This window comes from Streptomyces sp. DSM 42067, assembly GCF_055792885.1.
On record NZ_CM147706.1, the window covers coordinates 3,295,505 to 3,353,175 of the forward strand.

Below are 57,671 nucleotides of genomic sequence, written 5' to 3' on the forward strand. Positions count from 1 at the left end.
CCTCCACCGCGCTCGTCCTGCTCATGACGCCCGGGCTTGCCCTCTTCTACGGCGGCATGGTCCGCACGAAGAGCGTCCTCAACATGCTGATGATGAGTTTCGTGTCGATCGCGCTGGTCACGGTCGTATGGCTGGTCGCGGGCTACTCCCTCGCCTTCGGCGACGACACGTTCGCCGGGATCATCGGCGGTCTCGACCACCTCGGCATGGCGGGCATCGGCCCGGACAGTGTCACCGGCACCGTCCCGACGCTCCTCTTCACCACCTTCCAGCTCACCTTCGCGATCATCACCGCGGCACTGATCAGCGGCGCGATCGCGGACCGCACGAGGTTCGCGGCCTGGCTGGTCTTCGTGCCGGTGTGGACGCTGCTCGTATACGTTCCCGTCGCGCACTGGGTGTGGGGCCCGGACGGCTGGATCGCCAACTCCCTCGGTGCCCTCGACTTCGCCGGCGGACTGGTCGTCGAGATCGCCTCCGGAGCGTCGGGCCTGGCCCTGGCCCTCGTGCTCGGCCCCCGCATCGGCTTCAAGAAGGACGCGATGCGCCCCCACAACCTGCCGATGGTGGTGCTCGGCGCGGGCCTGCTCTGGTTCGGCTGGCTCGGCTTCAACGGCGGCTCGGCTCTCGGCGCCAACGGGCTGGCCGCGGCGTCGCTCCTCAACACCGTCGTCGCGGGCTGCACGGGTCTCCTCGGGTGGCTCCTCGTCGAGCAGATCCGCGACGGCCATCCGACCACCTTCGGCGCGGCCTCGGGCGCGGTCGCCGGCCTGGTGGCGATCACGCCCGCGTGCGGCACGGTCGGCATCCTCGGCGGCGCAGTGGTCGGTCTCGCCGCGGGCGTCGTCTGCTCGTACGCGGTCGCCTGGAAGTTCCGCTTCGACTACGACGACTCGCTGGACGTGGTCGGCGTGCACTTCGTCGGCGGAGTCGTCGGCACGCTGCTCATCGGCCTGTTCGCGACGGCCTCGATGACGGGCGGCAAGGAGGGCCTCTTCTACGGCGGCGGTCTCGGGCAGCTCGGCAGGCAGGCCGTGGCCGTGGTGGTCGTGGCGGCGTACACGTTCCTCGTGACGTACGGGATCGGCAAGGCCATCGACAAGGTGATGGGCTTCCGCGCCTCGGCGGAGGACGAGTTGACGGGCCTGGACCAGACAGTGCACGCGGAGAGCGCCTACGATCACGGCGTTCTGGGCCACGCTGCCCCGCAGACAGCGGCCCTGGCCGGCTCGGCCTCCGTGCCGACGTCCCCTTCGAAGGACAGGAGCCCCTCCGCATGAAGCTCATCACCGCGATCGTCAAGCCGTACCGCCTCGACGAGGTGAAGACCGCGCTCCAGGAGCTCGGCGTACACGGCCTGACCGTCACGGAGGCCAGCGGCTACGGCCGCCAGCGCGGCCACACCGAGGTCTACCGGGGCGCCGAGTACCAGGTCGACCTCGTCCCCAAGGTCCGCATCGAGGTGGTCGTGGAGGACGCGGACGCGGACCCGGTCATCGACGCCGTACTCCGAGCAGCCCGCACCGGCAAGATCGGCGACGGCAAGGTCTGGGCGGTACCGGTGGACACGGTGGTCCGGGTCCGGACGGGGGAACGGGGCCCGGACGCGCTGTAGCGACCGCTGTGGGCAGTCGTGGGGAGTGCCCGTGGTGCCGGAGGCACCAGGGCGGCGGAGCCGCCGACCGGTGCCTCAGACGGCGCTGACGGTGGCCCGGACCGTCCCGTCGGTCCCGGCCACCAGCACCGGCGTCCCGGCCCCGCCAAGATCGCGGACGGCCGCGAGGTCGGCATCCGACGCGGACTCCGCCTCGGTAACGACCGCCGCGGCCTCCAACGACTTCGCCCCGGACGCCACGGCCATGGCGACAGCCGTCTGCAGCGCACTCAGCTGCAGCGATTCAAGCGCAACGGTCCCGGCGACATACGTACGCCCGGTCTCGTCACGCACGGCCGCCCCCTCGGGCACACCGTTGCGAGCCCGTGCGGAACGGGCCAGGGTGACGATCTTGCGGTCCTCGGGGTCAAGCGCAGTGCTCTCGGTCATGTGGCGAGCATACGAAGCGCTCCGCGGGCGCGGACCAACGGGCCACCGGACGTGGGCACCATAAGGGTGCGTGCGCCGCTACGGCCGGTCCAGCCGGAGACGTTCCGCCCGCGGCAGGCCCGCGACCACCAGGTCGTAGGAGTCCTCGATCAGGTCACGGACCAGACGGTCGGGCAGGGGCCCGACCGTCACCGTGTTCCAGTGGCGTTTGTTCATGTGCCAGCCCGGCACGATCCGCCCGGGATGATCGGCGCGCAGCCGCAGCGCGTCCTCCGGGTCGCACTTGAGGTTGACGGTCAGCGGCCGCCCGCTCAGGTCGCTCAGCGCGAACATCTTGCCGCACACCTTGAAGACCGAGGTGTCCGGATTGAACGGGAACTCCTCGACCGCCGCGTTGAAGGCGAGGCAGAAGGCGCGCAGCTCGTCCGGGCTCACGCCGGGGGCACCTCCCGGGCCCCTGAGGCACTGGGGGAGTCGTCCTCCTCGGGGGCGACCGGCTTCACCGGCTCCACGAGGACCGTCACGATCTTGTTCCGGCGGCCCGCGGCGGCCTCGGCCGTGAGCCGCAACTCGCGGCCGTCGGGCAGCTCGACGAGCGCGGAGGCGCCGGCGATGGGGACGCGCCCGAGCGCCTTGGCGAGCAGTCCGCCGACGGTCTCGACGTCCTCGTCGTCGTAGGACTCCAGGCCGTACAGCTCGCCGAGGTCGCCGATGTCGAGCCGGGCGGTGACCCGGAAGCGGCTTTCGCCCAGTTCCTCCACGGGCGGCAGCTCGCGGTCGTACTCGTCGGTGATCTCGCCGACGATCTCCTCGAGGATGTCCTCGATGGTGACGATGCCGGCCGTGCCGCCGTACTCGTCGATGACGACGGCGACGTGGTTGCGCTCCTGCTGCATCTCGCGCAGCAGGTCGCCGGCGTTCTTGGTGTCGGGCACGAACGCCGCGGGCCGCATCGCGGTCGACACCAGCTCCGACTCGGCGTCCCGGCTGATGTGCGTCTTGCGGGCCAGGTCCTTCAGATACACGATGCCGACGATGTCGTCCTCGCTCTCCCCGGTCACCGGGATGCGCGAGAAGCCGGAACGCAGTGCCAGCGTCAGGGCCTGCCGGATCGTCTTGAAGCGCTCGATGACGACGAGGTCCGTGCGCGGCACCATGACCTCGCGTACGAGGGTGTCGCCCAGCTCGAAGACGGAGTGCACCATGCGGCGCTCGTCGTCCTCGATCAGCGACTCCTGCTCGGCGAGGTCGACGAGTGCGCGCAGCTCTGCCTCGGAGGCGAACGGGCCGCGCCGGAAGCCCTTGCCCGGCGTGAGCGCGTTGCCGATGAGGATCAGCAGATACGGGATGGGGCCCATGATGCGGGCCAGCGGGACCAGTACGTACGCCGCCGCGGTCGCGGTGTTCAGCGGGTGCTGGCGGCCGATGGTGCGCGGCGAGACGCCGACGGCGACATACGAGACGAGCACCATCACCGCGATGGCGAGGGTGAGCGCCTCCCAGGTCTCGTCGAACTGCGTCAGGCACGCGTACGTGACGATCGCGGCCGCCGCCATCTCGCAGGCCACACGCACGAGCAGCGCGACGTTGAGATAGCGGGTGGGATCGGACGCCACCTGGGCGAGCTTGGCGGCGCCGCGCCGTCCGCTGCGGACCGCCTCCGCCGCGCGGAAGCTGGAGACGCGCGCGATGCCCGCCTCCGCGCAGGCGGCGAGCCAGGCGACGACGACCAGCAGGACGGCGCCGATGATCAGTTGGGTGCTCACGGCACTATGAGACGGTCGGGGCCGGGGACGGGCCGGTCAGGCCCTTCTCCGCCCGCCAGCCGTCGACGATCGCCGCCTGAAGGCCGAACATCTCGGCCTTCTCGTCGGCCTGCTCGTGGTCGTAACCGAGCAGGTGCAGCACTCCGTGGACGGTGAGGAGCTGGAGCTCCTCGTCCATGGAGTGCTGCGTCTCGGCCTCCTGGCCCTGCTTGGCGGCGACCTCGGGGCAGAGCACGATGTCGCCGAGCAGGCCCTGCGGGGGCTCCTCGTCGTCCTTCGACGGCGGGCGCAGCTCGTCCATCGGGAAGGACATGACATCCGTCGGCCCGGGCAGGTCCATCCACTGCATGTGCAGCTGCTCCATGGCGTCGGCGTCCACGACGATCACCGAGAGCTCGGAGAGCGGGTGGATGCGCATCCGCGTGAGGGCGTAGCGGGCGATGTCGAGGATCGCCTGCTCGTCGACCTCGGTGCCGGACTCGTTGTTGACGTCGATCGACATGGTCGTGCTGGTCTCCTGCTGGTGGATGTCACCGACCCCGTCACTGGCCCCGGGAGGCGCGGCCCTGGTGGGGGCCGTGGGGGCCATGGGGACCATGGTCGGTGCCGTTGAGGCGGTCGTACTTCTCGTAGGCGTCGACGATACGGCCCACCAGCTTGTGCCGTACGACGTCCGTCGAGGTGAGCATGGAGAAGTGGACGTCCTCGACGCCCTCGAGGATCTCCCGGACCTGCCGCAGACCGCTCTTGGTGCCGCCGGGCAGGTCGATCTGCGTCACGTCACCCGTGATCACGATCTTCGAGTCGAAGCCGAGGCGGGTGAGGAACATCTTCATCTGCTCGGGGTTCGTGTTCTGCGCCTCGTCGAGGATGATGAACGCGTCGTTGAGCGTCCGGCCTCGCATGTACGCGAGCGGCGCGACCTCGATCGTGCCCGCGGCCATCAGCCTGGGGATCGAGTCCGGGTCGAGCATGTCGTGCAGCGCGTCGTACAACGGGCGCAGATACGGGTCGATCTTCTCGTAGAGCGTGCCGGGCAGGAAGCCGAGGCGCTCGCCGGCCTCGACGGCCGGGCGGGTCAGGATGATCCGGTTGACCTGCTTGGACTGCAGGGCCTGGACCGCCTTGGCCATGGCGAGATAGGTCTTGCCCGTACCGGCGGGGCCGATGCCGAAGACGACCGTGTGCTTGTCGATCGCGTCGACGTACCGCTTCTGGTTGAGCGTCTTGGGGCGGATCGTGCGGCCGCGCGAGGACAGGATGTTCTGCGTGAGGACCTCGGAGGGGGTCTCCTGGTCGGCGCTCTCGCCGTTGTCGCTCGCGCGGAGCATGGCGATCGAGCGTTCCACTGCGTCCTCCGTCATCGGCTGTCCGGTGCGGAGCACCAGCATCATCTCGTCGAACAGGCGCTGGATGAGGGCGACCTCGTGGGCGTCGCCGACGGCGCTGATCTCATTGCCCCGGACATGGATGTCGGTCTCCGGGAAGGCCTTCTCGATCACGCGCAGGAGGGAGTCTCCGGAACCCAGCACGGTGACCATCGGGTGCTTGGCCGGGACGGTGAAGTGCGCTCGTGCCTGCCCCTGCGCGGGGGTGTGAGCTGTGGGTGTCTGAGTCATGGGCCGGCTCTGAATGCCTGCTCATCCTCCTCAATGCGGGACGCCTGCCTGCCGCTTCGGCAGCCTGTGCACTGCCCAGGGTACGACGGTCCACGGACATGGCCGTAGGCCTTTTCATACCGCTCCCCGCGGTGGGCAGGCGTTCCGCGGGGCTGGGGGCACCTCCCGACGGAGTTCTGGGGGAGGTAGCTGGGGGAGGGTGGGCACAGCCCACGACCGAGGTGCCGCTACTCGTACGGCAATGACGACTACCGGCCGGCGCGAAAGCCGATCGTCGGCACGGCACGCCGCAAGGGCCAGGGCCGGGCAACGTCAGGAAGCAACGCCTCCAGAAAGGCGTACCGCCGCAGCGCCGCAGGATCCTGGTCGTCATACGCCCCCACCCGCCGCCACCACGCAGCGATCTCCGCCCACCCGGGCGCCGAAAGCGACCCCCCGAACTCCTGCACGGAGAGCGCCGCGGTCAGCCCCGCGAAGGCGATCCGGTCGGCCAGCGGCCACCCGGCCAGCGTCCCGGTGACGAACCCGGCGACGAAGACGTCGCCGGCCCCTGTCGGGTCGAGCGCCTCGACCTCGATCGCGGGCACCTCGGCGGTCTCACCCGTCCGCCGGTCCACGGCGTACGCACCCTCGGCACCGAGGGTCACCACGGCGAGCGGAACGTACTCGGTGAGGGCGTGGGCGGCGGCGCGCGGGCAGTCGGTACGCGTGTACCGCATGGCCTCCTCGGCGTTCGGCAGGAACGCCTCGCAGTGCTCCAGGTCCGTCAGCCCGGCCAGGTCCCAGCGGCCGGTGTCGTCCCAGCCGACGTCTGCGAAGATCAGGGTCCCTTCGCTCGCGACGTCGGCGATCCACGGTGCGCGCCTGCCCGGCGTGAGCGAGGCGATGGCGGCACGCGCGCGTGGCGGGCATTCCGGAGCGGGCTCCTCCGGTGGCGGCTCGTGCCCGTGGGACACCATGGCGCGTTCGCCTTCGTACGCCATGGACACGGTCACCGGCGAGTGCCAGCCCGGCACCCTGCGTGACGCCGAGAGGTCGATGCCCTCGCCCTGGTCCAGGGCGTCCCAGCAGTACTCGCCGTAGTGGTCGTCGCCGAAGGCCGCGGCCAGCGAGGTGCGCAGCCCGAGCCGGGCGAGCGCGGTCGCCATGTTGGCCACGCCGCCCGGGCTGGAACCCATCCCCCGCGCCCAGGACTCGGTTCCGCGCTCGGGTGCGGAGTCGAGTCCGGTGAAGACGATGTCGAGGAAGACGGTGCCCGTGAGATAGACGTCCCAGGGCGGGTCGTCGGTGGTACGCAGCCCGGCAAGCGGGTCCACATGGGCTCCGTGGTACGCCCCTTGCGGCTCTCCGTCGTACGCGCTCACGACACGCTCCCTGAATGGTGCTGGTGAGCCAAGTGTGCCGGAACCCGGGGCCGACGACCCGTACCCGTCATGCAGCCGTCACGAGACCGGCATCCGGCACCTGGCCCGGCACCCGGAGGTGCGCTGGTGCGCTACCAGCGCGGCATGGCCGGCTCCTTCCACTCCGGGTCGGCGACACGCATCGCCGCCGCGTCGTCGCGGTCGCGCATCGTGCCGTCGTCGTCGAGCCACCGCTGGTGCAGGAACGCCAGCTTCCCGCGGTCGAGTTCGACACCGAGGCCGGGGGTGTCGGTGACCTTCACCATGCCGCCCTCGAAGGCGATGCGCGCGGTGAGTACGTCCTCGGACTGCCAGGGGTAGTGGGAGTCGCAGGCGTGGTGGAGGCCCGGGACGGTCGACGCGACATGGGTCATCGCGGCGAGGCTGATCCCGAGATGGGTGTTGGAGTGCATGGAGACGCCGACGCCGAAGGTGCGGCAGATGGCGGCCAGTTCACGGGTGTTGCGCAGCCCGCCCCAGTAGTGGTGGTCGGAGAGCACCACCTGGACGGCGTCGCGCGTGAACGCCTCCTTGATCTCCGCGAAGGTGGTCACGCACATGTTGGTGGCGAGCGGGATGGAGGTCCGCGAGGAGACCTGGGCCATGGCGTCGGTGCCGAGGGCCGGGTCCTCCAGGTATTCGAGCACGTCGCCGAGTGCGGCGGCGACCTTCAGCGAGGTCTCCACGGACCAGGCGCCGTTGGGGTCGAGCCGCAGCGGGTGGCCGGGGAAGGCCTCGGCGAGCGCGCGGATCGCGGCGATCTCCTCGTCCGGCGGGAAGACACCGCCCTTGAGCTTGAAGGACGTGAAGCCGTAGCGCTCGGTGAACCTGCGGGCCTGCTCGACGACCCCGGCGGGGTCGACGGCCTCGCCCCAGTCGTCCTTCTCGCTCGTCACGCCCGCGGGGTGGTCGGCCCACTTGTAGAAGAGGTAGGCGCTGTACTCGACGGCGTCGCGCAGCTTGCCGCCGAGCAGCGCGTGCACGGGCAGGCCGAGGGCCTTGCCGAGCGCGTCGAGGCAGGCCACCTCGAAGCCGGACACGACGGACAGCCGCAGCTTGTCGGCGGTCTGGATGCCGCGCAGGCCACCGACGTCGACGGCGTCCTCGACGCGGGCGGCGTCCACGGCGACCTCGTCGGCGAGGGTGAACAGCCCGTTGAGGTCCGATACCTGGCGCCCGACGAGCCGGTCGGCGTAGGGCCGGGCCAGCTCCAGGTACTTGGCGTCGCCGTACGTCTCGCCGACGCCCGTGATCCCGTCGGCGGTCACGACCTCCACGATCAGGCGGGGCGTGTAGGGCTGGTGGACACCCTGGGTGTTCAGCAGCGGCGGGTCCGCGACGAGGACCGGCGTGAGCCGCACCTCACTGATGGTCAGATCACGGTTCGCGGAGGGGTTCACTGGACGGGCTGGAGGGGTCACAGGGCGGCTCCTACGAGGTCGAATGCGGTGGCGAGGTGTAGGTGCCTGCCATCTCCATACGTAGATGACAATCGCACATGAGAATGGAGGCTAGAGATGCGAACGGGGCCCGTCAACGGGGTCGAGCGGACGCGGAGTGCACAGCGCCTGCGACGACGGGCGCAGTCGCCTGACGGCCCCGACCACGCCTGCGCCCGTCCTCGCCCAGCCGCCCGCGACTACGATCGACGCATGTCGGAAGGAGTCCACCGGCCAGCCGGCTCAGTCGCCGGGCCGGAAGCGCGCACGGGGGCCGGGGCAGGCGCCGCACTGGAAGCGCGCACGGGGCTCGGGGCAGGCGCCGGACCGGAACCGCACCCGCAATCCGAGACAGACGCCGGACCGGAAGCGCGCCCAGGGTCCGGGGCAGGCGCCGGATCGGATGCGCGGACGGGAACCGGGCCGGGAGCCGGGCCGCGAGCCCGTTCCCGGGTCGGCTCGCGCGGTTCGGATGCCGCGTCGGCGTCCGAACCCGCCCGCGGCGTCCGCGAGGTGAAGTCCGCCGCTCGCACGGTGGAGTTGCTGGAGCTGCTGGCCGCGCGCGGCGACCGGCCGGCGCGGCTGCAGGAGCTCGCCGACGAGCTCCGCGTACCGCGCAGCTCGATGTACGCCCTGCTGCAGACGCTGATCGGCAGAGGCTGGGTCCGTACGGACATCACCGGCTCCCTCTACGGCATCGGCATCCACGCCCTGCTCACCGGCACGACCTACCTGGACTCCGACCCGCGCGTGCGCCTCGTGCGCCCCTATCTCGACGAGGCGTCGGACGCGTTGGGCGAGACCATCCACATGGGCCGGCTCGACGGGGCGGACGTGGCGTATCTGGCCACCCGCGAGTCGCATGAGTACCTGCGCACGATCAGCCGGGTGGGCCGACGGCTGCCCGCGCACATGGGCGCGCTCGGCAAGGCGCTGCTCGCCGAACGCCCGGACACCGACCTGCCCGACGGCCCCTACGAACGCGCCACCCCGAACACCCGTACCGACCGCGCCTCACTCGCCGCCGACCTGGCCGCGACCCGCGAACGCGGCTACTCCACCGACCGCGAGGAGGGTGTCCTCGGCATCGTCGGCTTCGGCTTCGCACTGCGCTACGACGCGCCCGCACCCGCGCAGGACGCGATCTCCTGCTCCGTACCGGTGGCACGGCTCACGGACGAGCACGAGCGGCAGATCATCGCCGTGATGCAGGAGATCCGCGCCAAGATCGAGGCGACGGCACCCTCGGCGAACGGCGCGCCGAACTGGCGCTGAGCCGGACCCTCGCTCAGCACCCACAAGTCCCCGATCACGACACCCGGCCACAAGACCAACTGCGACGCGGAGCGCCACTGCTACCCGGCCGCAGATTCCGCAAACCCACTGTGCTGCAGATCACGCCGCCCCGGCTTCTGCGCGGCTCTACGTGCTTGATACAAATTGGCGCGCGTTCCTGTCCGTCGACAGCCGCTCCACCCCTCTCCACCCCCCGTCTGTCGTTTTCGCATGCCCTGGGAACGCCCGTGTCGCCGCGCCACAACTCCTGGCCGTCCGCTGCCTCCTGGCCGCTCGTAGCCCTCTTCACGGCGGGCTACCTCGCCGCTTATCTCCTGCCCACCGTGGTGGGCCGGCTCGGCGCCGGCCTCGCACTCGGCCCCGCTCAGGCCGGGGCCGTCGGCAGCGCCCTGCTGCTGTGCTCGGCCTCCGCGGGATTCGTCCTCGCCTCCCGTGTGGAGCTCCTAGGCCCGCGACGCGTGTCCCGGGCCGGGCTGCTGCTGGCGGCCACCGGTTACGGCTGCGCCGCGCTGTCCTCGTCCGTGCCGCTCGTCGTGGCAGGCGCGGCGGCGGGCGGCTTCGGATCCGGTACGGCGACGACGGTGGCCGCGACGGGGATCGCGGGCCAACGCGACCCGCACCGGACCTCGACGCTCGGGCTGCTCGGCGTGTCGGCGCTGGCCGGTGCGCTGTATCTGACGATCCCTCACCTCGGTGGCGGGCACGGCCTGCCGTTCGCCGCACTCGCGCTCACGGCGCTGCTGGTGTGGCCCGCGACGGGCCGGCTGGCCGGGCCGAGCGCCGCGGCCGGACACGCGGCGGCACCGGGCACCCCTCTCCCCCACCGCCGTTCGGGCCTCGTCCTCGCGGGCGCCATGCTGTGCTGGTCGCTGGCCCAGAACGCGCTGTGGGGCGTGAGCAGCCGTATCGGCACCAGCCAGGCCGGGCTCGGCGAGGTCACCGTGGGCGCGGTCTTCGCGGCGGCACTGGGCGCCGCGCTCCTCGGCGTCATCGGTGCGGGGGCGCTGGGCGCGCGGCTGGGGCGTGCGCTGCCGATCGGGGTGGGCACCGTGCTCATCGCGTGCTGCATCGCGGTCAGCGCATCCGCCGACGACCTGGCGTCCTTCGCGACCGGCGAGATCGCCTGGAACACCGTCTACCCAGTGGTCCTGTCGTACCTCATCGGCCTCGCCGCATCGCTCGACCAGCGCGGCCGTTGGGCCGTCCTGGTGGGGTCGGCCTGCTCCCTGGGAACGGCGTGCGGCCCGCTGGCAGGCAGCCTGCTGTCGGCGTGGGCCGGCTACCCGGCGATGGGCGCCCTCCTGGGTGCCGGGCTACTGGTCCTGGCGGCACCGCTGACGGCGGTCGCCCTGCACACCGGCGGCCGCCCGCTCGTACCCGGTGCCATCCGCCGTCGGGGCGGCGCCCCCGCGGCGGTACTCGCCGCCAAGACCGGCACCCCGACGGGCCCGCTTCCCCAGATCGGCACTCCGGAGCAGCCGGTCGTGGAGATCACGGTACGGACCCGGCGACGGCCCCTGGCCCAACGGGCCTTCGGGTCCGCAGGCCCAGAGACACCCACGCGCGCGGAGGCCTCGACGGCAGCCCGCTGAACGGCCTGCGCCGGCGGCGGGGGCCTGGGCCTGCCCCCGGTGGCGCGGTTCGCCTCGCCATCGCCGGAGGCGGAGCAGTAGCCCGCCGCGGAGCGGCACAGCCCCCGCCGCGGAGCGGCGCAAAGGCTCCCAAACGGGCCCCAACCGGCGTCACCCGGCGCCGAACTCGTACGCCTCCACCTCCGCCAGATACCGCCCCCGCCGCTCCTCGTCATGCTCAAGGAACGCCGCATCGAAGGAGTTCCGCGCAAGCGTCCGCATCTGCTCCAGCTCAAGGCCGAGCGCATCGCGAACCGCGTGGAAGTTGTCGCCGACGTACCCGCCGAAGTACGCGGGATCGTCGGAGTTGACGGTGCACAGGAGCCCGGCGGCCAGCATCCGCGCCAGCGGGTGCTGCTCGAGGACATCCACGGCGCGCAGCCGTACGTTCGACAGCGGGCACAGCGTCAGCGGCACGCGCTCCCGCACCAGCCGCTCCACCAGCTCCGGGTCCTCCATGGCCCGCAGCCCGTGGTCCACGCGCTCGACGCCGAGTACGTCGAGGGCCTCCCAGATGTACGCGGGCGGTCCCTCCTCCCCCGCGTGCGCGACCCGCCGCAGCCCGAGCGCGGCAGCCGCCTCGTACACCTCGCGGAACTTCACCGGCGGGTGCCCCACCTCGGCCGAGTCGAGCCCCACGCCCACGATCCGGTTCAGGTACGGCTTCGCGGCCTCGAGGGTCTCCATCGCGGACTCGGCGGACTGGTCGCGCAGGAAGCACATGATCAGCTGGGTGGAGACGCCGTGCCGTTCCTCGGACCGGTCCAGTGCCCGCGCCAGGCCCTCGATCACCGTGCCGATGCCGACACCGCGCGCGATGTGCGCCTGCGGATCGAAGAAGATCTCCGCGTGCCGCACGCCCTGCGCGGCGGCCCGCTCGAGATACGCGTCCGCGAGCTCCTCGAAGTCCTGCTCGGTACGGAGCACGGCCATCAGCTCGTAGTACAGGTCGAGGAACGACTGCAGGTCACTGAACTGGTACGCCTTGCGCAGCTCTTCGGTGTCCGCATACGGCAGCTCCACACCGTTGCGCGCGGCGAGCGCGAAGGCGAGCTCGGGTTCGAGGGTGCCTTCGATGTGGAGGTGGAGTTCGGCTTTGGGGAGGGGCACGGGCGCGCCTTACGTCGAGTCGTGGGGTGCGTGCCATATGGCGGCACGAGATCTTCATCGTACGAGGAGCGCCGCACAGCGGAGAAAACAGGCCAGACTCGGACGAGCCGCACGGCCGGGACGAGCGAGATGCAGGAGTACGCGCGCGTGCGCACTCACCCGGTGCCCGCGCCCGCACCGCGCTTCGGCAGCGGCACCCGCATCAGATCCGCCGCCACCGTCAGCTCCCCGTCGAACCCGGCGACGCGCGCCTCGCGCTCGAACTCCTCCCCGGGCCCGGCTCCCGAAGCGCCGCCGCGCTCGTTGTAGCGCTGGCTGAAGTGCGTCAGTACGAGATGCCGTACGCCCGCGTCGCGTGCCACCCGTCCCGCCTGAACAGCGGTCAAGTGACCGTGCTCCACAGCCAGCTGCTCGTCCTCGTGGAGGAACGTCGACTCGATGACGAGCATGTCGCAGCCCTCGGCCAGGGCGTGCACGTTCTCGCACAGCCGGGTGTCCATGACGAACGCGAACCGCTGGCCGCGTCGCACCTCGCTGACGTCCTCGAGGGTCACGCCGTTCAGGACGCCCTCGCGCTGGATGCGGCCCACGTCCGGCCCCTTGATGCCGTGCGCGGCGAGCCGCTCGGGCAGCATGCGGCGGCCGTCCGGTTCGACGAGCAGGTAGCCGTAGGACTCGACGGGGTGGGAGAGCTTCCGCGCCTCGAGCGTGTACGAGGGCGTGACGGCGACCACCCCGTCGGCGGCGACCGGCGCCTCGGTCAGGCCCACCGTCTCGCGGTACGCCGTCGCGTACCGCAGCCTGTCGAAGAACCGCTTCCCCGACCGCGGATAGTGCGCGGTGATCTCGTGCGGCACGCGGTCGAGGTTGATCCGCTGGATCACCCCGGCGAGGCCGAGCGAGTGGTCGCCGTGGAAGTGCGTGACGCACAACCGGTTCAGGTCGTGCGCGGCGACCCCTGCGCGCAGCATCTGCCGCTGGGTGCCCTCGCCCGGGTCGAAGAGGATGCCCTCGCCGTCCCAGCGCAGCAGATAGCCGTTGTGGTTGCGGTGCCGCGTAGGGACCTGGCTGGCGGTGCCGAGCACCACCAATTCACGTACGGACACCGGCTGTTACCCGGGGGGCCACTGGAGGCCGCGGCCGCCCAGCACATGCAGGTGCGCGTGGAAGACGGTCTGGCCCGCGCCGGTACCGGTGTTGAAGACGACCCGGTAGCCCCTGTCCTCGACCTTGTCCCCGGCGGCGACCTCGCGGGACTCACGCAGTATGTCGGCGATGATCGTCGGCTCGGCGGCGGCGAGCGTGGCGGCGTCCGGGTAGTGCACCTTGGGGATGATCAGCACGTGGGTCGGTGCCTGGGGATTGATGTCGCGGAAGGCGACGGTGGTCTCGGTCTCCCGTACGACGGTTGCCGGGACCTCGCCTGCGACGATCTTGCAGAACAGGCAGTCGGCCTGCGGTTCGCCCGCCATGTGCGGCCTCCTCACGACGCTGATCATTACGACGGCATCGTATCCATCACGTACACCGCCCGGGCCTCCCCCGCCGTGACCGGCGCCGCCGCCCCGCCGCTGAGGGAGGCACGACTGCCCACAGCGGCGGCGGCGCGCATGCCCACCGCAGGACGATGCCACCGCCCGGCGGAGTGGCGCCGACTCAGTCGAGCGCCGGAAGCCCCGGCGCCACCTTCGCCGGGTTTTCCGCCAGCGCGGCGAGCGCGATCCGTATCGCCTCGTCGAGCTGCGGATCCCGCCCCGCCGCATGGTCCTGCGGCGCCTGGACCACCTCGACGTCCGGATCGACCCCGTGGTTCTCGACGCCCCACCCGTACCCCTCCAGCCAGAAGGCGTACTTCGGCTGGGTGACGAGCGTGCCGTCGACGAGCCGGTAGCGGCTGTCGATGCCGATGACGCCGCCCCAGGTGCGTACGCCGACGACGGGCCCGATGCCCAGCGCCTTGATCGCGGCGTTGACGATGTCGCCGTCCGAGCCGGAGAACTCGTTGGCGACGGCGACGACGGGCCCTCGGGGCGCGTCCAGCGGATAGCTGGACGGCTGCATTCCGCGCGGCAGGTCCCAGCCGACGATCCGCCGGGCGAGCTTCTCGATGACTAGTTGCGAGGTGTGGCCGCCGCGGTTCTCGCGGACGTCCACCACCAGGCCCTCGCGGGCGACCTCGACACGCAGGTCACGGTGGATCTGGGCCCAGCCGGGCGCCTGCATGTCGGGAACGTGCAGATAGCCGAGCCGTCCGCCGGACTTCTCATGGACGTACGCCCGCCGGTCGGCGACCCATGCGTGGTACCGCAGCGGCTCCTCGTCGTCGATCGGCACAACCACCGGATGGCGCAGGTCTCCCCCGCCGGCCGGTGAGATCGTCAGTTCGACGGGCTTGCCCGCCGTACCGACGAGCAGCGGCCCCGGCCCGGTCACCGGGTCGACGGGCTGCCCGCCGACCGCGACGATCGCGTCCCCGGCGCGCACGGCGACGCCGGGCGCGGCGAGCGGCGAGTGCGCGTCCGGGTCGGAGGTCTCCGACGGCAGGATGCGGTCGATGCGCCAACTTCCGTCCTCATGCCGGGAGATGTCGGCGCCGAGCAGCCCCTGCCGCGTCCCGGAGCCGCCCCAGCCGCCGCGCGGTGTGACGTAGGCGTGGGAGGTGCCGAGCTCTCCCTGGACCTCCCACAGCAGGTCGACGAGGTCGTCGTGGGTGGCGACGCGCTGCAGGACGGGCCGGTAGCGGTCGAGGACGCCGTTCCAGTCGACGCCGCCGAGGTCGGGCCGCCAGAAGTTGTCCCGCATGAGCCGGCCGGTCTCGTCGAACATCTGCCGCCATTCGGCGGCGGGGTCGATGGTCCGCCGGATGCGCGACAGGTCCACGGTGATGTTGGTGTCGCTGTCGTCGTCGTTCGAGGCGCGCCGGTCGCTCGGCACCACCTTGAGCCGTTCCCCGGTCCACAGCAGAACGCGCTTGCCGTCGCCGCTGACCGCGAAGTGGTCGGCATCCGACGCCAGTTCCTCGATGCGCTGCTGTACGAGGTCGTAGCGCTCCAGCTCCGTCTTCGGGTCCGGGTCGGAGGGCGTGGCCCGGGAGGCGCCGAGCACGCCCTGCACCGGGTGGCGCAGCCACAGCACGCCGTCCTTGGCGGCGCGCAGCGTCGTGTAACGGGCGGCCTCGACGGGGAACGGCACGATGCGGTCGGCGAGTCCGTCGAGGTCGATACGGGTGACGGCGGCGCCCTCGCTGTCGGGCGTCTCGTCCTTGTCGGGTGCGTCGAAGGGCCTGCCGTGCCGCTGGGGGCCGAAGGGCGACGGAGTCGTGGCGGCCAGGGTGATCAGGTGCGGCCGCGAGCCGCCCACGAACGCCAGGTCGAAGACGTGCTCGTCGTAGACCGGGTCGAAGGACCGTGCCGACAGGAACGCCAGGTGCTTGCCGTCCAGGGTGAACGCGGGCGAGTAGTCGCGGAACCGCAGCGGGGTCGCCTCGGTGACCGACAGGTCGGCGGTGTTGGCGAGTTTCAGCTGGCGCAGCGGTTCGGGGCCCGCGTGGGACCAGGCGAGCCATGCCGAGTCGGGCGAGAAGACCAGCCCGCTCGCGTCGCCGTGTTCGCTGCGGTCGACCTCCCGTACCTCCCCGCTCTCCCGCTCTACGAGCAGCACCCGCCCGTCGTGCGAGGCGACGGCGGCCCGGCTGCCGTCCGGTGCCATGGCGAGCGCCAGGACGCGTCCGAGCTGCCCGGCGGCGAGCCGCCGCGGTGTCGCGCCAGGTGCCAGGCCGGTGGCCGGGGCGAACTCCAGCGCGTCGTCGCCTTCGGCGTCGGTCACCCACACCACGTGCTCCTCGCCGTCCACCCTGAAGGTGCGCGGCAGCCGGGCCCGTACGCCGTGTGTGGCGGCGAGCGCGCGGGCGGGGCCCTCGCGGTGGGTGATCCAGTGGACGGCGCCACGGACGGAGACGGCACTGCCGCGCGCGGTGTGGTCGGGCGCGGCGGCGCCGAACCAGCGGGCGGCGCTGACAGGGTGCGACTGGAGGTCGGCACGCTGCCCGCCGAGGCGCAGATCGAGGAGGCGGGGTTCGGCGCCGTCGAGGTCGTCGAGGAGCCACAGTTCGCCGGCGGAGGCGTAGACGACGCGGGTGCCGTCGGTCGACGCGTGCCGTGCGTAGAAGCCCGTCTCGGTGTCCACCGGGGTGTGCCGCCGCAGGTCGGAGCCGTCGGCGAGGGAGGAGTAGACGGCTCCCACACCTTCGTGGTCGGAGAGGAACGCGACCCTGTCGCCGACCCACATGGGGTACTCGATGTTCCCGTCGAGCCCCTCATGCAGCCGGACGAACTCCCCTGCGCCCTCGCGGTCGATCCACAGCTTGCCCGCAGTGCCGCCCCGGTAGCGCTTCCACCAGGCGGCCTCGCGGCCCATCGTCGCGGCCAGCAGGACGACTTGGGAGTCCGGGCCGTACGCGACGGCGCCCACGGGCCCGTACGGGAGGGTGGCCGCAGGACCGCCGTCGAGCGGCACGGCCCGCGCCCAGCTGCGGCGCAGCGAGGCCTGGCCGTGCGTGGTGAGCGCGAGCACGTGCCCGTCCGGGGTCCAGCCGCGGACGGTCGTGCGCTGGCTGCCCCAGTACGTCAGCCTCCGGGACGGTCCGCCGTCGACGGGTGCGACATGCACCTCGGGTGCCCCGTCGCGGGTGGAGGTCCAGGCGACAGTGGTGCCGTCCGGGGAGATCCGGGGGTGGTTCACGGGGACGTTGTCGGCGCTGACCCGCCAGGCGCGGCCGCCGTCGAGGGGCGCGACCCAGACGTCGTCCTCAGCGGTGAAGGCGATCAACTCGCCGTGAAGATGCGGGAACCGAAGGTACGCAGGCTGTGTCACCCGATCACAGTAAGCAGCAACCGCCGCCGCGGACAGCTTTTTCGATCAGTTCGGGGACCAGTTCGGGCCGCGGACCTGCGCGGTCACCTGCCCTGTCGCGCGGGCCACCCCCGCAGCGCCGCGCCGCCCCGGGTCCGTCAGCCGCACATCAGCAGCCACTCCTGGAGCTCCACGAGATTGCCCTCGGGGTCCTTGAGGTGGGCGACGCGCATACGGTCCGTCATGGCGGTGGGTCCGTGTTCCAGGATCGCTCCGCGGCCGACGAGTTCGGCGCAGTACGCGTCGAGATTGTCGACGCGCAGGACCACCAGGGAACGGTGCCCGTTCACGGAGTCGGCCAGTTCCCCGAGGACCTCGGCCATCATGGCGCGGTCCTGCAGCGCGATGCCCGCCGAGCCGACGGCCGGGCTGAACTTCTCGTACGGGCCGTTCTCCGCTCCCGACTGGGGCTTCAGCCCGAGCACATCGGCGTAGAAGCGGTAGCAGGCCGGGAAGTCCGAGACGAGCAGCCTCACCTGTGCGAGTTCCAACGCGGCCTCCTTCGTGGGGCGGGACGCCCGAACGCTTCAGGACCAGCGGCCGGTGCGGCCGAGCAGCAGCGCGACCGCCGCCGTCCCCGCGGTCGACGTACGCAGCACGGTACGCCCCAGCCTGTACGTCCGGGCGCCTGCCGCCGCGAAGACCTGCAGCTCTTCGGGTGACACTCCCCCTTCGGGCCCCACGACGAGCACGATCTCGCCCGTGGTGGGGAGTTCGGCGGTGGCCAGCGGCACGCTGTCGTAGTCCCGTTCCTCGTGCAGGACGGCCGCGAGGTCTGCTTCGGCCAGAAGTGCCGCCACCTGTTTGGTCGTCATCGCGTCCGCCACCTCGGGGAAGCGCACGCGGCGCGACTGCTTGCCCGCCTCGCGCGCCGTCGCCCGCCACTTGCCGAGCGCCTTGAGTCCCCGGTCGCCCTTCCACTGGGTGATGCAGCGGGACGCGGACCACGGCACGATCGCGTCGACTCCGGTCTCGGTCATCGTCTCGACGGCGAGTTCGCCCCGGTCGCCCTTGGGGAGGGCCTGCACGACGGTGATACGGGGCGTGGGCGGCGGCTCCTCCCGGACGGCCGTCAGGTCCGTCACGACGAGCCGGTCCTTGCCCTCGGCCGCCTTCACGACGCCTTCCGTCCAGCGCCCGCGCCCGTCGCTGAGGACGACGTCCTCTCCCGGCCGCAGCCGCTTCACGGAGACGGCGTGGCGCCCCTCGGGCCCGTCCAGGACGTACTCGGGGCCGGCCGGGACCTCGTCCACCACGAACACCGGCGCGGTCATGAGCCGGCCTCCGCCGACAACGCCGCCTTCGCCGCGGCCAGTTCGGCGGCCAGCACCTCGACGAGCTGCCCGGCCGGAAGATCCCGCGCCAGCCGGTGCCCCTGCCCGGCCCACAGCGCCATGCCCTGCGGGTCACCGGCCGCCGCGGCCGCCTTGCGCAGGCCGGAGGTGAGGTGGTGGATCTGGGGGTACGCGGCCGGGGCGTACGGGCCGTGCTCCCGCATGAAGCGGTTGACGAGACCGCGGGCCGGGCGCCCGGAGAAGGCGCGCGTCAGTTCTGTGCGGGTGAAGAGAGGGTTGGTCATCGCGTCCTTGTGCAGGGCGTTGGCGCCCGACTCGGGCGTGACGAGGAACGCCGTGCCCAGCTGCGCCGCCTGGGCGCCCGCCGCGAGCGCCCCGGCGATCTGTACGCCGCGCATCATCCCGCCGGCCGCCACGATCGGCAGCTCCACACTCTCGCGCACCTGTGTGACCAACGACAGCAGCCCGATGCCCGCGGCGTCGTTCTCCGGGTTGTCGCGGTGCGTGCCCTGGTGGCCGCCCGCCTCGACCCCCTGTACGACCACCGCGTCCGCGCCGGCCCGCTGAACGGCCTGGGCCTCCGCGACCGTGGTGGCGGTGACCATGGTGAGCGTGCCCGCGCGCGAGAACGACTCGAGCACCTCGGGCGTCGGACAGCCGAAGTGGAATGAGACGAGCGGCACCGGGTCGTCGAGGAGGATCGCCAGTTTGGCGTCGTAGCCGTCGTCGCGGCCGCTGTCGGGATCACCGAGCTCGGTGCGGTACCAGGCGGCCTCACCGGCGAGCTGGCAACGGTAGACATCGACGGCCGCCGAGTCCGCATAGTCCGGTTGCGGCATGAAGAGATTGACGCCGAACGGCCGGCCCGTCAGCGAGCGCAGTTGTTTGATCTCCTGGTACATCCCGTCGGCGGTTTTGTACCCGGCCGCGAGAAACCCGAGCCCACCGGCCTCCGAGACGGCAGCGGCGAGCTGCGGCCGCGACACGCCGCCCGCCATGGGGGCCTGCACGATCGGAACGGGAAAGAGACCGCTCAGTACGCTGACCATGCCCGCATGGTGCCACGTCGCCCGAACAAGACCGAATCCGGCCTTCCGCATGCGGATGCCGCTGGTACTGCTGTGGGCAGTCGTTCCGCTGGGGCGGAACGGGTGGGCACAGCCCACGACGTACGGCAACGTCGAACGCTATGCCCACCCCGTGCAACGGGGTCACCCCAAAAGCGCGGGGGCACCCCAAACACCGTCACCGCCCGTTGAACGCGTCCTTGAGCCGAGAGAACAACCCCTGCTGCCCCGGCTGGAACTGCCCCAGGGGCCGCTCCTCCCCCCGAAGCTGCGCCAGCTCCCGGAGCAACCGCTCCTGCTCGGGATCAAGCTTCGTCGGCGTCTGCACCTCGACGTGCACGACGAGATCGCCGCGCCCCCCGCCCCGCAGATGCGTGATGCCGCGCCCGTGCAGCGGAATCGACTGCCCGGACTGCGTACCGGGCCGGATGTCGACCTCCTCGAGCCCGTCCAGCGTCTCCAGCGGCACCTTTGTGCCGAGCGCGGCGGCCGTCATCGGGATGGTGACCGTGCAGTGCAGATCGTCGCCGCGCCGCTGGAAGACCGCGTGCGGCAGCTCGTGGATCTCGACGTACAGATCACCGGCCGGTCCGCCGCCGGGCCCGACCTCGCCCTCACCGGCGAGCTGGATCCGCGTGCCGTTGTCGACACCGGCGGGGATCTTCACGGTCAGGGTCCGCCGCGAGCGCACACGCCCGTCGCCCGCGCACTCAGGGCAGGGGGTGGGCACGACCGTGCCGAAGCCCTGGCACTGCGGGCACGGCCGCGAGGTCATGACCTGGCCGAGGAAGGACCGCGTGACCTGCGACACCTCACCGCGGCCGCGGCACATGTCACACGTCTGCGCCGAGGTGCCAGGGGCGGCACCCTCGCCGTTGCACGTGTTGCACACCACGGCCGTGTCGACCTGGATGTCCTTGGTGGTCCCGAACGCCGCCTCGTCCAGCTCGACCTCGAGCCGGATCATCGCGTCCTGCCCGCGCCGCGTACGCGACCGCGGGCCCCGCTGGGACGCCGTACCGAAGAAGGCGTCCATGATGTCCGAGAAGTTGCCGAAGCCACCGGCGCCGAAGCCGCCCGCGCCCGCGCCGCCGCTCGCCGAGAGCGGGTCGCCGCCGAGGTCGTAGACCTGCTTCTTCTGCGGGTCCGACAGCACCTCGTAGGCGGCGTTGATCTCCTTGAAGCGCTCCTGCGTCTTCGGATCAGGGTTGACGTCCGGGTGCAGCTCGCGAGCGAGCCGCCGGAAGGCCTTCTTGATCTCGTCCTGGGACGCGTCGCGGCGCACGCCGAGTACGGCGTAGTAGTCCGTGGCCACTTACGACTCCGCCAGGATCTGTCCGACGTAACGTGCCACTGCGCGTACTGCTCCCATCGTTCCCGGGTAGTCCATGCGGGTCGGGCCGACCACGCCGAGCTTGGCGACTGCCTCGCCGCCCGAACCGTAGCCCACCGACACCACAGACGTGGAGTTGAGCCCCTCATGGGCGATCTCGTGACCGATCCGTACGGTCATGCCCGGATCCTTGGCCTCGCCGAGCAGCTTGAGGAGCACGACCTGCTCCTCCAGCGCCTCGAGCACCGGCCGGATCGTGAGGGGGAAGTCATGTGCGAAGCGGGTGAGATTGGCGGTTCCGCCGATCATCAGCCGCTCCTCGGTCTCCTCGACCAGGGTCTCGAGCAATGTCGAGAGCACGGTCGAGACGGTGCCGCGGTCCTCGGTCTCGAAGGCCTCCGGCAGATCCTGCACGAGCTGCGGCACATCGGTGAAGCGACGGCCGACCACCCGGCTGTTGAGCCGCGCCCGCAGATCGGCGAGCGAGGTCTCACCGAAGGGGGCGGGGCAGTCGACCATGCGCTGCTCGACACGGCCGGTGTCCGTGATCAGTACGAGCATCAGCCGGGCCGGAGCCATGGACAGCAGCTCCACATGGCGCACCGTCGACCGTGTGAGCGACGGATACTGCACCACCGCGACCTGCCGGGTCAGCTGCGCGAGCAGCCGCACCGTGCGTGCCACGACGTCGTCGAGGTCGACGGCGCCGTCGAGGAAGTTCTGGATGGCCCGGCGCTCGGGCGGGGTCATCGGCTTGACGCCCGCGAGCTTGTCGACGAAGAGGCGGTACCCCTTGTCCGTGGGGATGCGCCCGGCACTGGTGTGCGGCTGGGCGATATAGCCCTCCTCCTCCAGCACCGCCATGTCGTTGCGCACGGTCGCCGGGGAGACGCCGAGGCTGTGCCGCTCCGTGAGCGCCTTGGAGCCGACCGGCTCCTCGGTGCCGACATAGTCCTGGACGATGGCGCGCAGCACTTCCAGCCTGCGTTCACTGAGCATCCGCGCACACCTCCAGCTTGTGTCGTCCCGCGTCGTCCCCGCGACCTCTCGCCTGGCACTCACTGTGCGCGAGTGCCAGCCTTCCCGGGCCAAGTGTACGGCCGGTAGGTATGGCCCCGGCAAGGGCGGTCACACGTCAGGGCCGCCGATATGTGCGGTCTGGGCTGCGGTGTCGTGCCGCGCCGGGCCGCGGGGACTAGCGTCGCCGGTAGGAAACGGACTGCGGATGTGACTGCCCGGTCATGGGGATCATGGCGGATGTGACATGGGGGACGTGATGAACATGACGTGGGGGACCTGATGGACGTGGCGTGGGGAACACAGGGCTGGGAGGGGTTGTCGCCCCGGGTGGGTCGGCGCCGGCTGCCGGTGTGGGACTGCACGGTCGGCCTGGTCGTGGGCGAGGGGGCGGCGCTCATGGTCGACGCCGGGTCGAGCCTGCGGGAGGGCGCCGAGTTGCGCCGGGAGGCGCAGCAGCTCCTGGGCGGCGACGACCGGCGCGTGACGCATCTCGCGCTGACGCATCCGCACTTCGACCATGTGCTGGGCGCGGCAGCGTTCGCGGGGGTGGAGGTGTACGGCGCGGTGGGGCTCGACTGGGTCTTCTCGGCGGGCCGGAAGGATCTGCTGGCCGACGCGGTACGGCACGGACTCGCCCCGGCGGACGCGGCGGAGGCCGCGGATCTTCTCGTCGCGCCGCGTCACCGGGTGAGCGGCGAGTGGACGCTCGACCTGGGCGGCGGCCACCAGGCGCTGCTGGCGAATGTGGGCCCGGGCCACACAGGACACGACATGGCGGTCCTCGTCCCCGCCACCGCCACGACCCCCGAGATCGTCTTCTGCGGAGACCTCGTCGAGGAGTCCGGCGAACCCCAGGCGGGTCCGGACGCGGTCCCGTCCCACTGGCCCGCCGCCGTGGACCGGCTGCTCAGCCTGGGCGGCGAGGACGCGGTCTACGTACCCGGCCATGGAGCCGCGGTGAATGCGGCCTTTGTCCGGGCGCAACGCGATCAGCTGGCGGCCCGGTTCGGCGTGTCGTAGTCACGGCCCGCGCCTTCTCCCTATCGTCATCCGAATGCGCCAGTACACTCCGGACCTGACCCCACCCTGGAAGAAGCCGAAGGCGGCACCGGAAGTCCCGGCGGAACCGGGACTCGTCGTCGAGGAGCCTGGGACCGGCTTCTGCGGCGCGGTGATCCGCTGCGAGGCGGGCACGGTCACGCTGGAGGACCGCTTCGGCAAGCACCGGGTGTTTCCGCTCGAGCCCCGCGGGTTCCTGCTGGAGGGCAAGGTGGTGACCCTCGTCCGCCCCTCCGGAGCGACGCCGGTGCGTCCCACCCGTACGGCCTCCGGTTCGGTCGCGGTGCCGGGCGCGCGGGCCCGGGTTGCGCGTGCCGGGCGGATCTACGTCGAGGGCCGCCACGACGCCGAACTGGTCGAGAAGGTGTGGGGCGACGACCTGCGCATCGAGGGCGTGGTCGTCGAGTATCTGGAGGGCGTCGACGACCTCCCATCGATCGTCGCGGACTTCGCTCCCGGCCCGGACGCCCGCCTCGGGGTCCTGGTGGACCACCTGGTCCCGGGCACGAAGGAGTCCCGCATCGCGGAGTCGGTCACCAGTGAGTACGCGCTGGTGGTGGGCCACCCCTACATCGACGTGTGGGAGGCGGTGAAGCCGTCTGCGGTGGGCATCCGGGCGTGGCCGACGGTGCCGCGGGGGCAGGACTGGAAGACGGGGGTGTGCCGGGCGCTGGGGTGGGCGGAGAACACGGGGGCGGCGTGGGGTCGGATTCTGGGGTGTGTGCGGTCGTACAGGGACCTGGAACCGGAACTCCTCGGGCGGGTGGAGGAGTTGATCGACTTCGTCACGGACGAGAGTGACGCTTGACCCCCGGGTAGGTGTCGAATTCGCTCGTGTCCAGTTCGATGCCGAGCATTTCCAGCGGAAGAGGGTCACCGAACTTCGTGACCCGCTGTGCTCGGTAGTCGGCCTCCTCACCCTTGCCGACGGGCTCGGTGAGCAGGACGCAGTGGGCCACGATCGGGTCGATGATCAGGTACGCGGGCACCGTGCCCGCGGCGTAGATCAAGCGCTTGATCCCGTAGTCACGGTCGACACTAGTTTTGGAAACGACCTCGACCACCAACGTGATCAACCGGGACGGCAGCAGGCGCCCCGAGTCCGGGCTGATGGCACGCTCCACCACTACCAGGTCCGGTACGGGCTCACTGGCCTCGTCGATGATGTCGATGTCCTGGGTCTGGAGCCGTTCCCAACGCTTACGCGGGATCTGGTCCTGCACATCAGCGACGATTCGGTTGTGAACCAGATCGGGGCTGACCATCATCACGATTTCCCCCCGGAGAAGCTCAACCTTGACACCCTCGGGGGGCTCGAACTCCTCAAAGAACTTCGTCATCCCGCGCTCGTCCACAGCGGTCATCTCCGTGCCCTCTACTTCCTGCCGCCGTGCGTACGGCGGCAGCTTGGGGACAGCGTAGGCAGCGCCACCTGAGTCCGCACCGGTTCACTCCGGGGAGTGATCAGTCCACCAGATCCCTGACCACCGCGTCCGCGAGCAGCCGCCCGCGCAGGGTGAGCACGGCGCGCCCGTTGTCGTAAGGACCCGTCTCCAGGAGCCCGTCCCTTACGGCCCGCTCGGCCGCCTCCCGCCCCGCCGGGGCAAGGATGTCCAACGGACACCCCTCACGAAGCCTCAGCTCCAACAGAACCCGCTCGACCCGCCGGTCCTCCTCGGAGAGGACCTCGCGTCCGGCCCCGGGCGACCGCCCCTCCACCAGAGACGCCGCATACGCCCCGGGGTGCTTGACGTTCCACCACCGCACCCCGCCCACATGGCTGTGCGCCCCGGGCCCGGCGCCCCACCAGTCGGCGCCGCGCCAGTACAGCTCGTTGTGGAGGCACCGCCCGGCCTCCGACGTGGCCCAGTTGGAGACCTCGTACCACTCGAAGCCGGCCCCGGAAAGTGCCTCCTCCGCGATCAGATAGCGGTCCGCGTGCACGTCGTCGTCGGTCATCGGGATCTCGCCGCGGCGGATCCGGCGGGCGAGCTGGGTGCCCTCCTCGACGATCAGCGCGTACGCCGAGACGTGGTCGGGTCCGGCGCCGATGGCCGCGTCGAGTGAGGCACGCCAGTCGTCGTCGGACTCCCCCGGTGTGCCGTAGATCAGGTCGAGGTTGACGTGGTCGAAGCCCGCCGCGCGGGCCTCGGCGACGCAGGCCTCGGGGCGTCCTGGGGTGTGCGTGCGGTCCAGGATCTTCAGCACGTGCTGCCGGGCGCTCTGCATGCCGAAGGAGATCCGGTTGAAGCCGCCCTCGCGCAGGGTCGCCAGGTAGGCCGGGTCGACGGACTCCGGGTTCGCCTCCGTGGTGATCTCCGCGTCGTCCGCGAGCCCGAACTCGTCCCGGATCGCCCCCAGCATGCGTACGAGATCGTCCGCGGCCAGCAGCGTCGGCGTACCGCCCCCGACGAAGACCGTCCGCACCTGCCGCGGGTCGTCGCCCAGCACCTTGCGGGCGAGGCGGATCTCGTCGGTCAGGGTCGCCGCGTAGTTGTCGCGGGACGCGAGCACGCCGCCGGTGCCGCGCAGCTCGGTCGCGGTGTACGTGTTGAAGTCGCAGTAGCCGCAGCGGGTCGCGCAGTACGGGACGTGCAGATAGAACCCGAGGGGGCGGTCGGCGGCGCCGGCAAGGGCATGCGCGGGCAGCGCGCCGTCCTCGGGCACGGGCTCGCCGTCGGGGAGTGCGGAAGGCATGCGTTCCATTGTCCCGTACCGGAGGAACACGCCGGACCGTACCGACAAGCGGATCATCGCCGAGGCTGCTCACTGTGCCTGGAGCACCAGCAGCGCAAGATCGTCCTCCGGAGGCCCGTCCGCGAACTCGTGGACCAGCCGCCGGATCCGCTCGGCCACGAGGGGGGCGCTCAGGCCGGCGCAGTCGGACAGCGCGACCGCGAGCCCGTCGCCGTCGTCGAACTGGCGCCGCCCGGAGCGCCGCTCCGTCACCCCGTCCGTGACGCACAGCAGCGTGTCGCCGGCACGCAGCTCGAAGGTCTCACTCTGGTACGTCACGTCCTCGACCACGCCCAGCAGCACCTGGGGCCCGGCTGCCGCCCGTACGTCACCGTCGGGCCGCAACAGCAGCGGCAGCGGGTGCCCGGCGGAGGCGAGGGTGCAGCGCACCCCTTCGCCAGTGGGGACCAGCTCGCCGTAGAGGACGGAGAGGAAGCGGGGCATGGAGCCCTCGGGCGGTACCTCCGGGCCGCCCACGGCGGCGATGGCGCGCGCGGCCGCGTCCGCCGCCTCCGTGGCGTCGTCGAGCAGCAGCTGGTTGAGGCGGTCGAGGACCTCGGAGACCTGGTAGCCCTCGCGGGCCAGCAGCCGCAGCCACGGCCGGACGAGACCGATGACGACGGCGGCCTCGGGCCCCTTGCCCTGGACGTCGCCGAGCGCGAAGCACCAGCGTCCGTCTCCGGCGGGGAACACGTCGTAGAAGTCGCCGCCCGGACCGCCCTTGTCCCGCGGCTCGTAGACGAGGGCGGACTCGACGCCCGGGATCTTCGCGACCGCCGTGGGCAGCAGTCCGCGCTGGAGGACGCGGCTGATGGTGGCCTGGCGGGCGTACTGCCGGGCCGCGCCGATGGCGAGCGCGACGCGGCGGCTGAAGTCCTCGACGAGCCCGGTGATCTCGTCGGGGAAACGGGCGGGACCGGCCCTGCCGATGACCAGGGTGCCGAGCGGCCGTCCGCCCGCGATCAGCCGGTACGCGAGGGCCGCGCCTGTCGCCTCGGGCGAGCCGTCCGACGCGCCGTCGGACGAGCCGGGCCACGGCACCGGGACGGCCCCGGAACGCAGCGTGTCGGGGAGGATCGGCGGCTCTTTCTCCAGGATGCGGCGGAGTTCCTCAATGCGGTTCTCGCTGACGTGCCAGACGCGGGCGAGCCGCGGCCAGGCGGACGGTCCCGCCCCGGCGCCGACGCCGCCGTGCCGGCCGCCTGTTCTGCCGTGCGTGCCCCAGCCCACCCTGCCGTCCTCGTCGTTCAGCCACACGGCACACCAGTCGGCGAGCCGCGGCACCAGGAGTTGTCCGGCGAGGGCCGCGACGAGGTCCTCGTCGAGCTGCCCGGCCAGCAGGTCGGACGCCTCGGCCAGAAAAGAGAGGGCGCCGCGGTTGACCCAGTCCTGATCCCGGGGGATGCGCCCGTGCGACGGGGACGGGACGTCGGCCGCGCTGAGCCCGCGCTGCAGGATGCTCTCACCTGCGTACGCCTCGATCTCCTGCGCGGCAGGCATGCCGGCGATCGGCAGCCGCGCCCAGACGGTCTTGGTGCCGGGGCGGTAGGTGACCCCCCAGGATGTGCAGAGCGCGGAGACGAGCTGCAGCCCGCGCCCGAACTCGGGGATGCCCTGCGCCACCGGGAGGTCGTCACCGCGCACCGCGCGTGCGGGGTGGTGGTCGGAGACCTCGATGAGCAGGGAACCGGTGGCCTCGGCGTCGGCGGGGTGGTCGGCGGGGCCGGTGGTGCGACGGTCCGGGGAGTGCTCACCAGACTCGGCGGTCCGCTCGTCCGGTGCGTACTCGGCGCCTTCCGCGGCCTGACAGTCCAGCGCGTAGGCATCGGGCTCCGCGACCAGGCTGTGGCTGTACGTGCCGTACGCGACGGCCTCCGCGAACCGGCTGTCCGGGGCGTACGCGGGGGCCTCCGGTGCCCGGCCGTCCCGCGTGTACGCGTCGGCCTCCGCTGCCTGGCCGTCCCGCGTGTACGCGTCCGGCTCAGCGGCCGCGACCCGGCCGCCCGTGACGTACGAGCCGGGCGGCTCGGGCTGCTCGGGCGGTTCCAGTCGGCACAGCAGCTCCACGTCGGTGCCCGCGTGCACGACGGCGTTGGTGACGAGCTCGCTCACGAGGACCAACGCGTCGTCGATGAGACGTTCGGCGACGGACGCCGCGAGAACGGAGTGCGGGGCCCACTCATCCGCGGCCACGGCCTCGGCGGCAACGACATCCGCAGCGACGGGATCGGCGGGCGCACAGCCCGCCGGCACGACGTCCGCGGCCACGGTGCCTGCGGAGACGCCATCTGCCGGTGTACAACCGGCCGGCATCGCGCCAGCGGACCCATATCCCGCCGGCACAGCATCCGTAGCCACGGCAGCACCCGTCCCGGCGGCATCGGCGGACCCGCAGCTCCCCGGCACGCCCGCCACCTGCACGCCCTCCGCCGCCCCGGCACCTGCCGCCACCGACACGCCCTCCGCCGCCCCGGCACCCGCCGCCCCCGCCCACTCCTCCAGCACCGCACGCACGAAGCGGCGTGCGGCGGCCGGTGCGAGCGGGTTGCCGGGCAGTGACGTACGCGCGACCGGCAGCGGTCCAGGCCGGTGCTCCGGTGACTCGGCGGCACGGAACGCGGTCTTCCGTTGCCTCGGGATGGGCCCCACGGTGCGGCTCCTGAGCAGTTCGGGGAATAGGCCTCAGGCGACTCGGACAGAGTGACAGACTGACCACGCCCATAAGCACCGAGTTACCGAAGTGGCCGGTCATGAGTGAGAACAGTGCTATGCGCATGCTCGAAAAAGGACAGATTCCGCCCTCGGATCTGCGTCCTCTGCTCGCCGCCATGACGGCTCTGCGCGACGGCGACTTCCGTGTGCGGGCCCCCGAGGGAGCCGACGGGATCACGGCTGAACTGACCGCCGTCTTCAACCAGATCGCCGACCGCGAGCAGCATCTCAGCGACGAGCTGAGGCGCGTGCGCCGTGAGGTCGTACGGCACGGCCGGCTCGACGAGCGGCTGTCGGCGAGCCCGGGCCAGGGCACCTGGTCGAAGAACGTGGCCGATGCGAACACGCTGATCGACGCCCTGGTGGCGCCCGCGGTGAACGCCACGCGCGTCCTGGACGCCGTCGCGGGCGGCGACCTGACGCAGCGGGTCGATCTGCACGACGGGAACCGCCAGTTGAGGGGTGATCTGCGCCGTCTGGGCCGCACCGTGAACAAGACCGTCGATCAGCTCTCGCTCTTCACGGGAGAGGTGACGCGGGTCGCGCGCGAGGTCGGCACCGAAGGGCGACTGGGTGGACGCGCAAAAGTGCAGGGTCTGTCCGGAAGTTGGCGTGATGTGACCGAAGCGGTCAACACCATGGCCTCCCGGCTGACCGCACAGGTGCGTGACATCGCGCTGGTGACCACGGCGGTGGCGCGCGGCGATCTGACGCGTACGGTCACGGTCGAGGCGACCGGTGAACTGCTGGAGCTGAAGCTCACCGTGAACACGATGGTGGACCAGCTGTCGGCGTTCGCCGACGAGGTGACCCGCGTCGCCCGAGAGGTGGGCACGGAGGGCCAGTTGGGCGGCCGCGCCCAGGTACGCGGCGTGTCCGGCGTATGGAAGGACCTCACCGACAACGTCAACTTCATGGCGTCCAACCTGACCTCGCAGGTCCGCAACATCGCCCAGGTCACCACCGCCGTCGCCAACGGCGATCTGTCGAAGAAGATCACCGTCGACGCGCGTGGCGAGATCCTCGAGCTCAAGGACACCGTCAACACGATGGTGCAGCAGCTGCGCGCGTTCGCCGACGAGGTGACCCGCGTGGCCCGCGAGGTCGGCACCGACGGCCGGCTCGGCGGGCGCGCCCGGGTGCTGGGCGTCTCCGGTGTGTGGCGGGACCTCACCGACAACGTCAACTACATGGCGGACAACCTCACCTCGCAGGTGCGGAACATCGCGCAGGTCGCGACGGCCGTGGCCCAGGGCGACCTGTCGAAGAAGATCGATGTGGACGCACGCGGCGAGATCCTCGAGCTGAAGACCACCATCAACACGATGGTGGACACGTTGTCGTCGTTCTCATCGGAGGTCACGCGCGTCGCCCGCGAGGTCGGCTCCGAGGGGCAGCTCGGCGGCCAGGCCAGGGTCGAGGGTGTCTACGGAACGTGGAAGCGCCTGACGACGAACGTGAACGAGCTCGCGCTCAACCTCACCACCCAGGTGCGCGCCATCGCCGAGGTCGCATCCGCGGTCGCCCAGGGCGACATGTCCCGCTCCATCACCGTGGAGACGCAGGGCGAGGTCGCCGAGCTCAAGGACAACATCAACCTGATGGTGGCCAACCTCCGCGAGACCACCCGCGCGAAGGACTGGCTGGAGTCCAATCTGGCCCGTCTCGCCGCGCTGATGCAGGGCCACCGCGACCTGATGGAGGTCGCCGACCTGATCCTGCGCGAGCTGACGCCGCTGGTGAACGCGCAGTACGGCGCGTTCTTCCTGGCCGACCCGGACGAGGACGGCGCCGCGCTGCACACACCCGTCCCCGCCAAGGGCCTCGCCTTCATCGCCGGTTACGGCTCGGCGCAAAGCTCCGTCGTGGACACCGGCGGCATGCCGGTCCACGGCCTCGTACGGCAGGCGGCCCGCGAGAAGAAGCGGATCCTCGTCGAGGAGGCCCCACCCGGCTACATCAAGATCAACTCGGGGCTCGGTGAGGCGGCGCCCGCCAGCGTCGTCATCATCCCGATCCTCTTCGAGGACAAGCTGCTCGGCGTGATCGAACTGGCGTCGTTCTCGCGCTTCTCCGACGTCCACCTGGCGTTCTTCGACCAGTTCGTGAACACCATCGGCGTCGCGATCAACACCATCATCGCCAACTCCCGCACCGAGTCACTGCTCGGCGAGTCCCAGCGGCTCGCGATGCAGCTGCAGGAGCGCTCGGACGAACTCCAGCGCCAGCAGGCCGAGCTGCAGCGCTCCAACGCCGAGCTGGAGGAGAAGGCGGCGCTGCTGGCCACCAGCTCCCAGTACAAGTCCGAGTTCCTGGCGAACATGTCGCACGAGCTGCGCACCCCGCTGAACTCGCTCCTGATCCTCGCCCGTCTGCTCTCCGACAACCCGGACGGCCATCTCTCCGACCAAGAGGTGCAGTTCGCAGCAACGATCCACCGCTCGGGCTCCGATCTGCTCCAGCTGATCAACGACATCCTGGACCTGTCGAAGATCGAGGCGGGCCGGATGGACGTACGGCCGAAGAAGCTGCCGCTGATCAAGCTGCTCGACTACGTCCACGCGACGTTCCGCCCGCTCACCCTCGACCGCGGCCTGGCCTTCGACGTCAAGGTCGACGAGGACGTGCCGCGCGAGATGTACTCCGACGAGCAGCGGCTCCAGCAGATCCTGCGCAACCTGCTGTCCAACGCGATCAAGTTCACCGCCAACGGCCGCGTCGTGCTGCGCGTGTCGCGCATCAAGGACCCCGAGCACCGGTATGTGCGCGACCACGACGAAGTGGTCGCCTTCGCCGTCAGCGACACCGGCATCGGCATCGCGCCGGAGAAACTCCCGGTGATCTTCGAGGCGTTCCAGCAGGCCGACGGCACCACCAATCGCAAGTACGGAGGCACCGGCCTCGGCCTGTCCATCAGCCGCGAGATCGCGGGTCTCCTCGGCGGCCGTATCGTCGCCGAGTCCACGCCCGGCGCCGGCTCGACCTTCACGCTGTACGTCCCGGTCGTCAGCCCCGGGCACACCGCGACCGGCCCGTCGCCGGACGCGCGCACACTCGCTCTGCCCGAACAGCAGGCCGGCGACTCCCAGGCCGTCCACGACCAGGACGACAACTGGCCCACGCCCACCAAGCTGGAGGAGTGGAAGGCGGGGCGCGCCGGCCGGTTGCTCACGGGACGCCGGGTGCTGATCGTGGACGACGACATCCGCAACGTCTTCGCCCTCACGCATGTGCTGGGACGCGTGGGCATGCCGGTGCTGTACGCGGAGAACGGCCGCGAGGGCATCGAGACCCTGGAGCGCAACCCGGACGTCGAGCTCGTCCTGATGGACATCATGATGCCGGAGATGGACGGCTACGAGACGATCTCCGCCATCCGCCGCACCCCCCGCTGGACGGGCCTTCCCATCGTCGCGCTCACCGCCAAGGCGATGCCCGGCGACCGCGAGAAATCCATCGCGCGGGGCGCCAACGACTACGTACCGAAGCCCGTGGACGTGGACCGGCTGCTGACGGTCGTGTGCGCCCTCCTCGATCCCGAGGGCGGCGAGCCCGACGGGGCAGAGGGCGACGGCACCGAGGGCGAGGGCGCCGAGGGGCACGGCGCCACGGGCCGCATCGCCGAGGTCCCCGACGCCGAGGCGCGCGGCCACGCGTGATGAATCCGTTGTTCCAGGACGGCCGGGCGCTCAGAGCGCTCTCTGAGCCCGCCGTCCCGCCGCCGACCGAGTGAGGCACCCGTCACCATGAGCACCGAGGCCACCATCGACGACCAGGCGAGCATCCTTCTGGTCGACGACATGGAGGACAACCTGATAGCCCTCGAAGCGGTCCTGAGCTCACTCAACCAACCGCTCGTGCGCGCGCGTTCCGGTGATGAGGCGCTGAAGGCGCTGCTGCGCCGGCGGTTCGCCGTCGTCCTTCTGGACATCCGCATGCCAGGCATGGACGGCTTCGAGACCGCCACGCACATCAAACGGCTCGACCAGACCAAGGACGTCCCGATCATCTTCCTGACCGGCGCGGACTCCGACGCGGGCTATGCCTTCCGGGGCTATGCGACAGGGGCCGCCGACTATCTCACCAAGCCGTTCGACCCCTGGGTGCTGCGCGCCAAGGTAACCGTCTTCCTGGACCTGCACCGCAAGAACCGGCAGCTGGAACGGATACTGGCCCGCGAGCACAAGCAGTTCGACGAACTCTCGGCCCGCCTGGCCGCGGTAGAGCAGCACATGGCAGCCAGCAGCCTCACCGACGTACTGGAACTGCGCCACCATGTCCGCCACATGGAGACCCTGGTGAGGGAGATGATGCGGGGCGAGATCGGCTAGCCGACGGCAGTACGGTGGGCGGACCGCAGCGCGTCCCGCCCACCGCATGCATCACGCCTCGCGCGTCCCCGCGTACATCTCCTCGATGAGGTGCTGGTACTCCCGCTCGACCACGGGCCGCTTCAGCTTCAGGCTGGGCGTCAGCTCCCCGTGCTCGACGTCCAGGTCACGCGGCAGCAGCTTGAACTTCTTGATGGTCTGCCAGCGCTGCAGGCCCTCGTTCAGCTTCTGGACGTAGCCGCCGATGAGCTCGACGGTCTCCGGCGCGGCGACCACCTCGGCGTACGACTTGCCGCCCAGGCCGTTCTCCGCGGCCCAGCCGAGGATCGCGGCCTCGTCGAGCGCGATCAGCGCACTGCAGAAGTTACGGTCGGCGCCGAGCACCACGATGTTGGAGGTGTACGGGCACACCGCCTTGAACTGGCCCTCGATCTCGGTCGGCGCGATGTACTTGCCGCCGGACGTCTTGAAGAGGTCCTTCTTGCGGTCGGTGATCTTCAGGTACCCGTCCGCGGACAGCTCACCGATGTCGCCTGTGTGGAACCAGCCGTCCGGCTCGAGGACCTCGGCGGTCTTCTCGGGCAGCCCGTGGTAGCCCTCCATGATGCCCGGGCCGCGCAGCAGGATCTCGCCGTCCTCCGCGATGCGCACCTCGCAGCCGGGCAGCGGCTTGCCGACCGTGCCGGTGCGGTACGCCTCACCGGGGTTGACGAAGGACGCGGCGCTGGACTCGGTCAGCCCGTAGCCCTCCAGGATGTGGATGCCCGCGCCGGCGAAGAAGTAGCCGATCTCGGGCGCCAGCGCGACCGAGCCGGAGACACAGGCGCGCAGTCGGCCGCCGAACGCCTCCCGCAGCTTGGAGTACACGAGCGCATCGGCGATCTTGTGCTTGGCGGAGAGACCGAAGGGCGCCGACGCGCTACCGGTGCGGCGGAAGTTGTCCTGGGTGACCTTGGCGTACTCGCGGGCGACCTCGGACGCCCACTGGAAGATCTTGTACTTGGCCGGGCCGCCTGCACGGGCCTTGGCCGCGACGCCGTTGTAGACCTTCTCGAAGATGCGCGGCACCGCGGCCATGTACGTCGGCTGCACGACCGGCAGATTCTCGATGATCTTGTCGATCCGGCCGTCGACGGCGGTGACATGGCCGACCTCGATCTGGCCGCTGGTCAGCACCTTGCCGAAGACGTGTGCGAGCGGCAGCCAGAGGTACTGCACGTCGTCGGCCGTGACGAGGCCGGTCGCGGCGATGGCCTTGGCCATGTACGACCAGTTGTCCTGCGGCAGCCGCACGCCCTTGGGGCGGCCGGTGGTGCCCGAGGTGTAGATCAGGGTCGCAAGCTGGTCGGCGGTGATCGCCGAGACCTTCTTCTTGATCAGGTCCGGGTTCTTCTCCAGATACGCGGCGCCGCGCACCTCCAGCTCGGCGAGCGTGAGAACCCAGCCCTCGGGCTCGTCGGCGGCGGGCTCGACGCCCTTCGGGTCGATCACCACGACATGAGTGAGGCCCGGCAGCTCGGCACGCTTCTCGCGCGCCTTGGCGAGCTGCGCCGCGTCCTCGGCGATCAGCACCCGGCTGTCCGAGTCGGACAGGATGAATGCGGACTCCTCGGCATTGGTCTGCGGATAGACGGTCGTCGTCGCCGCGCCCGCGCAGAGGATGCCGAGGTCGGAGAGGATCCACTCGACACGGGTCGAAGATGCGAGGGCCACCCGCTCCTCGGGCTGCACGCCCAGCTCGATCAGCCCTGCTGCGATGGCGTAGACCCGCTCGGCAGCCTGCGCCCAGCTCAGCGACTTCCACTCGTCCGGCCCCTCGCCGGAGGGCGACGGCACCGGATAGCGGTAGGCCTCGGCGTCCGGTGTGGCCGCCACGCGCTCCAAGAAGAGAGTCGCCACGGACGGCGGTCGGTTCTCGATCAGGGTCTGTGTGTCGCTCACGACATCCTCCGGGCCCGCGACAGTGCGATCCACTGACTCACAGTGCCTGCGACTGACTAGTGCGGCTGGTGTTGTTTAACTCACGAGTAACCATCGAGCAGTGATCAGGGTAAAGGGGAGATGCCCTGCACGTAAGAGGCCGCGGCCTGTCACTTCCTACAGAGACGGGGCGTTTCCCGCAGGCATGGTGCGCGGCGGGAGCCGCGCACCGGCGCACATGCGGCACAGGGCACATACAGCGCAGCGCACATACGGCACATATACGAAAGGGCCCGCCGCGCCGTGGTGGCGCGCCGGGCCCTCCCCCCAGTGCCTTAAGGGCCTGGGAGGTACCCCCACTCGTCCTGATTCCCCTGCCATTGGCCGGACTGATTCCCCTGCCATGGGCCGGAGCTGCTTCCCGCCCTCGGCGCCCGGCCTACTTCTTGCTCTTGGACTGGCCGCTGTCGTCGCTGGACAGCACCGCGATGAAGGCCTCCTGCGGGACCTCCACCGAGCCGACCATCTTCATCCGCTTCTTGCCTTCCTTCTGCTTCTCCAGCAGCTTCCGCTTACGGGAGATGTCACCGCCGTAGCACTTGGCGAGGACGTCCTTGCGGATGGCGCGGATGGTCTCGCGGGCGATGACCCGGGAGCCGATGGCGGCCTGGACAGGCACCTCGAAGGCCTGCCGCGGGATGAGCTCCCGGAGTTTGGCGACCAGCCGCACGCCGTACGCGTAGGCCGCGTCCTTGTGCGTGATCGCGGAGAACGCGTCGACCTTGTCGCCGTGCAGCAGGATGTCGACCTTGACCAGGCTGGAGGTCTGCTCGCCCGTGGGCTCGTAGTCGAGGGACGCGTAGCCGCGGGTCTTGGACTTCAGCTGGTCGAAGAAGTCGAAGACGATCTCGGCGAGCGGCAGGGTGTAGCGGATCTCGACGCGGTCCTCGGAGAGGTAGTCCATGCCGAGCATCACGCCGCGCCGGTTCTGGCAGAGCTCCATGATCGAGCCGATGAACTCGGACGGGGCGAGGATCGTCGCGCGTACGACCGGCTCGTACACCTCTCCGATCTTGCCCTCGGGGAACTCGCTCGGGTTGGTGACGATGTGCTCGCTGCCGTCCTCCATGATCACGCGGTAGACCACGTTGGGCGCGGTGGCGATCAGGTCGAGCCCGAACTCGCGCTCCAGGCGCTCACGGATCACGTCCAGGTGGAGCAGGCCCAGGAAGCCGACGCGGAAGCCGAAGCCGAGCGCGGCCGACGTCTCCGGCTCGTACACGAGAGCGGCGTCGTTGAGCTGCAGCTTGTCGAGGGCGTCGCGCAGCTCGGGGTAGTCCGAGCCGTCCAGCGGATAGAGGCCGGAGAACACCATCGGCTTGGGGTCCTTGTAGCCGCCGAGGGCTTCGGTGGCCCCCTTGGACTGCTGGGTGATGGTGTCACCCACCTTGGACTGGCGGACGTCCTTCACACCGGTGATCAGATAGCCCACCTCGCCGACACCGAGGCCGTCGGCGGGCAGCATCTCGGGCGAGTTCGTCCCGATCTCGAGGAGCTCGTGAGTCGCGCCCGTGGACATCATCCGGATCCGCTCACGCTTGCTGAGCTGGCCGTCGACGACTCGTACGTACGTCACGACGCCGCGGTAGGAGTCGTAGACCGAGTCGAAGATCATCGCGCGGGCGGGGGCATCGGCGACACCGACCGGGGCCGGGATCTCGGCGACGACCTTGTCCAGCAGCGCCTCCACGCCCAGGCCGGTCTTGGCGGAGACCTTCAGCACGTCCTCGGGCTCGCAGCCGACCAGGTTGGCGAGCTCCTCGGAGAACTTCTCCGGCTGCGCGGCCGGCAGGTCGATCTTGTTGAGCACCGGGATGATCGTGAGGTCGTTCTCCATCGCCAGATACAGGTTGGCGAGGGTCTGCGCCTCGATGCCCTGGGCCGCGTCGACCAGCAGGACCGTGCCCTCACAGGCCGCGAGGGACCGGGACACCTCATACGTGAAGTCGACGTGCCCGGGGGTGTCGATCATGTTGAGGATGTGGGTCCGGCCCTGGCCGTCGCCCGTGGTGGGCGCCCAGGGCAGCCGTACCGCCTGGGACTTGATCGTGATGCCGCGCTCGCGCTCGATATCCATACGGTCGAGGTACTGAGCGCGCATCTGCCGCTGCTCGACCACACCGGTCAGCTGGAGCATCCGGTCGGCGAGAGTGGACTTGCCGTGGTCGATGTGCGCGATGATGCAGAAATTGCGGATCAGAGCCGGGTCTGTACGGCTCGGCTCGGGCACATGGTCAGTGATCGCGGGCACGCAGGGTCCTGTCTCTTGAGGCGCCTGTCGCCTCGGGTCGGATCAAGTCGGATCAATACGCAGGTTCCATGGTCCCACGGGCGGAGCTGTGCGACTGGTTTGGGCCGCCAGGGGAGCCGCTGGTAGCCTGGGCAGCTGTGTCTCATGCCCTTCTCTGCGCGAGGCACGAAGCAAGACTAGGAAGAGAAATCACCGGTACGGGACCTGCACGGCCCCGTGCCTGAACCTGAAAAGGCTCATTCGTGGCGAACATCAAGTCCCAGATCAAGCGGATCAAGACCAACGAGAAGGCCCGGCTGCGCAACAAGGCCGTCAAGTCCTCCCTGAAGACCGCGATCCGCAAGGCCCGCGAGGCCGCTGCCGCGGGTGACGTCGAGAAGGCCACCGAGTACACGCGCGAGGCTTCGCGCAAGCTCGACAAGGCTGTCTCGAAGGGCGTCATCCACAAGAACCAGGCCGCCAACAAGAAGTCGGCGCTGGCTTCCAAGGTCGCTTCCCTCAAGGGCTGAGTCGGCTGGGCCGTCGTGGCCCATCCCCTGACTTGACCGCCGGAAGGACCCAGAGCGGGCCCTCTCTCATCCGCTCCCGACCGGCACCCGGCACCGCACGCGGCCTGCGTTCGCCACGCGGGTGCGGCGCCACAGTTGCTTGACCCGAAGGCCCCGGCCTCCGCCCCTTCCCCGGGCGGTGGACGGGGCCTTCGGCGTACGGCCACGGCACACACCAGCCGACGTGGGTTGCGCCCACCCGCCACCTTGCCGAATGGGGGCGGGACCCACACCGAAGGGTGGGAACCGACGGGCGTAGTCCGAGGCAGCCACCCCTCCCAGGGCCGCGCCGCCGCCCTCCAATTGCCGGTCGGTCTTAGCCCCGCCGGGCCCTCGCGGCCCGAGCGATCGTGACGACCGCCTTCTCCAGGGCGTACTCGGGATCGTCACCCCCACCCTTGACGCCGGCGTCCGCCTCCGCAACCGCCCGAAGGGCAGCCGCAACCCCGTCCGGCGTCCACCCCCGCATCTGCTGCCGCACCCGATCGATCTTCCACGGCGGCATGCCCAGCTCTCGCGCGAGATCCGCGGGGCGGCCGCCGCGCGCGGACGACAGCTTTCCGATGGCCCGCACTCCCTGCGCAAGCGCACTCGTGATCATGACGGGCGCGACCCCGGTGGCCAGCGACCAGCGCAGCGCCTCGAGCGCCTCGGCCGCCCGCCCCTCCACCGCACGGTCGGCCACCGTGAAGCTGGAGGCCTCGGCCCGGCCCGTGTAGTAACGCCCGACCACGGCTTCGTCGATCGCGCCCTCGACATCCGCGACCAGCTGCGACACGGCGGAGGCAAGCTCCCGCAGATCACTGCCTATCGCGTCGACCAGCGCCTGGCAGGCCTCGGGCGTCGCCGAGCGCCCCACTGTCCGGAACTCGCTCCGCACGAACGACAGCCGGTCAGCGGGCTTGGTCATCTTGGGGCAGGCGACCTCCCGCGCGCCCGCCTTGCGCGCGGCGTCCAGCAGTCCTTTCCCCTTGGCGCCGCCCGCGTGCAGCAGCACCAGCGTGATCTCCTCGGCCGGGGCAGCGAGATACGCCTTCACGTCCTTGACCGTGTCGGCCGACAGGTCCTGCGCATTGCGCACGACCACGACCTTGCGCTCGGCGAAGAGCGAGGGGCTCGTCAGCTCGGCGAGCGTGCCGGGCCCGACCTGATCCGGGGTGAGGTCACGCACGTCCGTGTCGGCGTCGGCGGCACGGGCCGCCGCCACGACCTGCTGCACGGCACGGTCGAGCAGCAGATCCTCCTGCCCCACGGCAAGCGTGACGGGCGCGAGCGGATCTGCCTGACCGGCGGTTTCAGTCTTCCTTGCCATCGCGCCCAAGCATCCCACGCCCCACTGACAACGGGCTCCGGTCATGTGCCGCCCAGAACCGCGCCGGCAGTCCGGGAGGCCACGGGACGAAAGACCGCATTCGCGGGAGGCCGCAGCCCGGCTGCGGCCTCCCGGACGCCACGTCACGGCTCCTCGCGCCAGCCGTCCCACTCGGCCGCGAACTCGTCCAGTGCCGCGGGCGCGAGCCGGTCTTCCGGGTCCTCGACGACCAAGAGCCACTGCGCGTCCTCGGCGTCGTCCTCGCCGGCGAGAGAGTCCCTGACGAGCTGCGGCTCCTCGTCCACGCCGAACCGTTCGCCGAGCGCCTCGGCGGCCTCCTCCGCGGCATCCCGGTCGGGCAGCACCAGCACATGTCTCACATCGCTCACGCGCACATTTTCCGGTACCGCCGAGGGTCCGATCCGTCGGGCCCCTGCCTCAGGCCTTGGGAACGACCTGCACGTCCAAGTCGATCTTGATGCTGGGTCCGACCACCGCGATGCCGCGCGCGAGCATCGTCTGCCAGCTGATCGTGAAGTCGTCGCGGTGCAGCTCGGTGGTGGCGCGGCAGGCGGCGCGCGTCTCGCCCTCCATACCGGTGCCGACACCGAGATACTCGGTGTCGAGCGTGACCGTGCGGGTCACACCGTGCAGCGTGAGCGCACCGGTGATCGCCCACCGGCTGCCGCCCTTGTGCACGAACCGGTCGCTGTAGAACTCGAGCACCGGGAACCGGTCCACATCGAGGAAGTCCGCGGACCGCAGGTGGTCGTCGCGCATCTTGACATTGGTGTCGATGGAGGAGGCGTCGATGACCACATGCATGGCCGAGTGCTCGACGCGCTCGGCGATGCGTATGACGCCCGCGAACCTGTTGAACCGGCCGTGGATACGAGCCAGCCCGATGTGCCGCGCGGTGAAGCCGATCGAGGAGTGCGTCGGCTCGATCTCCCAGTCCCCGGGCTGCGGCAGCCCCGGAAGCTGGGCGACGTGCAGCGTGATATCGCCGAGAGACGCGTGCGCGCTCTCACCCACCGAGGCGTTCGTGTGGTACGGCGTGAAGCCCTCCGCCAAGACCGCCAGGCGGTAGTCGCCGGCCGGTACGGTCGCGACGAAGGAGCCGAAGGGGTCAGTGCTGCCGCTGACCACCGTGCGCCCCATCTCGTCGTTGAGGGCGAACTCGGCGTTCCGCACCGGCTCGTTCACCGGGTCGAGCACCCGGCAACTGACCAGGCCGGCCGAGGACGGCACCGGCACCGCAGAGAATGGACCCGAGCGCAGAGCCCGACTTGTGTGATTTCCCCGCCGACGGCCGAACATGCGCAATATCCCCCTGTGCGACGTGACTCACTATTTTCGATGATGCATTCGACCACCGATGTGGCATTCGAGGCAACTCACGCTCACATTGCGGGAATGCTGCGGAAGTAATGCGAGCTGGCACGAGTAATCCGAATTCGTCAGTGGAGATGGCGTTCGTCAGGTGAAATGAAGTTTCTGCGGGTAACACCCACGACGACACCTCAACCACGGCAACGATGAGCCTCAGTCCTCGCTGCCAAGCCCTCGTCCCGGCGGCGCGCGGGCGGCCTCACGGCCTGTCGTCGGCCCTGCGTCAGCGGCCGCCCACAGCAGTCCCTCTTCCGCCGCGCCCATGACGGCCAAGGCCCCGTCTCTGTCCGTACGGAGCACCGTGGCGCCCCCGCTCTGCAGCGCCGCGACGGTGCTGGGTGAGGGGTGCCCATACGGGTTGTCCTCGCCGCATGAGATCAGAGCCAGACGGGGAGCGGCGCGGCGCAGCAGCCCGGGATCCTGGTAGGCCGAACCGTGATGGGCCACCTTCAGCACATCAACGCGTGCCAGTCGCGCCCCCGCTGGGGTCCGCAGCAGCTCCCGCTGCGCGGGCGGTTCGAGATCTCCGAGGAACAGCATGGTCAGCCCGGCGGTGCGTACGAGCAGCGTGACGCTGGCGTCGTTCGGCCCCTCCGGCACGGGCGCCGGGCGCGGTGGTGGCCACAGCACCTGCCATTCGATTGGCCCTGCGCGCCGCAGCTCCCCCGCAACGGCCCGGGTCACCGGGATGCGCCGTGCGGCCGCTTGTCTGCGGACGAACTCGGCCTGGTCGAGCGGCTCCTGAAATCCGGTCGTCTCGATCGCCCCGACCGGCCGCCCACGCAACACCCCGGGCAGTCCCGCCACATGGTCGGCATGGAAGTGGGTCAGCAGTACCAGCGGGATACGAGTGATACCGAGCGAGCGCAGACAGCGGTCGGCCAGCACCGGGTCGGGCCCCGCATCGACGACCACTGCGCTGCCGCCGCCTGTCGAGAGCACGGCGGCGTCCCCCTGGCCCACGTCGCACATCACCAGGCGCCAGCCGGGCGGCGGCCATCCGGTGATCACCCTGGTCAGTGACGGCGGTTGCATCACCACGATCAGGAGCAGCAGGGCGCAGGCCGCGCTCCACCAGGGGTGCCGCACCATACGCCGGCCCACCAGCACAACCACGCCCGTGGCGAGGGCGAGCAGAAACCCGCCGCTCCAGCCGCCCGGCCAGTCCACCCCGTTGCCGGGCAGTGCCGCCCCGGTACGGGCGATCGTCGCGATCCACCCCGTGGGCCAACTCGCGCACCAGGCCAGCGCCTTGGCGAGAGGCATCGCCACAGGTGCCGTCGCCAGCGCGGCGAAACCCAGCACCGTGGCCGGTGCCACCGCGAACTCCGCCAGCAGATTGCAGGGCACCGCCACCAGACTCACCCGCGCAGCCAGCACCGCCACGACCGGCGCGCAGACGGCTTGGGCGGCGGCCGCCGCGGCCAATGCCTCGGCCAGCCGCGGCGGCACACCGCGGCTCCTGAGTGCCACGCTCCACCGGGGCGCGATGGCGAGCAGGGCGCCGGTGGCCAGCACGGAGAGCAGGAAGCCGTAACTGCGCGACAGCCAGGGGGCGTACAGCACGAGCAGCAGCACCGCCGCGGCCAGCGCGGGGATCAGGGAACGGCGGCGTCCCGTGCCGATCGCCAGCAGTGCGATGCCTCCGCAGGCAGCTGCCCGCAGCACGCTCGGGTCGGGTCTGCACAAGATGACGAAACCGAGGGCCAGGGCCCCGCCGAGGAGCGCGGTCGCCCGCAGCGGGATCCCGAGGCGCGGGGCGAGACCTCCCCGCTCCGCCCTGTGGGCCCTCCCGGGCGGTCCGATGAGCAGGGCCAGCAGGATCGTGAAATTGGCCCCGCTGACGGCGAGCAGATGCGTGAGATCAGTCGCCCTGAACGCGTCATGCAGGTCTGCCGGTACGCGAGAGGTGTCGCCCACCACGAGCCCGGGCAGCAGCGCCCGCGCGTCCGGCGGCAGCCCGTCCGTGGCCTCGCGCAGCCCGGCGCGCAGCTCTCCCGCGAAGCGTTGCAGCCCGGACGGTGCGCCCACCACGCGGGGGACTGCACCTCTGCTCACCCGCAGGACCGCAGCGATCTGTCCGCTGTCGTCCAGCGGCGGTGCGAGCCGCGCCTGCACACGCAGCCGTGTCGAGGGAAGCAGCGCCTGCCAGGGGGAGCCCCCTCCAGGGCCCGGTGCCGGGGGCCGGCCCGTGGACGGTGACCCGTCGGTTTTCCGTGAGGTGGGCGGGATCGCATCGGCGATCAGGAGGACCGGTGTGCGGGTCGAGGTCTCCGTTCCGTCCGCCGTCGTGACACGGAGCACCCGGGCGCCGATGACCACACTGGTCGGTGCCACATGATCCCCCGTGACGCGCGGTCGCGTGAGGCGTGGATCCGAGCTCACCTCCAGCTCCGCCGTCACCTCGGCGTATCGCGCCGCCAGCGCAGGGACGGGACCGCGGCGTACGTCCGCCCCGTGCAGAACCGCCGAGGCGGTTGATGCGGCCGCGCAGAGGAGGACAGCGGCCACGGACAGGCGTCCCCACGCGTGCCCTGATCCAGCGAGGCGCGCCTGCCTCCTCGCTCTACCCATCGCCCCTGGCAGCACCAACATCCCGGCCGCTGCCACGCAGAGCGCCACCGCGAATGCCGCCCAGCTCGGCGGTGCACCCAGCGCGAGGGCTGCCGCAGCCCAGGCTGCGAGCGCGGGCGGCACCAGGCGGAGATCCGGAGGCCCTTCCTGACGCGGATGTGCCGCACCGAGCCGGTTCCCGGACGCGGCGTGCACAGCCGCCCGCGGCGGCGGGGCTGCCGTGCCCGGCCGGGTGTCGGTCATGGGGGGCCGCACCCCTGGGGAGGCCGGGGAGTCGCCTCTCCTACGCTCCGCCACCTCCGCCGAGGGGACCCGCGCCCTCGACCCCGGCGAGGGCGCGGGTCCTCGCGTGCCGGGTGCGCGAACTTCCCGCCGCCTCATGGCCGTACGAGATTCTGCAGATCGGCGAAGCGTCGGTCGCCGATGCCGTTGACCTCGCGGAGCTCGTCGACCGAGCGGAAACCGCCATGTTGTGTGCGGTAGTCGATGATGTGCTGTGCCAGCACGGGACCGACGCCCGGAAGTGTGTCCAACTGTTCCGCCGTGGCCGTGTTGAGGCTGACGGGCCCGGCGGCGGCCGCGCCGGAGCCGGCCCCTGCTGCACCCGGCACGGCAGGCCCTCCTCCGGCGGCGCCCGGCGGCCCGCCGACGACGACCTGCTCGCCGTCCATGAGAAGACGCGCCCGGTTGAGCCCGCCGATGTCCGTGCCGGGGCGGACACCGCCTGCCGCGTGCAGCGCATCCGCCACCCTGGAGCCGGCGGGAAGGTGATGGATTCCGGGCTTGCGCACCTTCCCACTGACGTCGACGACGATCTGTCCGCCGCCTCCGGCCGGGAGGGCACCTGCCGCTCTCCCTGCCACCGCTCCGGCGGAGGGGTCCGGCGCCACTTCCTCCCCGGCGGCTGCCGGAGCCTCCGCGCGCACGACGTCAGGCGCACGCACCGGCTGGGTCCGCCCCGTCCAGAAGTGCTGCATCGCGAAGACCGCCGCGGCGACGAGGACCACCGCGAGTGCAGTCACGCTGCGCCGCTCGAGCCCGCACCTCAACTGCAGCCACAGCGGAAGCCGTTCCCGTACGGCAAGCGCCGCCCGCCCACGCCACGACGGCTCCACCCGTTCCGCGGGCCCCGTGGCCGCAGACTCCGCAGCCGACCCGGCCTCCGCGGGCTTCGCCGCACGCGGTTCGGTCGCCACGGTGCCCTCCGCCGTGCCCGTACGACCCGCCTCACGGCTCGGGACGGCGGTCGGCCGAGTGCCCGTATCGCCGTCCGCCCCGGGCGGCGGACCATGCTCCGACTCCCTCCGCCGCCCTACCTTTTCCGCCTGTTCCGCCTGTTCCGCCTGTTCCGCCTGTTCCGCGTCCGCGAACAGTGCCTCCGCCCGCAAGCGCAACGCCTCAGCCGAGGCACGTCGGCGGCCGACGCGCCCCCGCCCGTAGCCGTAGCCATAGCCGTAGCCGTAGCCATAGCCGCGGTCGTGCCCGTAGCCATAACCGTGACCGTGCCGTCGGCTAAGACGTCGACGCGCCCGGACGTCGGAGGCGGGCCCGCGCCCCGGCCCGCTCGTGACGACAGCGGCCCTGCGACTGGAAGGTGATCGAAGTCCCATGGACGCGAAGCTATGCCGCGCAAAAGCAACCCGCTGATCTTGCTCAAATCCAGTGGATTACCCAGCAGTTGTGGATAACTCCGTCACCCACAAGGCCGTGCGCCCACGCCGACCAAGCCCCACGCCCCACGCCGACCAGGCCCCAGGCCCCAGGCCCCACAGCCTCATCCTCACCGAGGCGAGACAACAACCCCCAGCAACCCGGGCCCCGTATGGGCCCCAATCACCGCGCCCACCTCGCTCACATGGAGGTCGGCCACCCCGGACACCCGCTGCCGCAGCCTCTCCGCGAGTGCCGATGCCCGTTCCGGCGCGGCGAGATGGTGGACGGCGATGTCGACGTGGCCCGTTCCGGCACGCTCGGCCACGACCTCCTCGAGGCGGGCGATCGCCTTGGACGCGGTGCGCACCTTCTCCAGGAGTTCGATGCGGCCGCCGTCGAGCTTCAGCAGCGGCTTCACCGCGAGAGCCGATCCGAGGAGCGCCTGTGCGGCGCCGATCCGGCCGCCGCGGCGCAGATAGTCGAGGGTGTCGACGTAGAAGTACGCGTACGTGCCCTTGGCCCGTTTCTCGGCGGCCGCGACCGCCTCGTCGACGGTACCTCCGGCCTCCGCGGCCTCGGCCGCCGACAGGGCGCAGAAGCCGAGCGCCATGGCCACCATGCCGGTGTCCACGACACGGACGGGCACAGCCGCCCGTGCCGCCGCGAGCACGGCGGCGTCGTACGTTCCCGACAACTCAGACGACAGATGCAGCGAGACGATCCCCGTGGCGCCGGCCTCGGCGACCTTGCGATACGTCTCGGCGAAGGCCTCCGGACTGGGCCGGGAGGTGGTCACGGGCCGCCGCTCCTGCAGCGCCTGGGCCAGGGAACGTGCCGAGATCTCGGTGCCCTCGTCGAGCGCCTGGTCGCCCAGGACCACCGTCACGGGTACCGACGTGATGCCGTGGCGCTCCATCGTCGGCTTCGGCAGGTAGGCCGTGGAATCCGTGACGATGGCGACATGGCGGGACATGAGCTGGAGATTACCTGTCGGGGCGCCCGGGCGGCAGCCCGGCCCCACCGGCCTTCCACCGGATCACCCACCGGCACGCTGCCGAATCGCCCTCCGGACTCCTGCCTTCTGCCCGATCGCCACGACGGCAATCGCGTCGGGGCTGGTCTCTCAAGTCGTGTTCTCCGGGCGGGCCTTCTTCTGCCACGAGTAGGTGACCCTCGGGCCCGGCCGTGTGATCGCGGGCCGGGTCGGCTCCTGGTCTGCCTGTGCCGTGGCGTCCCGCCAGGTCTGTTCGGAGGCAGCCTCCTCGGGCCCTGGGGCCTCCGGCCACGATGCGGCGGTACGCGACGCCGAACCCGGCGACGAGCCCGCATGCCGCGGCTGCTCCGGCTCCGTCGTCCAGTGCCGCAGGGCGCCCGCCTCCACGTCGATCTGTGCGCTCAACGACTCCAGGTCGTCGTCCGCGAAGCGGCGCGCGCGGTCACGCGCCGCCCAGCGCAGCGCGTCCGCCGACTTCGTGATCTGCTCCGTGCGCTCCCGCAGCGCGGGCAGCTGCTCGGCGAGTCGCGCCCTGTCCGGCTCGCTCTCCAGCCGCCTGAGCTCGCCGTCCAGCTCGTGGCCATGGACGCTCAGGCGCTCGAAGAGGCCCAGGGATTCCTTCAGCGAGGCGTCCTCGGCCACGGCCGCGTGCAGCGCGTCCTGGGTGGCCCGCATCGAGGTGCGCAGGTGCAGCCGGAGCTGGGCCAGCTCACCCACCGCGCCCGGCTGTGCGAGCGTCCTCGCGCGCAGCGTCGTGTCCTCCACCGTGCGCCGGGCCTGGGTGATGGTGCGGTCCACTCCGCGCTTCGCGGCACCGACCACCTTCACCGTTGCGTACCCCGCCACGGCCAGGAACAGCACGAAGATCAGCGCCACGACTGCGATCACGGCTTCCATGACGCTCCTCCCAGGGCCTTTTCCCGTTCTCCCAAGGTAAACGGAGGAGGCAGGCCGGGGGTTCCTGTGGAACCCCCAACCTGCCCGTAGGGGACTACCCCGACCCGCTTCACGCGGGGTCGATGTCGACCTTCACGCGGGGTCGATATCGCCCCACGCCGATCCGCGGCCAGCGGCCCGTGTTTGCGCAGGTTTGCGCAGGTCTACGCAGGTCTACGCCGGAACGATGTTCACCAGCTTCGGCGCCCGCACGATCACCTTGCGGATGCCCGCGTCGCCCAGCGCCGCCGCGACCTTCTCGTCACCCAGCGCCACCTTCTCCAGCTCCTCGTCGGAGATCGACGGGGAGACCTCCAGGCGGGCCTTGACCTTGCCCTTGATCTGCACGACGCAGGTCACGGTCTCGTCCACGACGTACGCCGGGTCGGCGACCGGGAAGTCGCGGTGGACGACCGAGTCGGTGTGGCCCAGCCTGCGCCACAGCTCCTCGGCGATGTGCGGGGCCAGCGGCGCGACCAGCAGCACCAGACGCTCGGCGACCGAGCGCGGCACCGGACCTCCCGCCTTGGTCAAGTGGTTGTTCAGCTCGGTGACCTTGGCGATGGCGGTGTTGAAGCGCATGCCCTCCAGGTCCTGGCGCACACCGTCGATCGCCTTGTGCAGGGCGCGCAGCGTGTCCTCGTCGATGTCGGACTCCGCGACGTCGACGACGGTGACCTCTCCCGTCGTCTCGTCGACGACGTTGCGCCACAGCCGCTGCAGCAGCCGGTACTGGCCCACCACCGCGCGCGTGTCCCACGGCCGCGACACGTCCAGCGGACCCATCGCCATCTCGTACAGACGCAGCGTGTCCGCGCCGTACTCGGCGCAGATCTCGTCCGGAGTGACCGCGTTCTTCAGGGACTTGCCCATCTTGCCCAGCAGCCGGGAGACCTTCTCGCCCTGGTAGTAGTACGCGCCGTCGCGCTCCTCCACCTCGGCGGCCGGCACCGCGATGCCGCGGCTGTCGCGGTAGACGTAGGCCTGGATCATGCCCTGGTTGAACAGCTTATGGAACGGCTCCGCCGACGAGACGTGCCCCAGGTCGTACAGCACCTTGGACCAGAAGCGCGCGTACAGCAGATGCAGCACGGCGTGCTCGGCGCCGCCCACGTACAGGTCGACGCCGCCGTGCGGCCGGCCCTCGCGCGGACCCATCCAGTACTGCTCGATGGCCGGGTCGACCAGCTTCTCGCTGTTGTGCGGGTCCAGGTAGCGCAGCTCGTACCAGCACGAACCGGCCCAGTTGGGCATCGTGTTGGTCTCGCGGCGGTACTTCTTCGGGCCGTCGCCCAGGTCCAGCGTGACGTTGACCCAGTCCTCGTTGCGGGACAGCGGGGTCTCCGGCTGGGTGTCGGCGTCGTCCGGGTCGAAGGTGCGCGGCGAGTAGTCGTCGACCTCCGGCAGCTCCAGCGGCAGCATCGACTCGGGCAGGGCGTGCGCGATGCCGTCCTCGTCGTAGACGATCGGGAAGGGCTCGCCCCAGTAGCGCTGGCGGCTGAACAGCCAGTCGCGCAGCCGGAAGTTGACCGTGCCCTGGCCGATGCCCTTGCGCCCCAGCCACTCGGTGATGCGCGCCTTGGCGTCGACGACGCCCAGGCCGTCCAGCGAGATGTCGTCGTTGGAGGAGTTGATGATCTTCGCGTCGTACGACGCGAAGGCGTCCTCCCACGTCGACGTGTCGGTGCCGCGGCCGTCGGTCGGCTCGACGATGCAGTGGATCGGCAGCTCGAAGGCGCGCGCGAACTCGAAGTCGCGCTGGTCGCCGGCCGGGACGGCCATGATCGCGCCGGTGCCGTAGCCCATCAGGACGTAGTCGGCGATGAAGACCGGGACCTGCTCGCCGTTGACCGGGTTGGTCGCGTACGCGCCGATGAAGACGCCGGTCTTGTCCTTCGCCTCGGCCTGCCGCTCGACATCCGACTTGGAGGCGGCCTGCGCGCGGTACGCGGCGACGGCCTCGGCAGGGGTCGCGTGGCCGCCGGTCCACACCTCGTGGGTGCCCTCGGGCCAGGCGCCCGGGGTGAACTTCTCGACCAGCGGGTGCTCGGGGGCCAGCACCATGTAGGTCGCGCCGAACAGGGTGTCCGGGCGCGTGGTGAAGACCGTGATGCGCTCGCCGTCGATCGGGAAGTCGACGCGGGCGCCCTCGGACCGCCCGATCCAGTTGCGCTGCTGCAGCTTGATGGCCTCGGGCCAGTCCAGCGCTTCCAGGTCGTCAAGCAGCCGGTCGGCGTAGGCCGTGATGCGCATGTTCCACTGGCGCAGCTTGGCCTTGAAGACGGGGTAGTTGCCGCGCTCGGAGCGCCCGTCCGCGGTGACTTCCTCGTTGGCCAGCACGGTGCCCAGACCCGGGCACCAGTTGACGGGCGCGTCGGAGGCGTACGCCAGGCGGAACTCGCTCAGGACGTCGGCGCGCTCGGCGGCGGTCAGCTCGTTCCACGCGCGCGTGGTGCCCGGAACGGCACGCTCACCGCTCTCGAACTGGGCGACCAGCTGCTCGATGGGGCGGGCCTTCTTCGCCTCCTCGTCGTACCAGGAGTTGAAGATCTGCAGGAAGATCCACTGGGTCCACTTGTAGTAGTCCGGGTCGATCGTGGCGAACGACCGGCGCTTGTCGTGGCCCAGGCCCAGGCGGCGCAGCTGCGCCGTCATGTTCTCGATGTTGGCCTCGGTGGACACGCGCGGGTGCGTGCCCGTCTGCACGGCGTACTGCTCGGCGGGCAGGCCGAAGGCGTCGAAGCCCAGGGTGTGCAGGACGTTGTGGCCCGTCATGCGCTGGAAGCGGGCGAAGACGTCCGTGGCGATGTACCCCAGGGGGTGGCCGACGTGCAGGCCCGCACCGGAAGGGTACGGGAACATGTCCATGACGAACTTCTTGGGCCTGGCCGCCAGGGCGGGGTCGCCCGCCAGGTCACCTGTGGGGTTGGGGGCCTCGTACGTCCCGTCGGCCTCCCAGAAGTCCTGCCAGCGTGCCTCGATCTCGGCTGCCATGGCGGCCGTGTAGCGGTGCGGCGCGGCCACCTCGGCGGTGGCCCCTCCCGCGCTTTCGGCAGCGGGGGAGGAATTCGTCTCGCTCATGATCCTCAAAGCTCCATCGATCGTCTCTGCCAGCGGTCCGGAAGCCGTTCGCAACCGGTTCGGAAATGAAAAAGCCCCTCGCACAGGAGGGGACGCCGCGCCGATTCCGACGGGTCTTTTCATCCGTCGGCACTGATCAGCGCGGCCCGCTAAGCAGAAGGCGTACGGCACGCATGGCGTCAGGGTACCGCAGCCCTCGTGCGCCCCGCGACGAGCTTCCGCCGGGGGGCGGAACCGTCGGCCACGCGCGCGTGGCGTGGCTCACATCGTTGAGGGCTCGGGGGCCGGTCCGCGTACTGGTATCGGGGCAGCACAGCAGAAATCCCGGGTCGCCCTTTTATAACAACGCAATAACTCAAACCACGTACCCAACGGTTTGCTGACACCTAGCATGCGGCTGTGGGAACGCTTTGCCGAACCATTCGGAGTCGCCGCCCATGAACCCTCGTCGCAAGATCCGTTCTCTTCCGCTTCCGAGCCCCACGGCCCGGGGCGGGGTGGCGGCGATGACGCTGCTGCTCATACCCGTACTCGTGTTCATCGGAGGTGATGGCTTCCGCGACTTCCTCAACTTCGGCGCGGGCGTACTGTCTCTCGTCGCCCTGACCAGCTCCGTGATCTGGGGCCTGGTCGCCACGGACCGGCTGTTCCTCAACTCCCGTCAGCGTCTGCTCGCCCAGGCCGTGCACCGCGCGACCGCGGTCGCCGCGCTGGGCTTTCTGCTCCTGCACATCACCGTCAAGCTGGCGCTGGACCACACCACGCTGCTGGCAGCCCTGATCCCGTTCGGACTCGGCTTCACCGGTACGCAGGGCCTCATCGGTTTCGGTTCCCTCGCCGCCCTGCTCATGGTGACGACAGGGCTGACAGGAGCTCTGCGGAGCGCCTTCGCATCCCCCGTCCAGGTGGCCGCCCGCTGGCGTGCGGTCCACATGCTGGCCTATCCGGCCTGGTGCTCGGCGCTGGTGCACGGGCTGTACGCGGGCCGTCCCGCCGCCCCCTGGGTCACGGTGATGTACTGCCTGGCCCTGGCCGCGGTCATGGGCGCCATCGCGCTGCGCGCCGCGCCCCTCCCGGTCAAGCGGCAGGTCGCCGCCCGGATCCTCGCGGTGCTCCAGCCGGACGACAGGGGGGCCGGCGAGGCGCGGATACGCCGGGACACCGCGGACTCCCCGCTGCCCGGCACGGTTCTGCCCGGCAGCTCGCTGAGCGACATGACGACGGGTGGTCCGACGCCGCGAGGCTCAGGCCTGGGCGGGGCGCCTTTCGGCGACTCCACACTCGGTGGCACGACCACACTGCCTCGCCCCGAGCCCGCCTTTCCCTCCCGCTCGGATCCGCGCGGCATGACACCCCCCTCCCCACCGCTCTACGAAGCCCCGCCGCGCCCGTCGCCGACCCCGCGCTCCCCCGGTGCCGGCGCCGGGATCTCGGCCGCCTACCGGGCGGTGTCGTCGATCCCGCGCGCGCGGGACGGCCTGGAGCGCGACGCGACCGAGCGCATGGACCTGCCCCTGGACCGCCGGCCGACCGAGGCCCTTCCGCGCATCGACTACACCGGACCGACGCCGACGCCGGGCCGCTGGCCCACTCCGTCCCCGCCCCCACCCGGCGAGGCTCCCCCGTCGACCTACGGCTCATCGGACGCCTACGGCCCGTCCGGCACCCACAGCCCGTCCGACACCCAGTACGGCACGAACCTCTCGTACGGAAGGAGCCACGACGCGTACGAGAGACCCTCCAGCGGGGCCTACGACCCCGCGTACGACACCCCCTACAACGGCACCCCGTACGCGGGCGCCGCCGATCCCGCGTACGACAGCGGCCCCGCCACCGAGCCCCTCCCCGGCACCTTCCAGGCGCCGAGCTCAGGCGAGCCCTGGAACGCCCCCACCGGAGGCACGACGTGAACGCCGCTCTGCCCGACGTCCCCGAGGTCCGTGTCGTCGGGCTCCCCCAGCTCACCTCCGGCTTCGACCTCGTCGAACGCCTGGACCTCGCCATGCACTTGAAGGTGCACGGCCCGCTTGAGCCGATGGGCGGCGAACAGCTCGCCTCGCTCGCGGAGCAGATCTCCCTGAAGGGCCGCGGCGGAGCGGGCTTCCCCTTCGCCAGGAAGCTGCGGGCGGTCGCGGAGTCGGCGATCCGCCGCGGCGTACGTCCCGTGGTGGTCGTGAACGGCAGCGAGGACGAGCCCGCCTGCCGCAAGGACACGGTGCTGATCAACCGCGCCCCGCACCTGATCCTGGACGGCGCCCTGCTGGTCGCCGAGGCCTTGGGAGCCCGCACGCTCGTCGTCGGCGTGACCCGCAACTCCACCGAGGCGTCGATGCAGGCCGCTCTCACGGAACGCGGCCTCACCAACCGGCGCGGGGCACCCCTCCGCGCGCGCGTGCAGCGCAATCCGGTGCGCATGGTGACAGGCGAGTCCTCGGCGCTCATCCGCTCGGCGGACGGCGGCCCGCCGCTGCCTCCCGGGCGCAAGGTGCGCGCTTCCGACAGCGGAGTCGGCGGCGCGCCCACGCTGCTGTCCAACGCCGAGACGTTCGCGCATCTGGCGATCGCCGCGCGGATCGGCGCCGACCGCTACCGCAACACCGGCCTCCACGACGAGCCGGGCACGGTGATGCTGACCATCTCCGGCGCGGTCGCGCGCCCCATGGTCGTGGAGGTCCCCACAGGCGTTCCTCTGCGGTACGTGCTGCAGCTGGCCGGCGCGCCTCCGCTGCCCCAGGGCGTGCTCACCGGCGGCTACCACGGCAAATGGCTGGACGGGGCCGCTGTGCACGACGCGGTCGTCTCGCGTGCGTCGCTGGACGCTCTCGGGGGTGCGCTGGGCGCGGGCGCCATCCTGCCGATCGGCCCCGAAACCTGCCCGCTCGGCGAGTCGCTGCGGGTGGCGAACTGGCTCGCCGCGGAGAGCGCCGGACAGTGCGGCCCGTGCTACCTCGGCCTGCCCGCGGCGGCCCGGGGGCTCGCGGACATCCTGAACGGCGGCGGCCCGGCGGCCCTGGAGGCCCTTCGCCAGGTCACCAAGGCCGTGAAGGGGCGCGGTGCATGCAAGCACCCCGACGGCTCGGCAGCCTTCCTCGACTCCACCATCTCGGCGTTCACGGACGATCTCGCGGCACACGTCCTGGGCGGCGGTTGCGGCAGACCGGTCGCGGGTGTCCTGCCGCTCCAGGAGGAGGGAGCCACGGGCGGAGGTGCCGGAGGCTCAGCCGGTGACGCGCCGACCGGGCAGCGGCTCGCGGTCGACTGGACGCTGTGCCAGGGCCACGGCCTGTGCGCGGACATCGTTCCCGAACTCATCCAACTGGGTCCTGACGGCTTCCCGTCCGTGGCGGAGGCGTCGGTGCCGCAGTACTCGGCGGCACGCGCCATGCGGGCCGTGCGCCGCTGTCCCGCACTCGCGCTGCGGATCGAGGAGGAGCAGCGCCCGGCTCCGAAGCGGTCGAGCCTCCCGGCACTGCCCCCGGGCGGGGGCCGCCGGGCACTCGGCAGCGGACGGGGATGACGCGAGGCGAAGACCCACAGCGAAAGGCGCGCCACCTGATGGGGTGGCGCGCCTGTCATGTCTTGTGGCTTCTGCGCCAGTTGCTCCCGCAGTGCCGGTGGCAAAGCCCCCGCAACGCGCGGCGAAGCCGCGCAAACAGGACGAGAGCGACCCGGTCCGCGCTTTCCGCGGACACAGATCGCCCTCGCACTTGTGGAGCTAAGGAGAATTGAACTCCTGACCTCCTGCATGCCATGCAGGCGCTCTACCAACTGAGCTATAGCCCCTTGTGGCCACGCGGCTGAGCCGCGTATCGACCGCGCCGCCCGGTTCCCCCGGCGGCTCCGCCAACATTACACGGTCCTCCCGGTGCATCACCAAATCGTTTCCGGGATGTACCGATAAGGCCGGTACTGTCGGCCTTCGTGACCGTGATCGCGTTTCCTCGCACCCACCTCCGTGTGCCCGTGGCCGTCGGCGCCTGCCTGCTGTCCTTCACGGCCTTCTGCGTCGCGCAGCGCGTCGCCGACGTCTCGATGATCGATCTGATGGTCTACCGGGCCGAGGGCGAGGCGGTACGCGCGGGCGAGGACCTCTACGCGCTGCGCGCCACCGACGCCCGTCTGCCCACCACCTACCCGCCGTTCGCAGCTCTGCTGTTCACGACGCTGACGCTTCTGGACACGGCGAGCATGCGGATGCTCGCAACGGCCGGGAACCTCGGGCTTCTCGTCACGTTCGTCTGGCTCACTCTGCGGCTCGTCGGGCACGCGCGCGTGGCGGTCGCCTGGTGGACTGCGGCGCTCGCGGTCTGGTGCGAGCCGGTGTGGACGACGCTGCGGTACGGGCAGGTCAACCTGCTGCTGGCCGTACTGGTGCTGTGGGACCTGTCGCGGAGGGACAGCCGCCGCTGGGCCGGTGCGGGCATCGGCGTCGCAGCGGCGATCAAACTCACACCCGCGCTGTTCATCGTCTTTCTGCTGCTGACGGGCGTCGTGGCGGCGGCACGGCATGGCACCGGGCGGGCCTGGCTGCGGCACGCGTGCGTGGCGGCCGCCTCGTTCGCCGGGGCGACGCTGCTGGCGGCCGCCGTCCTGCCGTACGACTCACGCCGTTTCTGGACGCGGATGGTCTTCGAGACGGGCCGGGTCGGGCGCACCGAGGACACCGCCAACCAGTCGCTGCGCGGCGTCCTTGCGCGGCTTCTGCACACCGGGGATCCCGGCGGCTGGTGGCCTGCGGCCGCCGCGGTCGCCGCGGCGGCGGGTCTGGCGGTCGCCGTGGCCGCCGCGCTGCGCGGCGAACGGGCGTGGGCCGCGACCGCCTGTGCGGCCACCGGTCTGCTGATCAGCCCCATCTCGTGGTCGCACCACTGGGTGTGGTGCGTGCCGATGGTGGTACTGCTCGGCAGCGAGGCGGCAGCCCGGGGTCACGGCAGCCGGGCATACCGGGCTGCGGCCGCAGTCCTGGGGCTGGTCTTCTGTTCGTACGCCCTGTGGTGGGTGCCGCACGGGCCGGGAAGGCCCGAACTGCACCAGGGCGGCGGGCAGTCGGCACTGTCCGCGCTCTACGCGGCAGCCGCCTGCGCCTTTCTGGCCCTCACCGCACTGAAGGTCACCCGGTGGCGAACCTGAAGGTCACGCGGTGGCGAACGAGTAGAACCGTTTGAGGGTGCAGTGCTCGTCGAGAAGCCGTCCGTAGATCGGCTCGCCCTCGAGCTCGCGGTACGTCTCGATCGGGTCGCCCTTTATGATCAGCGCCCGTGCGCATTCCTCGCACCAGTACTGGTAGTCGGGGTTGACCGGTTCCATGTCGCGGACGATCGGCGTGCCGCTGCCACACCAGTCGCACTTCCGCCTGTGTGCACCCATCTATCAGCTCCAGCTGTGGCCGCAGGCCGTGCACACGAAGGAGACTCCGCCGTTGTCGCCGAGGACCTGGGCGACGTGGCCTGAGCCGCAGGACGGGCAGTTGAGGAGTGTTGCGTCGTCCCCCATGTCCGCTACACCGAGGAGGCCGTAGTCCTCCTCGAGGATGCTCGCAGGCATCGCGCTCTCCCTCCCGTCGGGCCACGCTCGGCGAAGGACGCAGCCCCCTTCCGGCCGTCCGATTCTGCCACGGCCGGAGCAATACGGTCAGCGACGCCTTCGTACCAGTCCGGACACGTTGCCGAGTAGGCCCGCCGTGGCCAGCGCGAACGCGCCCGGGGGAGCGCGTCCGACGATGTATACGCCCCCCGGCACCAAGTGGCTCACCCGATGAAGAAAAAGATCCCGCACCGTGATCGGTACGGGATCCACGACCCTCGCCCCTCGCCGTACGGCAACCCCGACCTCCCCCAGGGGGGTGCGGGTGGCAAAGCCCCCGCAACGCGCGGCGAAGCCGCGCAAAAAACGACGAGAGCGACCAGGTCCGCGCTTTCCGCGGACACAGGTCGCCCTCGCACTCGTGGAGCTAAGGAGAATTGAACTCCTGACCTCCTGCATGCCATGCAGGCGCTCTACCAACTGAGCTATAGCCCCTTGTGGCCACGCGGTCGAGCCGCATGGTGTTTCGCCCCGCTCGGCGGGGCGAACAAGAAGAACTTTAGCCTGCGACCTGCCGGAAAGTGAAATCCGGGTCCCGGCAGACCCCGGGACCGGACGGCATCAGTCGTCGTCGCCCAGCACCGGTTCCGGCAGCGTGCCGGCGTTGTGCTCGAGCAGCCGCCAGCCGCGGGCGCCCTCGCCCAGCACGGACCAGCAGCAGTTGGAGAGGCCGCCGAGCCCCTCCCAGTGGTGGGCCTCGAGGCCGAGCAGCCGCCCGATGGTCGTACGGATCGTGCCGCCGTGGCTGACCACCACCAGCGTGCCGTCCTGCGGCAGCTTCTCGGCGTGACGCAGCACGACCGGGGCGGCGCGGTCGGCGACCTCGGTCTCCAGTTCGCCGCCGCCGCGGCGCACCGGCTCGCCGCGCTTCCACGCGGCGTACTGCTCGCCGTACCGCGCGATGATCTCGTTGTGGGTCAGGCCCTGCCAGGCGCCCGCGTAGGTCTCCCGCAGGCCCTCGTCCTGCGTCACCTCGAGCCCGGTGATCGCGGCCAGCTCGCGGGCCGTGTGGACCGCCCTGGTGAGGTCGGAGGCGACGATCGCGTGCGGCTTCAGCGAGGCCAGCAGCCGTGCGGCCCGGCGGGCCTGGCCGACGCCCGTCTCGGTCAGAGCGACGTCCGTGGTGCCCTGGAAGCGGCGCTCCAGGTTCCAGGAGGTCTGGCCGTGACGCCAGAGGATGACCCGGCGGCCACGGCCGGAGTTCTGCGAAGGCCCGGGCTCAGGGCTGTGCGCGGCGGCCGCCACGCCGGCACTGTCGGATGCGGGCACACCGGCGCGCTCGGAAGCGGGCGCGCCGGCGCCCTGGGAGGTGCTGCTCAACGCAGCTCACCGCCCAGCTGGCGCAGCTCGGCGGCCTCCTCCGCGGCCAGTTGCTTGGCGTGCGCCTGGGCCTTGCCGCGGGTGGCCTGCGCGTCGGCGGGCAGGGCGATCTCGGGGCAGTCCTTCCAGAGCCGCTCGAGGGCGTAGAAGACGCGCTCCTCGCTGTGCTGTACGTGCACCACGATGTCGACGTAGTCGAGCAGGATCCAGCGTGCGTCACGGTCGCCCTCGCGGCGAACGGGCTTGGCGCCGAGCTCCTTGTTCAGCCGCTCCTCGATCTCGTCGACGATCGACTTGACCTGGCGGTCGTTGGGCGCGGAGGCCAGGAGGAAGGCGTCCGTGATCGACAGCACGTCGCTGACGTCGTACGCGATGACATCGTGCGCGAGCTTGTCGGCGGCCGCCTGGGCGGCGGTGGTGATGAGCTCGAGAGATCGGTCCGTAGCGGTCACTACAAGGCTTTCCGTCGGCGGTCGGGAGGTTCGTGCGGGGGCTGCGGTACCGCGCGGGGGCTCGCGGCCGGTCAGAGGGCCGGCCGCCGCCTCGCACAGGGCAGCACCTCAAGGGTCTCACGGACCGCGGACACCGCCCCAAACGATTACCTGATCACCGCTGGAGCCGCTGGTCCCGCAGGTCAGCCCGGCCCCCCTCGTAAGCCCGTCCGCCCTCGTCAGCCCGTCCCGCCGGTCGCGCCAGTACCACTGGTCCCGCTCGACGACTCGGCCTTGTAGTTCTGGCCGAGCACCACCGACACATCGGCGTTCGAGGCGGTCTTGCCCTTCTTCACGGCGCTCGTCGGCAGGCCCAGCGTCTTCGCGACCTCGACGGCGTCATCCTTCTGGTCCGCGTCCGCATAGACGACCTGCGACAACGCCTGGGCGACGGAGCCGGTACCGCTGTCGACGAAGGTGTAGCCGCCGTTGAGCAGGACGACCCGGGCCTTTTCCTTGGCGTCCTTGCTGCCAGTGGCGTTCTTGACGCCGACCCGGACGGCCGCGCCCTCCTCGGGGCTCTTCACGGTGCCGCCGAGCACGTCCTTGACCACGCTGTCGGTGGCCTGCTCGCTCAGCGTGCCGTCCTGCTGCACGGGCAGCAGCGCGGTCTTGTAGTCGCCGCCCTTGGCGAGATCCGAGAGCTTGGCGAGGAAGGCGCCCAGGTCCTTGTCGTTCAGCGAGGGATCGAGGATCTGGGCGAGCGACTGCACGGTGGTCGTGGCGGCCTGGGGGTCGGACGACATCTTGCGCAGTACGCCGAGCATGACCTGCCCGAAGCGCT

46 protein-coding genes and 2 tRNA genes (2 of these 48 running past the window's edge) are annotated in these 57,671 nt (G+C 71.0%); 12 read left to right on the top strand and 36 right to left on the bottom strand.

Annotated features, from left to right (window positions below; translation table 11 throughout):
- Positions 1 to 1,280: the 3' portion of an ammonium transporter gene (locus ACSMXV_RS15370; protein WP_473178176.1), read on the top strand. It extends 61 nt beyond the left edge of the window; 1,280 of the gene's 1,341 nt are visible here — the last part of the coding sequence; the start codon falls outside the window, past its left edge; the stop codon is at positions 1,278 to 1,280.
- A complete protein-coding gene (locus tag ACSMXV_RS15375) occupies positions 1,277 to 1,615 on the top strand; it encodes a P-II family nitrogen regulator (protein ID WP_181660107.1) in 339 nt (112 codons plus the stop codon). The genes ACSMXV_RS15370 and ACSMXV_RS15375 overlap by 4 nt, the downstream gene beginning before the upstream one ends.
- A 75-nt stretch (positions 1,616 to 1,690) precedes the next feature.
- On the opposite strand, the gene ACSMXV_RS15380 is transcribed toward ACSMXV_RS15375, so the two are convergent.
- From ACSMXV_RS15380 to ACSMXV_RS15410, 7 genes are all read right to left on the bottom strand, one after another.
- Positions 1,691 to 2,044 (bottom strand): cytidine deaminase, encoded by a 354-nt coding sequence (locus ACSMXV_RS15380; protein WP_473178177.1) that lies wholly within the window; start codon positions 2,042 to 2,044, stop codon positions 1,691 to 1,693.
- Between the two features lie 78 nt (positions 2,045 to 2,122).
- Entirely contained in the window at positions 2,123 to 2,479 is a 357-nt protein-coding gene (locus tag ACSMXV_RS15385; protein WP_473178178.1) for an MmcQ/YjbR family DNA-binding protein, read from the bottom strand.
- Positions 2,476 to 3,810 (bottom strand): hemolysin family protein, encoded by a 1,335-nt coding sequence (locus ACSMXV_RS15390; protein ID WP_473178179.1) that lies wholly within the window; start codon positions 3,808 to 3,810, stop codon positions 2,476 to 2,478. Before ACSMXV_RS15390 ends, ACSMXV_RS15385 begins: the two co-directional genes overlap by 4 nt.
- A 4-nt stretch (positions 3,811 to 3,814) precedes the next feature.
- Positions 3,815 to 4,312, bottom strand: a complete 498-nt coding sequence (gene ybeY, locus ACSMXV_RS15395; RefSeq protein ID WP_473178952.1) for an rRNA maturation RNase YbeY — start codon at positions 4,310 to 4,312, stop codon at positions 3,815 to 3,817.
- A 40-nt stretch (positions 4,313 to 4,352) separates the two neighbouring features.
- Positions 4,353 to 5,429, bottom strand: coding sequence for a PhoH family protein (locus ACSMXV_RS15400; RefSeq protein WP_473178180.1), 1,077 nt, complete (start codon positions 5,427 to 5,429; stop codon positions 4,353 to 4,355).
- A 248-nt stretch (positions 5,430 to 5,677) separates the two neighbouring features.
- The gene (locus tag ACSMXV_RS15405) at positions 5,678 to 6,793 is read right to left on the bottom strand and encodes a carbohydrate kinase family protein (RefSeq protein WP_473178181.1); all 1,116 of its coding nucleotides are present in this window, start codon (positions 6,791 to 6,793) and stop codon (positions 5,678 to 5,680) included.
- 131 nt (positions 6,794 to 6,924) lie between these two features.
- Complete coding sequence (locus ACSMXV_RS15410; RefSeq protein ID WP_473178953.1) at positions 6,925 to 8,232, bottom strand: glucarate dehydratase family protein; 1,308 nt, start codon at positions 8,230 to 8,232, stop codon at positions 6,925 to 6,927.
- A 552-nt stretch (positions 8,233 to 8,784) separates the two neighbouring features.
- On the opposite strand from ACSMXV_RS15410, the gene ACSMXV_RS15415 reads away from it, so the two are divergent.
- Both ACSMXV_RS15415 and ACSMXV_RS15420 read left to right on the top strand, forming a co-directional pair.
- Positions 8,785 to 9,546 carry an IclR family transcriptional regulator gene (locus ACSMXV_RS15415; RefSeq protein WP_473178182.1) on the top strand — a complete coding sequence of 254 codons (762 nt, stop codon included), beginning with the start codon at positions 8,785 to 8,787 and terminating at the stop codon, positions 9,544 to 9,546.
- Positions 9,547 to 9,794: 248 nt separating this feature from the next.
- Entirely contained in the window at positions 9,795 to 11,159 is a 1,365-nt protein-coding gene (locus ACSMXV_RS15420) for an MFS transporter (RefSeq protein ID WP_473178183.1), read from the top strand.
- Between the two features lie 150 nt (positions 11,160 to 11,309).
- On the opposite strand, the gene ACSMXV_RS15425 is transcribed toward ACSMXV_RS15420, so the two are convergent.
- From ACSMXV_RS15425 to hrcA, 9 genes are all read right to left on the bottom strand, one after another.
- Positions 11,310 to 12,308, bottom strand: coding sequence for an adenosine deaminase (locus ACSMXV_RS15425; RefSeq protein ID WP_473178184.1), 999 nt, complete (start codon positions 12,306 to 12,308; stop codon positions 11,310 to 11,312).
- Positions 12,309 to 12,463: 155 nt separating this feature from the next.
- The gene (locus ACSMXV_RS15430) at positions 12,464 to 13,414 is read right to left on the bottom strand and encodes a ribonuclease Z (protein WP_473178185.1); all 951 of its coding nucleotides are present in this window, start codon (positions 13,412 to 13,414) and stop codon (positions 12,464 to 12,466) included.
- 6 nt (positions 13,415 to 13,420) lie between these two features.
- Positions 13,421 to 13,780 (bottom strand): histidine triad nucleotide-binding protein, encoded by a 360-nt coding sequence (locus tag ACSMXV_RS15435; RefSeq protein WP_181660118.1) that lies wholly within the window; start codon positions 13,778 to 13,780, stop codon positions 13,421 to 13,423.
- Positions 13,781 to 13,964: 184 nt separating this feature from the next.
- Entirely contained in the window at positions 13,965 to 17,180 is a 3,216-nt protein-coding gene (locus tag ACSMXV_RS15440) for a S41 family peptidase (RefSeq protein WP_473178186.1), read from the bottom strand.
- A 137-nt stretch (positions 17,181 to 17,317) separates the two neighbouring features.
- Positions 17,318 to 17,710, bottom strand: a complete 393-nt coding sequence (locus tag ACSMXV_RS15445) for a VOC family protein (RefSeq protein ID WP_473178187.1) — start codon at positions 17,708 to 17,710, stop codon at positions 17,318 to 17,320.
- 36 nt (positions 17,711 to 17,746) lie between these two features.
- The gene (locus ACSMXV_RS15450; RefSeq protein ID WP_473178188.1) at positions 17,747 to 18,493 is read right to left on the bottom strand and encodes a 16S rRNA (uracil(1498)-N(3))-methyltransferase; all 747 of its coding nucleotides are present in this window, start codon (positions 18,491 to 18,493) and stop codon (positions 17,747 to 17,749) included.
- Entirely contained in the window at positions 18,490 to 19,563 is a 1,074-nt protein-coding gene (locus ACSMXV_RS15455) for a nitronate monooxygenase (protein WP_473178189.1), read from the bottom strand. Before ACSMXV_RS15455 ends, ACSMXV_RS15450 begins: the two co-directional genes overlap by 4 nt.
- 196 nt (positions 19,564 to 19,759) lie before the next feature.
- Positions 19,760 to 20,896: a molecular chaperone DnaJ gene (gene dnaJ, locus ACSMXV_RS15460; protein ID WP_473178190.1), complete on the bottom strand. Its 1,137-nt coding sequence runs from the start codon at positions 20,894 to 20,896 to the stop codon at positions 19,760 to 19,762.
- On the bottom strand, positions 20,897 to 21,913 hold the full coding sequence (hrcA, locus tag ACSMXV_RS15465) for a heat-inducible transcriptional repressor HrcA (protein WP_473178191.1): 1,017 nt from the start codon (positions 21,911 to 21,913) through the stop codon (positions 20,897 to 20,899).
- Positions 21,914 to 22,213: 300 nt separating this feature from the next.
- On the opposite strand from hrcA, the gene ACSMXV_RS15470 reads away from it, so the two are divergent.
- Together ACSMXV_RS15470 and ACSMXV_RS15475 are read left to right on the top strand one after the other, a co-directional pair.
- Positions 22,214 to 22,954, top strand: coding sequence for an MBL fold metallo-hydrolase (locus tag ACSMXV_RS15470; protein ID WP_473178954.1), 741 nt, complete (start codon positions 22,214 to 22,216; stop codon positions 22,952 to 22,954).
- Positions 22,955 to 22,988: 34 nt separating this feature from the next.
- Complete coding sequence (locus ACSMXV_RS15475) at positions 22,989 to 23,801, top strand: DUF3097 domain-containing protein (RefSeq protein ID WP_473178192.1); 813 nt, start codon at positions 22,989 to 22,991, stop codon at positions 23,799 to 23,801.
- On the opposite strand, the gene ACSMXV_RS15480 is transcribed toward ACSMXV_RS15475, so the two are convergent.
- The 3 genes from ACSMXV_RS15480 to ACSMXV_RS15490 form a co-directional block, all read right to left on the bottom strand.
- On the bottom strand, positions 23,779 to 24,357 hold the full coding sequence (locus tag ACSMXV_RS15480) for a Uma2 family endonuclease (RefSeq protein ID WP_473178193.1): 579 nt from the start codon (positions 24,355 to 24,357) through the stop codon (positions 23,779 to 23,781). The two genes, ACSMXV_RS15475 and ACSMXV_RS15480, sit on opposite strands and share 23 nt — an antisense overlap.
- A 100-nt stretch (positions 24,358 to 24,457) precedes the next feature.
- On the bottom strand, positions 24,458 to 25,690 hold the full coding sequence (hemW, locus tag ACSMXV_RS15485) for a radical SAM family heme chaperone HemW (RefSeq protein ID WP_473178194.1): 1,233 nt from the start codon (positions 25,688 to 25,690) through the stop codon (positions 24,458 to 24,460).
- Positions 25,691 to 25,759: 69 nt separating this feature from the next.
- Positions 25,760 to 28,369, bottom strand: a complete 2,610-nt coding sequence (locus tag ACSMXV_RS15490) for a SpoIIE family protein phosphatase (RefSeq protein ID WP_473178955.1) — start codon at positions 28,367 to 28,369, stop codon at positions 25,760 to 25,762.
- A gap of 188 nt (positions 28,370 to 28,557) precedes the next feature.
- Here ACSMXV_RS15490 and ACSMXV_RS15495 point away from each other — a divergent pair, with 188 nt between their 5' ends.
- Positions 28,558 to 32,100 (top strand): HAMP domain-containing protein, encoded by a 3,543-nt coding sequence (locus ACSMXV_RS15495; RefSeq protein ID WP_473178956.1) that lies wholly within the window; start codon positions 28,558 to 28,560, stop codon positions 32,098 to 32,100.
- A gap of 87 nt (positions 32,101 to 32,187) precedes the next feature.
- Positions 32,188 to 32,772: a response regulator gene (locus tag ACSMXV_RS15500; protein ID WP_473178195.1), complete on the top strand. Its 585-nt coding sequence runs from the start codon at positions 32,188 to 32,190 to the stop codon at positions 32,770 to 32,772.
- A 51-nt stretch (positions 32,773 to 32,823) separates the two neighbouring features.
- Here ACSMXV_RS15500 and ACSMXV_RS15505 read toward each other — a convergent pair whose 3' ends face one another.
- Positions 32,824 to 34,713 carry an AMP-dependent synthetase/ligase gene (locus tag ACSMXV_RS15505; RefSeq protein WP_473178196.1) on the bottom strand — a complete coding sequence of 630 codons (1,890 nt, stop codon included), beginning with the start codon at positions 34,711 to 34,713 and terminating at the stop codon, positions 32,824 to 32,826.
- 418 nt (positions 34,714 to 35,131) lie between these two features.
- Positions 35,132 to 37,003, bottom strand: a complete 1,872-nt coding sequence (gene lepA / locus ACSMXV_RS15510; protein ID WP_473178197.1) for a translation elongation factor 4 — start codon at positions 37,001 to 37,003, stop codon at positions 35,132 to 35,134.
- A gap of 242 nt (positions 37,004 to 37,245) precedes the next feature.
- Between lepA and rpsT the strand changes: the two genes are divergently transcribed.
- Entirely contained in the window at positions 37,246 to 37,512 is a 267-nt protein-coding gene (gene rpsT, locus ACSMXV_RS15515; RefSeq protein WP_181660129.1) for a 30S ribosomal protein S20, read from the top strand.
- Positions 37,513 to 37,867: 355 nt separating this feature from the next.
- Here the strand turns inward: rpsT and holA are convergent, their stop codons facing one another.
- The 8 genes from holA to leuS all read right to left on the bottom strand — a co-directional run bounded on the left by holA (position 37,868) and on the right by leuS (position 49,493).
- Positions 37,868 to 38,863, bottom strand: a complete 996-nt coding sequence (gene holA / locus ACSMXV_RS15520; RefSeq protein ID WP_473178198.1) for a DNA polymerase III subunit delta — start codon at positions 38,861 to 38,863, stop codon at positions 37,868 to 37,870.
- Between the two features lie 143 nt (positions 38,864 to 39,006).
- Positions 39,007 to 39,252 carry a hypothetical protein gene (locus tag ACSMXV_RS15525; protein WP_181660131.1) on the bottom strand — a complete coding sequence of 82 codons (246 nt, stop codon included), beginning with the start codon at positions 39,250 to 39,252 and terminating at the stop codon, positions 39,007 to 39,009.
- A gap of 49 nt (positions 39,253 to 39,301) precedes the next feature.
- A complete protein-coding gene (locus tag ACSMXV_RS15530; RefSeq protein ID WP_473178199.1) occupies positions 39,302 to 40,183 on the bottom strand; it encodes a YceI family protein in 882 nt (293 codons plus the stop codon).
- Between the two features lie 225 nt (positions 40,184 to 40,408).
- Positions 40,409 to 43,024, bottom strand: a complete 2,616-nt coding sequence (locus ACSMXV_RS15535) for a ComEC/Rec2 family competence protein (protein WP_473178957.1) — start codon at positions 43,022 to 43,024, stop codon at positions 40,409 to 40,411.
- A gap of 182 nt (positions 43,025 to 43,206) precedes the next feature.
- On the bottom strand, positions 43,207 to 44,025 hold the full coding sequence (locus tag ACSMXV_RS15540) for a ComEA family DNA-binding protein (protein WP_473178200.1): 819 nt from the start codon (positions 44,023 to 44,025) through the stop codon (positions 43,207 to 43,209).
- Between the two features lie 584 nt (positions 44,026 to 44,609).
- A complete protein-coding gene (locus ACSMXV_RS15545) occupies positions 44,610 to 45,455 on the bottom strand; it encodes a DegV family protein (protein WP_473178201.1) in 846 nt (281 codons plus the stop codon).
- Between the two features lie 150 nt (positions 45,456 to 45,605).
- Positions 45,606 to 46,373 (bottom strand): hypothetical protein, encoded by a 768-nt coding sequence (locus tag ACSMXV_RS15550; protein ID WP_473178202.1) that lies wholly within the window; start codon positions 46,371 to 46,373, stop codon positions 45,606 to 45,608.
- A gap of 213 nt (positions 46,374 to 46,586) precedes the next feature.
- Positions 46,587 to 49,493: a leucine--tRNA ligase gene (gene leuS / locus ACSMXV_RS15555; protein ID WP_473178203.1), complete on the bottom strand. Its 2,907-nt coding sequence runs from the start codon at positions 49,491 to 49,493 to the stop codon at positions 46,587 to 46,589.
- A gap of 437 nt (positions 49,494 to 49,930) precedes the next feature.
- Here leuS and ACSMXV_RS15560 point away from each other — a divergent pair, with 437 nt between their 5' ends.
- A complete protein-coding gene (locus ACSMXV_RS15560) occupies positions 49,931 to 51,403 on the top strand; it encodes a ferric reductase-like transmembrane domain-containing protein (RefSeq protein ID WP_473178204.1) in 1,473 nt (490 codons plus the stop codon).
- Positions 51,400 to 53,010 (top strand): NADH-ubiquinone oxidoreductase-F iron-sulfur binding region domain-containing protein, encoded by a 1,611-nt coding sequence (locus ACSMXV_RS15565; RefSeq protein WP_473178205.1) that lies wholly within the window; start codon positions 51,400 to 51,402, stop codon positions 53,008 to 53,010. Before ACSMXV_RS15560 ends, ACSMXV_RS15565 begins: the two co-directional genes overlap by 4 nt.
- Positions 53,011 to 53,203: 193 nt before the next feature.
- Here ACSMXV_RS15565 and ACSMXV_RS15570 read toward each other — a convergent pair.
- Positions 53,204 to 53,276 (bottom strand) — tRNA-Ala (locus tag ACSMXV_RS15570).
- A gap of 138 nt (positions 53,277 to 53,414) precedes the next feature.
- Between ACSMXV_RS15570 and ACSMXV_RS15575 the strand changes: the two genes are divergently transcribed.
- Complete coding sequence (locus tag ACSMXV_RS15575; protein ID WP_473178206.1) at positions 53,415 to 54,623, top strand: glycosyltransferase 87 family protein; 1,209 nt, start codon at positions 53,415 to 53,417, stop codon at positions 54,621 to 54,623.
- Between the two features lie 3 nt (positions 54,624 to 54,626).
- Here the strand turns inward: ACSMXV_RS15575 and ACSMXV_RS15580 are convergent, their stop codons facing one another.
- From ACSMXV_RS15580 to ACSMXV_RS15605, 6 genes are all read right to left on the bottom strand, one after another.
- Entirely contained in the window at positions 54,627 to 54,860 is a 234-nt protein-coding gene (locus tag ACSMXV_RS15580; RefSeq protein WP_016643127.1) for a hypothetical protein, read from the bottom strand.
- A gap of 3 nt (positions 54,861 to 54,863) precedes the next feature.
- A complete protein-coding gene (locus ACSMXV_RS15585) occupies positions 54,864 to 55,037 on the bottom strand; it encodes a hypothetical protein (RefSeq protein ID WP_181660140.1) in 174 nt (57 codons plus the stop codon).
- A 401-nt stretch (positions 55,038 to 55,438) separates the two neighbouring features.
- Positions 55,439 to 55,511, bottom strand: a tRNA-Ala gene (locus tag ACSMXV_RS15590).
- Positions 55,512 to 55,637: 126 nt separating this feature from the next.
- Positions 55,638 to 56,321 (bottom strand): histidine phosphatase family protein, encoded by a 684-nt coding sequence (locus ACSMXV_RS15595; RefSeq protein ID WP_473178958.1) that lies wholly within the window; start codon positions 56,319 to 56,321, stop codon positions 55,638 to 55,640.
- Between the two features lie 71 nt (positions 56,322 to 56,392).
- Positions 56,393 to 56,848, bottom strand: a complete 456-nt coding sequence (gene rsfS / locus ACSMXV_RS15600) for a ribosome silencing factor (protein ID WP_181660141.1) — start codon at positions 56,846 to 56,848, stop codon at positions 56,393 to 56,395.
- Between the two features lie 218 nt (positions 56,849 to 57,066).
- Positions 57,067 to 57,671 carry the 3' end of an LCP family protein gene (locus ACSMXV_RS15605; protein ID WP_473178207.1) on the bottom strand. Its footprint extends 1,216 nt past the window's final position, so the window shows 605 of its 1,821 coding nt (coding positions 1,217–1,821); its start codon lies off the right edge, out of view; its stop codon occupies positions 57,067 to 57,069.

Coding starts and splice junctions, on each gene's coding strand:
- ACSMXV_RS15585 (WP_181660140.1), bottom strand. CDS start 55,037: ATGCCTGCGAGCATCCTCGAGGAGGACTACGGCCTCCTCGGTGTAGCG.
- ybeY (WP_473178952.1), bottom strand. CDS start 4,312: ATGTCGATCGACGTCAACAACGAGTCCGGCACCGAGGTCGACGAGCAG.
- ACSMXV_RS15560 (WP_473178204.1), top strand. CDS start 49,931: ATGAACCCTCGTCGCAAGATCCGTTCTCTTCCGCTTCCGAGCCCCACG.
- holA (WP_473178198.1), bottom strand. CDS start 38,863: ATGGCAAGGAAGACTGAAACCGCCGGTCAGGCAGATCCGCTCGCGCCC.
- ACSMXV_RS15580 (WP_016643127.1), bottom strand. CDS start 54,860: ATGGGTGCACACAGGCGGAAGTGCGACTGGTGTGGCAGCGGCACGCCG.
- leuS (WP_473178203.1), bottom strand. CDS start 49,493: ATGAGCGAGACGAATTCCTCCCCCGCTGCCGAAAGCGCGGGAGGGGCC.
- hrcA (WP_473178191.1), bottom strand. CDS start 21,913: ATGCTCAGTGAACGCAGGCTGGAAGTGCTGCGCGCCATCGTCCAGGAC.
- ACSMXV_RS15380 (WP_473178177.1), bottom strand. CDS start 2,044: ATGACCGAGAGCACTGCGCTTGACCCCGAGGACCGCAAGATCGTCACC.
- ACSMXV_RS15500 (WP_473178195.1), top strand. CDS start 32,188: ATGAGCACCGAGGCCACCATCGACGACCAGGCGAGCATCCTTCTGGTC.
- hemW (WP_473178194.1), bottom strand. CDS start 25,690: ATGCCTTCCGCACTCCCCGACGGCGAGCCCGTGCCCGAGGACGGCGCG.
- ACSMXV_RS15470 (WP_473178954.1), top strand. CDS start 22,214: ATGGACGTGGCGTGGGGAACACAGGGCTGGGAGGGGTTGTCGCCCCGG.
- ACSMXV_RS15495 (WP_473178956.1), top strand. CDS start 28,558: ATGACGGCTCTGCGCGACGGCGACTTCCGTGTGCGGGCCCCCGAGGGA.
- ACSMXV_RS15450 (WP_473178188.1), bottom strand. CDS start 18,493: ATGACCGCGCCGGTGTTCGTGGTGGACGAGGTCCCGGCCGGCCCCGAG.
- ACSMXV_RS15530 (WP_473178199.1), bottom strand. CDS start 40,183: ATGTTCGGCCGTCGGCGGGGAAATCACACAAGTCGGGCTCTGCGCTCG.
- ACSMXV_RS15435 (WP_181660118.1), bottom strand. CDS start 13,780: ATGGCGGGCGAACCGCAGGCCGACTGCCTGTTCTGCAAGATCGTCGCA.
- ACSMXV_RS15400 (WP_473178180.1), bottom strand. CDS start 5,429: ATGACTCAGACACCCACAGCTCACACCCCCGCGCAGGGGCAGGCACGA.
- ACSMXV_RS15475 (WP_473178192.1), top strand. CDS start 22,989: ATGCGCCAGTACACTCCGGACCTGACCCCACCCTGGAAGAAGCCGAAG.
- ACSMXV_RS15545 (WP_473178201.1), bottom strand. CDS start 45,455: ATGTCCCGCCATGTCGCCATCGTCACGGATTCCACGGCCTACCTGCCG.
- ACSMXV_RS15455 (WP_473178189.1), bottom strand. CDS start 19,563: ATGGTCAGCGTACTGAGCGGTCTCTTTCCCGTTCCGATCGTGCAGGCC.
- ACSMXV_RS15480 (WP_473178193.1), bottom strand. CDS start 24,357: ATGACCGCTGTGGACGAGCGCGGGATGACGAAGTTCTTTGAGGAGTTC.
- ACSMXV_RS15550 (WP_473178202.1), bottom strand. CDS start 46,373: ATGGAAGCCGTGATCGCAGTCGTGGCGCTGATCTTCGTGCTGTTCCTG.
- ACSMXV_RS15375 (WP_181660107.1), top strand. CDS start 1,277: ATGAAGCTCATCACCGCGATCGTCAAGCCGTACCGCCTCGACGAGGTG.